Here is a 43577-nt window from a genome sequence, read left to right on the forward strand (position 1 = left end):
AGATGAATATTTTCGACTTGCAAAATGAGTCTCTAGGGGGCAAAGAAGATGCTTTTTTACCAACAAGGGCGATGATGTTTCCATACCCTGCAGAGCCAGCTTTTGGGTCAACAGTTGCTGAAAATTTTGTTCAATCTGTTAAAGAAAATGATGACGTTGAATTGGATTATTCTATTGAGTCTATTCATTTCATTGATATATTTCTGGAAGATTTTAAAAATGAAGGATTGTCGGTGGATGATTTTGCAGAAACTATTTTTAAAGCAGGGTACTATGTGGGTGAAATTATGGTAAGACATAGTTTTGGCATGTGGGTAAAACAAGAAGAAGCAGAACTTCCTGCTGGAATTAAAATGATGCCTATCGTTATTAAACTTCCCAATAAACATATTTGTGACCCAATTGTAAAGCGTTTAAAAGATTCAGCAATGGAGATATAGATAACGTGTCTTATTTTTATAGTGCTGTAACCAAACAAAGAACCGATTAAATTAATATATTTACATCCAGTTAAATTTATTTTTGTTGGAGTTACTTAAGAATTAAGGAATATAAAATTGAATTTTTAAACACTTTTACATATCATCAACCAATAATTGAACAACCACAATGGACAAAGAAAAATTACAACAAAAATTAGAAAAATTTAAAGCAGCAGCAATGGGTTTTATTGGTGCAGGTATTCTTACACAAGGCGCTTTGTATTTTCAACCCAAAGCATCCTATCATGTTCCGAGAATATTGTATCCAGTTTTTGAAATTGCAGGAAACGTAGGCTTAGCAATAGGCATGCTTATGCTTGGTCTTTTTCTGTTATACCTTGGTTTAAATAAATGGAAAAATCATGGCGGTGCTTCAAACCACTATTTAATTATTGGTGCAGTTGGAATCGTACTTTTTTCAGGAATCTTATGGTTTTCGAATAAGCCAAAAGATAAAAGGTCTGCAGCAGAAATACAAGAATCATTTGAAACAGATAGACAACAACAAATAGATAAAATAAAAGGTATGGAAAAACCAGACTTTAATAATGTTGAAGTTGAAAATTATATTTTAGATTTTAATGCATTACAAAAAAAGCATTTAGAATATGTGAAATCGAATGATACCATTGCCTTAGAAAAAAATAGAGCCGAATATGATGCATGGAGAGTACGTAGTACAGACATTTTTTCGAAATTGGAAACAGGTGAAGAAAAGTATCATCTGTCTCTGTATATGGCTAAATTAGCATTCGAATGGCAAGATGTTGAATTGGACAATACTATTGAATAAATTTAAAATTCAACTTCATAATAGAAATTTAAATAATTAAAAATACATACAAAATGAAAACAGCTTCTTTAAGAAATGAAATGCTTTACAATGAAGAGAAGGTTGCGATCAAAGTATTGATGGAAACTGAAACATCGAAGGAAATCAGAATTATGTTTCGTAAAGGACAATCCATGAAAGAACACAAAGCTGGCTTTCCGATTACCGTTGAAGTACACCAAGGAACGATTGCCTTTGGTGTAAATGGCGAGGTGTTGAAGTTGGTAGCGGGCGATTTGATTTACTTAGATGCTAACGTTCCGCATGATTTATTTGCAGAAGAAGATAGTATGGTAAGGCTAACTTTATCAAAGTTTGATTCAATAGCACGCGTAGAAAAAGTAGTTGATTAGGTAATGACTCCAGAGGAATTAAATAATTATTGTAAAACATCGCTAGATACAAAATGATATTAGCGGTTCGTATCTAGCTAACTCAAAAACTTATTTGAAAGCTCATGTTATCTAATAGACTAAGGTGGAAAGATGAACCAAATAGACCGTGTTCTGTTTGTTACCGACTACGGTCTACGTTAAAAGAGTTAAGCTTAAAAGCAGTAGCATATTATTTAATGAAAATAATTTAATTGCGCTTTACAATGGTAGAGCGCATTTTTTGTGTATTTTTATACAATTCCAATTTATTTCTTAAAGAGGCAAGGCAATTAATAATCACATATATGACAATTAACTTTTATTCCTTTATACATATTGTTTTTGTAAGTTTTATAGCTCTTTTTCCTGTTATAAATCCATTTGGTAGTGCATTCATTGTAAGTCGTTATTTTTCTGACTTAACACCTAAGGAGAAGGTGCATGCAGTAAAACGCATTGTTTTATATGCTTTCACATTATGTTTATTTACATTGCTTGTTGGTCATTGGATATTAGAATTATTCGGAATATCTATTCCCATTGTTCAATTGGCTGGTGGTATCATGATTTGTAAAACAGGATGGGATTTTCTGTCATCATCCAAACAAGCTGATGATGAAAATGTAAAACTTGCAAACCAAGTGGGTCATTTAAACCAACAAACTAAAGTTGAAAATCAACTTTTCTACCCAATTACATTTCCTATTACTACAGGTGCAGGTACCATATCTGTTCTTTTTACATTGAGTGCACATGGTACAAATAAAAATCTCTATCAATATTTTGTCAACACAGGAGCAATATTGATAGCTGTTCTTGCAATGTGTGTGTTGATTTTTTTATGTTATGTAAATGCAAATAGATTGATTCGATATTTAGGTTCACAACGAGAACAGATCATTAACAACATTATGGCTTTTCTAATTTTTTGCGTTGGCTTACAAATAGCTGTTGAAGGGATCACTCAATTAATTCTTCCATTCACACAAGCTGGACGTTAATTAGATAGGTATTCTACAATAGGTAAAATGGATTACAATACTATTGTAAATCCATAATAATTTATTTTTATAAATAATTGTGCAAAAAAAATAAGCCATCGAATCCTTAATTTATTTGATCCTTTTTTAGCACTTTCTAAAATAATCCGTTTCGGAGTAAAAAATTATTAAATTTTTTACTGTTGCTTATACCTGCTATCAACCAACACAACCCTTTCCAAGGGAATTTAAACTGTGTACATGGAAACTACAACTCGCAAACCCATTGAGCTGCGGTGTAGTAGTTTTTTCATGAATACATTGAACTTCTTTTACTAACAAATTATTTATTCTAGTTTTTTGTATTCATGCGATCATGTAGAGTAGTTGCTAATTCATTTTTATAGCGCCTGAAATATGTATAGATTAAAAAAAAATCCTTTGCTGCAGCAACAGATCAAACCTAATACAATAATTTAGATTTAATACAGAGTTTAATCGTATTATTATATAAAGTGCGTTTTGAAATAAAAAAATAAATACAATTTATTCAAATGAAATACTATAACCCTTGTGTGTTGAAATTGAATGAATCGTAGAACGATGATATATAAGTACCACTATGTTTACACATTTTAACGAACTTGAAAAAAGGGTTCACTATCCCAAAGATCGAAAATTTCATGTTGAATTAAAGCCTATAGGTTTTCTTCTTTTGGGTGCTTTATTTATTGGTACTATTGGAATAGCATGCCTGCAGTATGTGTTGTTTGGATTGCCTACTGATCCTTCGCTAGCGCTATTGAATACAGCTAGTGTAAGCGTTAAAGGCTTTCCTTTATGGATAATTAGTTGTCATTGGATTAATTTTTTCTTTTTAACGATTTTAATTTGCAGCGGGCTATCCATATTATTTGATCATCCCAGATTGTATTTTAATAAAGGCTGTAAGCCAGGTTCAGAATGGTTGAAGTTTACGCCGATAGTTGTGCCAAAAGATTCTTTATGGACAGCAAAAGACGATGCTCGATATATTAGTCCACTGATTGGTTTACCTGGCTTTAGGCATACCGTTGGCATAGCTAGAGGTTGGCATTTTATTCACGTTCCTTTTTTTATTTTGAACGGAATTGTGTTTGTAGTATTGTTATTCATGGGAGACCAATGGCAACGAATTGTGCCGACATCATGGCAAATAATCCCCGATGCTTGGAGTGTGTTTGTGCATTATGCCACCTTGCATATGCCTATAGAGCCGAATGGGTTTTATCAATACAATGCCTTACAGCAGATTTCGTATTTTGTAGTTATTTTTATTTTAGCACCACTAGCAATACTAACTGGTTTATGCATGTCGCCAGCTATTGACAGTAGATTTCACAGACTTACTATGTTATTTGGGAACAGGCAAGGAGCAAGGTCTGTACACTTTTTAGTAATGTTGGCTTATGTTGGGTTTGAAATAATACATGTTTCTATGGTTGCTGCTTCTGGCTTGGTTCGCAACATGAATCATATTACAGTGGGTACAGATCATCCAACGGATAAAACAGGGGTTTTTATTGGCTTCGGAATTGTTCTTTTTACCATTGGTTTCTTAATCTATGCGCACTGGGTGTCATGGAACAAACCTCGTTGGGTACAAAAAACGAGTGCTCGAATTAATGACAACTTATGGAGAATGACAATCAATAAATTAAAACCGAGACCGTATTTTAAAAAAGAAGACATCTCGCCATTTTTCTGGCCCAACGGAAAGCTTCCAACAAGCTCTAAAGTTTGGAAAGAATTGGCAGAGAATGATTTTAAGGATTACAAACTTAAAGTGGGTGGCTTAGTCCAAAATCCGGTAGAACTATCGCTTGATGATCTTAAAAGACTGAATAAAGAACAACATATAACTATGCATCACTGTATACAAGGTTGGAGTGGGGTTGCAGAATGGGGCGGTTTGCCGATTAAAGATTTGATAAACCTTGTGAAGCCCGATCCATCGGTAACAACGGTTGCATTTTATTCTTTTGGCGAAGGGCTTTTGGGCGGTGTTTATTACGATACGCATACATTAGATAACTGCTTAAAACCTGGTTCAATACTGGCTTGGGAAATGAATTATGAACCTCTCACTGTTGTATACGGCGCACCGTTGAGGTTACGTGTAGAAAATCAATTGGGTTATAAAATGGTTAAATGGATAGAGCGAATTGAATTTTTGCAATCCCACGAATCTGTAGGGAAAGGTTTTGGAGGTAAAAATGAGGACGATGAATATTTTGATTTGATCGCGAATACCTAATGCAAATAAGTTATAATGGAATACGCTGAATAAACGCTGTTGTATGTTTTTTTTCGTGTTTGTCTCTTTTCGACCAATCACTTGCTAAAAAAAATGTACCAAAGTTCAAATGCGCCAAAGTAGAATTGAGTCTTTTTTTTATAAGAGACTCAATCCTTTCATATTAAGAATGTGTATCTTTACTTTATGGAAATATTAATAGTCGAAGACGATCAACGTGTTGCAGAACTTATTCAAAGAGGTTTAAGTGAGCAAGGGTTTAATGCGACCATTGCCTATGATGGGCTTTCCGGTAAAAAAATGGCTTTGCAAAATAATTTCGATTTAATCATTACGGATATTATTTTGCCTAAAATGGACGGTTTGGATTTATGTAAAGAAATTCGACAGTACAAACCCGACACGCCCATCATTATGTTGACAGCCTTAGGCACTACCGATGATAAGGTAGAAGGCTTTGATGCAGGTGCAGACGATTATTTGGTTAAGCCCTTCGAGATGCGCGAATTGATTGTTCGTATTCGCGTATTGATTAATCGCAATAACCGAGTTCGAACGACAAGTAATAGTATTTTGAAGTATGCAGATCTAGAAATGAATTTGCTTACAAAAATTGTAAAACGGAATGATATTGAAATAAATTTAACGCCTAAGGAATTTAATTTATTGGAATTTATGCTTCAAAATCCGGAGCGTGTTTTATCTCGTGTTGAAATTGCTGAAAAAGTGTGGAATACCCATTTTGATACAGGTACTAATTTTATTGATGTGTACATCAATTATGTTCGTAAGAAAGTTGATAAGAATTTTGACAAGAAACTCATTCATACAAAATCGGGTATGGGTTTTATTTTTAAAGCGGAATGAAAATACGCACAAAACTAACCCTACTGTTTACATTTATTACGGCAACTATTTTGTTGGTTTTTGCTTTTGTTATTTATTATTCAGCAAAAGAAAATAGAAAAAATGAATTTTATGCGGTATTGAAAAATGAAGCCATTACAAAGGCAAATTTATTTTTTGATATAAAAATAAAAACGAATACCCTTCAACACATTTATAATAAAAACCGTCAGCTGCTAAATGAAGTAGAGGTTGCTATTTATGATAGTACTTTTACCTTAATTTACCACGATGCCATTGATATTGATGTGGTGAAAGAGACTCCTGAAATGTTGGAAGCCATTTATCAAAAAGGGGAGTTGCAATTCTATCAAGAGAAATGGCAGATTGTGGGATTAAGATATCCGTATGAAGGACAAACGTATGTAATAACTGCTACAGCTTACGATCAATATGGATACAATAAACTAACAAACTTGTTTAATACCATTGTATTTGTTTTTATTATTTCAATTGTTTTTATATATGTAGCGGGTCGATATTTCTCTAAAAGGGCTTTCGCTCCCGTTATGGAAATGACGGAGAAAGCAAAAATGATTTCGGCTACAAATCTTGATTTGCGACTTTCTGGTAGTGGAAGTAAAGATGAATTATCTGAATTGGCAAACGCATTTAATGAAATGCTTGTGCGATTGGAAAATTCCTTTGAAGCCCAAAAACACTTTGTTTCAAATATTTCACATGAATTGCGTACGCCACTTTCAGCAATCATTGCAGAGCTGGAATTAGCATCAGACATTGAAGGCGATATAGAGAAGTATAAATCTGCGATACGTTATACACTGAATGATTCAAAAAAATTGGTTCGTTTGTCCAATAGCTTACTTGATTTTGCAAAAGCCAGTTACGACCCATCTGAAATTTCATTTAAAGAAATACGATTGGATGAAATTTTATTGGATGCACGTCACCAAGTAATGCAATCAAATACAAGCTATAACATTGATATACATTTTGATGACGAATTCGAGCATGAAGAGCAAGTTATTATTAAAGGGAATGAATATCTATTAAAAGTCGCTTTTAAAAACTTATTTGAAAATGGTTGTAAATTTTCAGATAATAAGCGGTGCAAGGTTTCGATCTCTATTCGTGATGGAAAAATGATTTTAGATTTTTCAAATACGGGTGTTGAAATTTCAGCATTTGATCAAGAGCATTTATTTGTTCCATTTTTTAGAGGCGAAAGTCAAAAAAATGTAGAAGGGCATGGCATCGGACTTCCTCTTACTAAAAAAATTATCCTCTTGCATAAGGGTACCATACATGTTACTTCAACCCATAATAAAACTGATTTTATCGTAGAATTACAAACCATTTAAGAGTTCTAATGACTTTCTAATGATTTTTTAGTGCTTTTCTAACCATCTATTGGTGAATATAAACGGAATTTTGTATTCAATTTATAGACTAGTGTAGGATGCGCGTTAAAATAACATATTTATTCTTCGTTACTTTTTCAATTGTATCTTGTTTTAATCAAACACATGCACAAGTTACGTTTACGCTTCAACAAGCATTAGTAACAGCACGTGAAAATAATCCCATCTTAAGAACGGAATTATTTAATGTAAGTATTGCGCAAGCAGATATTGTTAGTGCTAAGCTACGACCAAATCTAATTTTAAATAATCAAACCTTACAAAATGGACAGCCTTCTCACTTACCAGGAGGTAATGTTGATTTTTCGAGTGGACAAAGTCGCCAAGTTTGGTGGCAATTAACAAAACCTTTTCAAATAGCTGGTCAACGCAGCTACCAAATTGATTTTGCAAATGAAAATGTTTCCCTTGCTCAGAAAAATTATTTAGAAACGGAGCGTACTATTTTTTCAGGTGTAGCAGCTAAATGGTTGGAAGTATGGGCTGCGCAAAAGCAATTGGAAATAATTGATAAGGCAAAAAATAATATCCAGAGTTTGGTTGAAACAAATCAATTGCGGTATAAAAACCAAATGATTACGCAAACCGATGTGTTTCGTTCGGAACTTTTATTGAAGCAATACGAATTACAAAGTAATACGGTTAAACAAGAAATTGCAAATCGATTAACTGAATTAAAGTTTTTATTGGGTGTTCAGGAGGATATGACTGTTGACATGAAGGATGATTTCTTATTTGCGATTCCTGATAACGTGGATAGCTTATACAATCAATCTCTGAATTCACGAAGTGATATCGGCGTAATGAAATCCATTATTGAGGTTTCTAAAAGCAATATCAAATTGCAACGTTCGCTTGCTTATCCACAACCTGAATTGGGTGTTATATGGAACCCACAAAATAATGTTCCGTATTATGGTATTTATGCAACCGTACGTTTACCTGTTTTTGATCGCAATCAAGGTGAAATTAAAAAGTCATTTCTGTTAAAAGAGAAAGCAGAAAAAGAATTATACACCATTCAAACCAAACTACAATCTGAAATTACGGTGGCAATAGATAATTATAGATTGCGTTTGCAAAACATAGATAATTTTAAAATCTTATTGGATCAATCTCAAACGATCTTGGATAATGTCAAATATTCGTATTTAAAAGGGGGGACAACCATCATTGATTTTTTAGAAGCACAAAGAAGTTGGTTGGATACACAACAACAATATTATGACGCACTACAACAATATCGATTGGGGTATGTACAATTACTTTATACTACAGGATTAATAAGCCAATTAGCAAAATGAAGATGAAGATTACGTTTATAGGTATATGGTTGGTTTTGTTTTGTTCTTGTACGCATAAAGAAAAAACTAAAATCGAAGCCTTTCAAGAACCGCTAGTTAGTAATAATGGTCAAACAATTGTTTTTCCTGATTCTACAAATATGTTGTCCTTTAAAACAGAAAGACTTGATGGGAAGAAGCAAAATGCTGAATTAACCGCTCCTGCAAAGATAGTGGCAACAGTTGTTCCTTCTTCAGAAGATAGAAGTCAAAGCATTATTTTGTTTCAAAGTGAAGATATGTCGATTGCTTATACGCAGCTTTTGCAACATCAAATAAATATCAATCAAATTAAAAATGTCAACATCAAGCAACGTAAAATTGAATTAGAACGCATTAAAGATTTGCAACAACATGGATCGGCTACGGGGCAAGATTTATTAAATGCCCAAAGTGCTTTATCGATTGAACTTTCAAATTTAAATAATGAAACCACATCTTTGATTGAGCATGAAGCAAAGTTAATCTCTGGAGGTTTTGCATCCGATGTTTTGTTGCATTCAAAGCCGGGCACAATATATCTTATTTGTGATATTCCAGAAAATCAAATCAGCAATATTAAAACAGGGCAAATGTGTACGATTGTTTTTTCTGCTTTCCCCAACGAAAAATATCAAGACAAGATAGATGCAATTGCTGAGATGGTTGATAATTCAACTCGAATGGTGAAGGTTCGGATTTCTATGCAAAACCAATCGAATAAATTAAAGTCGGGTATGTTTGCGAATGTATTCTTTAATTTAAGTGAGAGTAATTTCATGAGTGTACATCAGACATCTTTGGTAACCGTTCAAGGTAAAACCTATGTATTTATAAAAAAACCAAATCATACATTTGAACGCAGAGAAATTCAAATTGGCCCTCAAATTGGCGACCGTGTGATTGTTTATAAAGGTTTAATACTTTCAGATGAAATTGTTGTGGATGGCGTGATGCAATTAAAAGGGCTTTCGTTTGGGTATTGATAATTGTACCTACATGCCTGTTCCAGATTAGTACCGCACGAATCCAACTTAGTCCTTCCTTGTCAATTTTATACGTTGACGAAATTTATTAGCGAGTGCTTGGTCGAAAAGGCAAAACCACGGTAGGCTTCTGCAGCAATTCAAATTGCACTGGTTAATCTTACTTTATAAAATGACAAGATAGGATTTACTGATACTATTAAAAAACATAAAATTGAATGATAAAGAATTTGCTTACATTTTCACTCAACAATAGATGGTTGGTCATTGCAATAAGTGTTGCATGTATGATCGCAGGCTATTTTTGTTTTACGCAATTAAAGATTGAAGCGTATCCTGATATTGCAGATACCAATGTGATTGTTGTTGCTCAATATCCTGGGCGTGCAGCCGAAGAAGTAGAGCAGCAAATTACTGTTCCTATTGAACGTGCCCTTCAAAATACACCAAACGTATTAGATCGTAGAAGCAGAACCATTTTTGGATTGTCTTGTGTACAGCTTACCTTTAAAGACGGTACAGACGATTACTTTGCTAGACAACAAGTAATGGAACGTTTGGCCACACTTAATTTGCCTAATGGTGTAACCCCTGAATTAGCGCCCTTGTCAACAGCTGTTGGCGAAATATTACGCTTTGTTGTAGATGCGCCTTCCAACTACACTCCAATGGAAATTAGGGATTTGCAAGATTGGGTAATCAAACCTTATTTATTGCAAACAGATGGTATTGCGGATATCATGACTTTTGGTGGGCCCATTAAACAATTTCACATTCTTACATATCCAGATAAATTACGGAAATATAACTTAACCATTTCTGATATAGAGCAAGCAGTTGTCGATAACAATCAAAATACGGGTGGTAATATTATTAATAGGGGTGGGCAAGGCTTTGCAGTTCGTGGTCTGGGTGCAATAAAAAAAGCATCTGATATTGAGCACATCGTTCTTAAATCCGTAAATGGTGTTCCTGTATTTGTGCGCGACATAGCAAGTGTTGAAATTTCTCCACCTACACCAAATGGTTTTTTAGGGTATACAATTGCAGATGAGAATATTGATAAAAGTAGTGGTGTGGAAGGCATTGTCTTGCTGCGCAGATACGAAAACCCAAGCGAGACCTTATTGTTGTTAAAACAAAAAATACAAGAATTAGAAAATAACGAATTGCCAGAAGGCGTTAAAATACGAATTTTATACGATCGTAGTTTTTTGATCAATCATTCTTTAGAAACCGTTGCACATACTTTGTTTGAAGGTGTCAGTATCGTTATTATTATTTTGATTTTGTTTTTAGGGAGCTTTAGAAGTGCAATCATTGTTGCATTAACGATTCCTTTCTCCTTGTTATTTGCATTTATAATCATGCGTTTTGTAGGGATTCCTGCCAACTTACTATCCTTAGGTGCTATTGATTTTGGTATCATTGTAGATGGTTCAGTGATTATGGCTGAGCACTTAATACGAACATATCGAAGAGCCTCACCTGAAGAAAAGAGTAAAGGAATTATTCATGTTTCCATTCAATCCGCACAAGAAGTCGGACGAGAGATTTTCTTTTCGGTAACCATAATTATTTTGGCGTATATGCCCATTCTTCTTATGACCCGTGTAGAAGGAAAATTGTTTTCTCCTATGGCATTAACCTTAGTGTTTGCAGTTGTTGGTTCTATGTTTGGTGCATTAACATTTATTCCTGTACTAATTTCTTTTGCTTATAATAAAGCCTTTTCCAATCCACTCAAACCATTGAAGGAACATAAAAATGTTGTGTTGGCGTTTGTTGGAAAAATATATGGTAAATGTTTGCATTTCGTATTGGTCAATTATAAAAAATCTGTTTTAATTGGCTTTAGTATTGTTGTAATTTTAATTTTATTTGGAGCGAAGTTGGGGACAGAATTTTTACCTGACTTAGATGAAGGTTCTATTTTTCTTAGGGCAAATTTTCCTGCAGGGATAACCATTCAAGAAAATGCGAAGTATGCGCCTAAAATACGAAGCATCATTTCTAAATACCCTCAAATTTCATTTATAATTATTCAAACTGGTCGCAACGATGATGGTACCGATCCATATCCAGCAAACCGAAACGAAATTTTAGTAGGTCTAAAAGATTATAGTTTATGGAACGATACCATTTCTAAAAAAGACTTGGTGAGTCAGATGCGTACAGAACTGGAAAAAGAATTACCCAGTGTGAAATTTACGTTAGGGCAGCCCATCATTGATCAAGTAATGGAAATCGTTACGGGTAGTGCAGCAGACTTGGCTGTTTCAATTGTTGGGAATGATTTAGACATGATGCGCGAAAAGGCTGATAGCATCGTGCAGATTGTAAAATCCATACGTGGTAGTGAAGGAGTAAATATTGAACAAGAAGGGACACAAGAACAAATAGCTATAAAAATTAATAGAGATAATGCGGCACGTTATGGCATAAATGTTTCAGATATTCAAAATATGATTGAAGCAGCTATTGGTGGTAAAAATATTTCCGTGTTGTATGATGGTACAAAACGGTATGATATTGTAATACGTTATCTTTTTCAATACCGTAATAATATTGATGAAATTAAAAAACTATTAGTTCCTTCAGCCAATGGGTACTTAATACCTATGGAACAATTGGCAGAGATTAATTTTGTTGAAGGTCAATCGAACATTTATCGATACAACAACAAACGTATGGTAACGGTACGTACCAATATTTCGGATAGAGATCAAGGCGGTTTTGTAAAAGAATTGCAAAAAAGAATTGATACAGAAATAAAAATCCCGAAAGGGTATGAATTGGTTTATGGTGGCCAGTATGAAAATTTAGAACGCGCAGGTAAACAATTATTGATTACCATACCTCTAACCTTAGTAACGGTATTTATATTTTTATTTATGTTGTATAAAGATATAAAATATACGTTGATTACGTCGAGTTGTATTCTCTTTGCTTTAGCTGGTGGGATTATTGCTTTGTTACTTCGTGGCTATTATTTTAATGTGTCTGCTGGGGTTGGTTTTGTATCCATTTTTGGTATCTCCGTTATGGCAGGTGTGATACTTGTTTCGGCATTGAATAGAGCTGTTTCTGCAAATCCGATAAGTCAAGACCTAATATTAAATACTTCTATCCAACAATTAAATGCTATTCTATCCATACTTGTTTTGGCAATATTAGGATTGATACCTGCTGCAATTTCAACAGGGATTGGTTCTGATGTGCAACGACCTTTGGCTACTGTTATTATTGGTGGCTTAACCAGTACGCTTATTTTTGCTCCTATGATTATTCCTCCATTGTATTGGTGGTTGAATAAAAAGGAAAAGTAATGAACTATTATTTTTACGAATACTGAAAATTTTATACATTGTTTACGGAATAAATACGCACATTCCATAAACAATGTATTTTTATATGAAAGATATTCAGATCGTAACCGACGAACCTTATATACAGAATGCAGAACAGCCCAATTGGATCATCCCAATTAGTGGTTGGGGAAATCCCGATATGGATGATGCGAATAAACGTATGCGTGTATATTTAACGGTTGCCAAAGAAATGGGTATCAATATTATTTTTTCAAGTAGATTGGGAACATTTACTTCATACAAACGCGCACCATCAGTATCAGCTGACATTCAAGAAATAAATACGAACACTTTTTTAGAATATGAGAAAAATATTCATCCTAACTGGTATCGAAATTTTGTTGATAAGGTTCAAGAGATGCTGGGCAATTAATTTTTTCCCACTTATCAGATTTATATTTAATTTATACGTTACTCTTGCCTTGAAGGAGAGACTTTTTCAACCTACTATCTACTAATTATGATAGTTGATTATTAATCTATTTAAAATTACCTTCAGTTCTCACAGCTCCCAATATAATAAGACGTATGGGCCAATTATTTTTTTGATGAATAGGTATTATTAAAAAATGTATATTAAACTATTGATTTATTTGTGTTGAAAAACAAAACGGTCTATACCACTATTGTTAGATTCATAGATCGTTATGAGTTTAAATCCAAGTCTATCCATATATTCAAGAGCTCCCATAACATAAGCATTATTAGATTTAGTTAAAGAGGTATCTGTGTGCAATATTTGATATAAATTAACACGGCTACCATTTTCGAATTCGACAAGCATACCACTCAGTGTGCTTATACTATTGTGAACATCCAATACAGCCCATTTATTTCCGTTAAGGCCTTTTGTAGTATCTGTTGGTACATTACTTAGCGAGTAAACTTTTATTTGTGCTGACACCGTGTTAATCATTATTAAAGTAAAAAAAATAAGTATGAATTTCATATAGTTAATCGGTTATGTAGACTCTAATATACAACTTTTAGAAATTGCAGCAAATTAATTATTGTATCCGCATTTTTTTGTTGCAAAATATATTGGAATGTGTTGAATTTTTGAAATATATATATGTTTTTATAAAACCTCTTTCTAATTTTATTTTCGAATGTTATTACAATTGATTTGCTATGTATTATCGAAATCAATTTTTAAGTACATTATTCTTACAGATAAAATACTATCTTCGTTCATGGCCCTTAACCGAATACAATACCCATCACCAGGCTTTTCAAAACATTGGAAAGAATCCGTTGGTAAGCGTATGCTCAAACGTGTTTCTTCTATTCCCACAAAAGAGCATATTGATTCTTTTAATGAATTATATATGTGTTGTGATACGCTTGCAGATGCTGTTGTTGTAGATTTATTTGAAGGTTTGGGTCATAAAAGAGGACATCAACTCTTACATATACTTTTAGAACAGGGATTAAATGCTGTTCCAGATATTCCAGATTCCTTGCGTGCATTATATACGAGTGCATTACACGTACCTGAATGGGTAGACGATGTATTATTGAAACAAGGTGCACAATTTTGTCAACGCGCAGGAGTGTTTAGTTTAATTACGCTGCGCAATTATTCGTTAATGGGCGGCTATGAATCTGCTGCTATTAACAAACCACTTATTTTTACAGGAGCATTGAAAGGTGGGCCTGCAAAGCGTCTTTCAGACACCTTAAAATTTTGGGTGGATGTAACAGGATGTGGCGCGATGAAACCTGCTGGTGCAGGCTTTAATGCTGCCATACAAGTACGAATCATTCATGCCTTGGCTCGATATTATATAAAGAAGTCACCTGAATGGAACGATGAAGACTGGGGAATTCCTATTAACACAGGAGATATGGTTGCTACCTATCTAGGTTTTTCATTGGTATATTTGGAAGGATTGCGGATGTTACAATTTAAACCAACATTGAATGAAGAATTGGGTGTATACCATTTATGGAAATACATTGGATATTTATTGGGTATTCCACAGGAACTCTTGCCCGCCAATGATAAGGAGGCAATTCAAACATTGTATAAATGGACGATGACGCAACCACTGGCAGATGTTGATACGATTGCATTAGCGCATGCATTGGTAAATGCTCCTTTATCTGCCACATTTCCTAATAAAGTTTGGCAGAAGAAAATACTTGTAAAGATATACTTGGGATTTAATCGTTTTTATTTAGGTAGAGCTGCTTGCAATCGTATGCATTTACCCAATACTATTTTTAAAGTGATTCCTTATATAGCTGCTAGCATTAATTATGTGCATGAATGCTTGGTGTTGATTTTCCCCAGTTTTAAAGTACGTGCTATTAAAAAAGGAAGAAATGCACAAGTGGAAGTGACGGATTCTTTTTTAAAATCAATTGGGTATAAAAAGTAAGAATGTATGATCTAGATGTTAGAAAATACATTCTTAGTTTAGATGTATAACTTAATCTAGGTTTGTATGTGTTTTAGGTTTGTTTTTGAAAATTGTCCTTGTAAAACTTTTTAATCGTGTGTTTGGATCATTTTCTTCTGAGGCAAATAAAATAGCATATTTTTCCCACGCAGGATTGCTTTCTACTAATGCCTTAGCGATTCCCAAAAAAGGAACGAATAAGACCATGCCTGAAACACCCCAAATAAGGGCTCCAATCATTACAGAGGATAATACTAAAAAGGCATTGATTTCCATTTTATCACCCACTAATTTAGGTCTAAGTATATTCTCTTGTATCATGTTTGAGAAATAAATAGATACCCCTACATAAATAACGAGTGCATTTGATTCTTTGGTTATCCATACAAATGAAAGTATTGCTATGTATGCAATTAGATTACCTACATAAGGAATAATGTTTAAGACAGCTAAAAAGATGCTAAAGAAGATAGCAGACTTTATGCCAAAAGTTATTAAAATAATATAGGTCATAACAGCTGTTACTGCTGTTAAAATTAGCGTCCCCCATAAATAATTTTTAACAGCAGTAAGTGATTTAGTAACAAATTTTTGTGCTGTTTCGAAATCAGTACCTTTATAGTTTTTGAATAAGAACTCTTTTATTTGTCCTCTTAAATTTAATAAGAAGAATAAAAATATAGGAGTTAATGCCATTGTTATTAGATTGGCCCCAACCATACTCAACTGACCTGATATAACACCGATTCCATTCTTAAAGGTATTTGTTAAGGTTTCTTTTAACGTATGTGGTTCATAAAAGGACATGCCTGTTTTATTTTGCACGTTAATGATTGTTGATTCTATGCCATCTTTAATCTTATGTACTACATTGTCATTTGTTTTAATTATTGCTAGTGCTTGTGTAATTAGAAAATATAGAATAAAGAACATTGCTACACAAAAACCAAATGTTACAACGATAGAGGTAATTGTTCTGTTCAGACCCTTAGACTCTAAATAGCAACAAATGGGATATAATAAACATGCAAATAAAAAAGCCCATGATACAGGTATTAAATATGGACTTGCAAATATCATTGTTGCAACAATGATTACACCAATGAGTAGGTGTTGTAATACTTTAGAATTTTGAACTTGTTCCTCCATTGAAAGGTTTGTTTATTATTTTTTAATTAATGATGTTGAAAATATTTGTACAATAACATGGTATATAATAACATTGTGTAAAACTGTAGGGTAGATATTTCTAGCCTAAAGTTTTATATGTAAATAATATACGATAGTGTTTATCTATTTTGTATTTAACGAACCTTGAATGGAATCATCTAGTGTTTTACCACTTATAGCTCCTATAATCATTTTAATTCCTGCAATAAAGTTTCCATGTTTGTTATCCCAATAATAACCGCTATCACTGGAGAATTTTATTAAGGAAATTCGTGGATCGTTTTCTCCTTCAGTAAACCATGTTTTAAAAATTGGATTCCAAAGTTCTTTAACTTTTTCTTTATCGAAATGAATGCTTGCTTTTCCATATAAATGCATAAACTCAGAATATTGACTTCCTTGGAAATATAAATTTACTTGTGGATTGCTCTTAATCTCTTCATTTTGATTGCTATCACTAGCACTCAAAAACCATATAGCACCATTTTTATCTACGTTTTGAACCGTCATTGGTCTAGCAAAACCTTTATTTCCTGTAGATGTACATAAAAAACATGTTTTGCCCTCACCCAATTCTCTTATTTTTTCTATAGAATCTGCATTCGGTAAATCTTGTTTATTTTTTTCTGATTGGTTTTTATCGATACTGTTCATAGTAGTAGATTTTAAGCTGATTTGTATAATGTAAATTTTGCTTAATTATACATGAGATATCTTACAGAATAGAAGCCATTTCTTACATTATTTACATGATCCCATTAAATAATAATCTTTGTTTATAGTGTAATTATGTAACTAATTAATTAAAACGTATAACCTATTATTTTTTTCGTTTCACCATTTTTGTAATCATAAATACCTACAAAAAAATAGTAGAACATTTATTTAAAAAAATAATTAATCAATCCAATTAATAAATAATTATGAATCGTTCAACGTTGACTAAAAGGAATGAAATTTTAATTGAAGATATGTATGATGTTGAATTTCTATTTATTTAAAGCGCTTTAAATTTAAGGCATTCAATAAACGGTAAACATTGTTAGATGTTTTTTTTAATTCTTTCAGTATTATTTAGATTGTATAGTAAGAAATCAAATAATTTAAAATGTATCAATTACAAATGCTATTTTGTTATTAATACTATGTATGGATTTGCAAGTAATTTTTTTAACGAAATACCATTAAAATTACTTTTAGTTTATTCGTGAAGAGATCCGAAATTGTACTAGAAATATCAGTCTTCTATATGCATATAACTAGGAGATATCAATACTGAAAAGCTATCAATTTTTATCACCTATCTATCCATTAGCAACAGATTCTATTAAATAAAGCCAATTGATTTTTAATATCCATTGCTAATTCCTCATTTAAAGGTGCTTCCGAATGCAATCTCCACATCCAATTATCATGTAAGCTGCCTGGTCTATTCATCTTTGCCTCGGATCCTAAATGTAATAAATCTTGCATGGGTATTATCGCTAATGCAGCAACAGATGCAAATGCAGCACGAATAAATTCTGTATTAACATTTGATTCATTAATGACTTTATTGTAATAGGCAGAAATTACTTGTTTTTTTTTATCTGAAATTTCTTCTTTATACCAACCCAATAATGTATTATTATCATGCGTTCCAGTATAAACTACATTGCTTTGTTTGTAATTATGTGGACTATGAATACTTGTTGGTGTGTTTTCCGTGAATGAGAATTGTAGTAATTTCATTCCAGGTAATTTGAATTTATCTATCAGCTCAATAACCGGTTCATCAATTTCTCCTAAATCCTCTGCAATGAAAGGTAAATCACCAAATGCTTTTAAAACGGTAGTAAAAAAACTATTTCCAGGGGCTTTTAGCCATTTACCATTTATAGCAGTGTGTTCTTCAGATCCGATTTCATAATATGCAGCAAACGCTCTGAAGTGATCTAAACGAATAATATCACACATCAATAACGTATGTTTAATTCGTTTGACCCACCAATCATAATTTGATTTTTTTAATACATTCCAATTAAAGATTGGCATTCCCCATAATTGTCCAGTTTCAGAGTACATATCTGGTGGCACACCTGCTACTTTTGCTGGAGAACCATCTTTATGTAATTTGTAAAATTCTGGATTGCACCATACATCACTACTATCATGGCTTACATAAAATGGCATGTCACCAATTAATTGTATGTTTTTGTAATTGCAATAATTCTTAAGTGTATTTAATTGTTTGAAGAATAGATATTGAATAAACTGTTGTTTTTTTATATCATGATCTAGCACAATTTTTATTTCAGCAATACCTTTTGAATCTCTGTTTTTTAATTCTGCAGGCCAATCCAACCACCATGCACCCCCTTGATAATTTTTTATAGATAGAAATAAAGCGAAATCATCTAACCAATAAGCATGTTTCTTGCAGAATTCAGAAAACTCAAATGAATCCTTTTTCTCAAATTCAATAAATGCTTTTGTTAACAAACTTGTTTTATAGGCATTCACTTTATCAAATTCAACTATATTCTCTTCAAAACAATGATCACACAAATCATCTTGGGAGAGTAATCCTTCTTCTACTAACATTTCTGGGCTAATAAAGAGGGGATTGCCAGCAAAGGCAGATAAGCAGCTATAGGGTGAAAACCCTCTACCGCCATCTGTATAGTTTAAAGGTAAGGTTTGCCAATAACTCATACCACATTGGGCTAGATAATCAACAAATGCATAAGCAGATGGTCCAAAATCGCCAATTCCTGTTTTGTTGTATAAAGAAGATATATGTAAAAGTACACCTGCACTTCGTTTAAGTTTCATTGGTACGTGATTTAGAAAGCAAATTAATTATTAAATAAAGGTAGGTAATTACACTCTAGATGAATTGTAAAAATGATTGGGTTTGTTACATAAACCCCATAAATATTCCATTTAACCTAAATTTATTCAAATTGAAATAGAGGTATTTCTTTTTGAATTTTTAAGGAATTAGGGAAAATATTGGTAAAAAAATAAGGAAGCTATCGATTAGATATGCTTCCTTAAAATGTGATATATGCGTTAACAGTCTAATTGAGGACAATCGTGTTTTTTTCTATGTTTTTCCTGTTTTTTGATCCTTTTTTGTGTGGAGGATTTGCTACTGCCACCAATGCAGCTTACTGCAATAAAACCACTTAGAACGAATAGAATAATGAATTTTTTCATGACTCGATAAATATAATGAATAATTGAAATCAATATACAAAAAAAAGAGTAAATTTAGTGTAAGATATTAATTTATAATAAATTGAAGACACAAACGAATACGTATCTTTTTAAAATTATTCTTTTTATTTTTTTTGGAACACTCTTTTTTAGCTGTTACAAAAAAGATTTTGATAAAATTAAATTGGCAAACGCTCATCCAGAATATTTACTTCCCTTGGTGAATGCGGATTTATCTTTAAAAGATATTGTAGACCCAAATAAAAAACAATTAAATATAACTGAAGCAGCAGACGGCTTTTACACATTCATTTATTATCAAGATTTATTTGAACAATTCATTGTTGATTTACTAAAGGTTGATGATGTGAATATAACGGAGTCAATTTCTCTTTCTACTGGTGAAGTAGCAAGCTTGCCAGGTGCAGGAACTATTTCTCATGATTTTTCTAATACGAGTACCTTGAATACAACAAATGGTGAAAAACTTAAAACGATTAAAATTAAATCTGGAAATATTCCACTCATTTTAAATTCAACGTTTAAGCATGATATACAGATAGAAATTACATTTCCATATATTAAAAAAAATGGAAATGTATTGGTGCAAACTGTAACTATGTTATATCAAGGTTCTGTTCCATTACAAAGTACTACTGCCATTGATTTGTCTGGATATACGGTTGATTGTTCAGAAAATAACACTCAAGTTAACTCCTTAAGTTATACTGGGAAATTACGTGTTACCTATAAATCAGGAAATGCTGTTTCGACAGCACAAAAAATTGACCTTACAACTGGTTTGAATTCAATTATGTATTCATATGTGGATGGATATATTGGTAAATACGATTTGGTAGTTCCTGAAGATTCTGTGGGAATTGATATTTTTGACAATGCATATTTAGGCAGCATTTTCTTTACAGACCCAAAAGTGCGAACGATCATTACAAATTCAATAGGTGCACCTGCTATTGTGAACATAAATAAACTTACAACGCAATCGAAAATTAGTGGTACAACTGATATTACGGGTTCAATTATAAATACCGATATTCCAATCATGTACCCTTCGCTTGCAGAAGTCGGTCAATCAAAATCTACAACGATTCAGTTGGATAAGACGAATTCAAATGTGCAAACCGTTTTTAATCCGGCTCCCAATAAGGTTATTTATCAATTATCAGGATCTATAAATCCGGATGGCGAAACAGATAATTTTGTTACAGATAAGAGTAGCATCAAGCTTAGGGGAGAGGTCGAGATTCCGATGGAAGGGAAAATTACAAAATTTGTTTTATTAGATACTGTAAAGGGTATTAGTTTTCCAGACATGGCTTTGGGTAGTAAAACCGTAACAATAGTAAGCGGAGGTTTTAATATTTCCTTAAGTAATGGATTTCCAATGAATACAAATATTCAGATGTATTTCTTAAATGATCAAAATATAGTCGTTGATTCACTATTTAAGACGCCTCATTTTATTCCTTCAGGTAGTATTGATGCGGCTGGCAAGGTTACAAGTCCATCCACTATTTTTATCAAAGAACTTTTTGATGCGGATCGATATAAGAAAATAACCACTTCAACAAATGCATTATTGGTTGCACAATTCAGTACCGCTAATGGTGGAACGACTCCTGTAAGAATATATTCTTCTTATAAAATTAAAGCCAATATAGGTTTAGACATAAAAGCAGATGTTAGTTTTTAAAAATATAATTTTAGGGATTCTTTTTACTGTTTGTGGAATGTTTTCTTTATACGCACAGCATGAGATGACATTGCCATCCCTATCTTGGGTTCCGCAAGCAAGCTATACGGATCTTACAGCTCAAAACGATCAATATAAAACAAGTGTAAGTGTGCCTGTAATCGGATCTCTCCAACTCAATTATTTTAATTCGGGTTTTAAATACAATACCCTTGTTCAAAATAATACGATTGACCCCAATAATGTAATTCCAAAATTAAAAAAATACAATCAACTTTATACAGGGGGAAGTGTAGATTTATTTGCATTGCGAATTCAAAAGAAGAATGCAACGATTCAAGTTAGTTTGAGAGATGTTTGGACTCAACGTTTTGTATATACTAAAGATTTAGCAGATATAATATGGAATGGAAACGCATCGTTTGCTGGAAATAGTGTTCATTTAAATAATGTACGATTTGCTGCAAATTATTATAGAGAACTTGGAGTGGCTGTCACAAAAAAAATAAATGATAAATTTAGCGTGGGTGTACGTGGTAAATTTTTGATGGGTCTTACAAATGTTACTACGCAACAATCAAAAAATTCACTGTATACAGATCCAAATGGATTGTATCTGAATGGACATTCAGAATTTACCATGTTAACATCTGGATTGATCAATGCAGATCAAGTTAATGCTTCAGATTTATTGGGCTTGAAAAATTTAGGTGCAGGATTAGATATTGGTGCTCGTTATAAATTAAATGATAAAATTTCGATTGCGTGTAATGTTAATAATATCGGGTTTATTCACTGGAAACAGCATGTTCAGAATTATCGTGTAAATGGTGATTATAATTATACGGGCATTGTGATGAAAGATAGTGCCAATATTGTAAATGCTGATTGGCAAAATATTGGTGATTCGCTTCAGAATATTTTCAAACCTAAAAAAGATACTAAAGCATATAACTCTTGGTTAACTCCTTCTGTTTACCTCAATGGCAATTATATTGTGAAAGAAGATTTAAGTGTATATGCATCTGTAGCAATGGATTTTTATCATAGTGTTAGAGGCGCATTAACAGTAGGGGCAACGCAGACAATAGGTAAAACAATACAAGCAACTCTTAATTATACCATAACTCCTAATAATTATTTCAATATTGGTACTGGTATTGCATTGCGTGGCGGACCAATACAAATGTATCTTGCAACGGATAATATTGTTGCGCTATTCGATCCCTACGCAGTGAAATATTTTAATATGCGTTTAGGTATGAATCTTATTTTTGGTAAAGTGGACAAAGAAATAAATTGATCGTATTTTAAAATAAAAGAGTCTATTTTTTATAATACGAAAGCTTTTGTATTTTTGAATATATTAACGGATTAAGCTATGTTACATATTTTATTGAAAATTGCATTTAGTGTTGCTGTGGTTTTAGGCTGCACGTACCTATTTTGGTTTGTGGAAGTATTAGATGTGCGTTCTGCAATCTTATTTGTTGCAGTTATAGGTTTGTTAAACATTTTTGTCAAACCTTTATTAACGCTGCTAACAATACCTATTACACTATTTACCTTAGGTTTCTTTTTATTAGTTATTAATACTATTATTGTACGTATCGCTGATTATTTTATCGATGGTTTTTTCATTGATACGTTTTGGCATACGTTTTTATTTAGTTTGGTTTATTCATTATCAAATGCTTTTTTCGAGTCTTTTTTCATGAAGAAAAAGAATACGAATAGATGATTTTAGATGGATATAATAGAAAAGGCCTTGATTAATCAAGGCCTTTTCTATTATATCACGATATGAGTTTATTTACAATTATATGCAATACGGAAATCTGCATCCACATTTCCACCATTCAATGTTTGTGCACGAATTACATATCCTTCTGAGTTGAAGTTATATACATAAGTACTCGTATTACTTCCTTCTGTTTTAGAAATCGGAAGTTTTTCACTTGTTTTGCCATACAAATTTGTAATAACTGAACCTTGTTCAGGAGCAAGAAACTCACTTTTTGCATCAACCGTACCATAGCTATAAACGGTTGTTTCAATATTTCCATTGTCTATTTTCTTATCTACTTTTGAAATGTTATTTCCACTATAAGTATACCAAATGGTATCATAGGTAATGATAGGGATCGTTATAATGGATGATGTATTTTTAACAACTCTACGAGTATTTTGTTGATTTGCATTGTACGTATACCACGTAGTGTCTGCTTCATTAACATTGCTACCATCATAACTCATGGAATAACCAACATTTTGATTCGCGTTTAAATAATAATTTATTTCATTCGTAAATTCACTATTGTCATCATATTGTTTTTCGATAATTTTATTCGTTGTATACGTAAATAGGGAATAGGATTTAGAGTCATTATTTGACTTATCAAAAAGTTGGTATTTTGTTACTCTGTTTTGATTATCATAAGTTACTTTAATTGAATCATTGCCATTTGTAGCATAGTTGACCATACATGTTTGAATAGATGGATTTACAGCATTGTCATTATCCTTTTTTTTACAAGATGTAAATGCAACAATACCTGATAAAATTAGAGCTGGAAGTAAGAATTGTTTTTTCATTTTAGTATATTTTATATATGAATGATTTATTTATATAAAAATACTGGCTTAATGGGTTTGTTGTTTTACATTATTTTTTTAAAAAATTATAAGATATCATTATAATAAAAGCTTGTATATAAAAAAAGGTAGTGTATTTAAACACTACCTTTTAAATGATACTTATTTGTTATCAACTTAGAAGTTAGCTGATTTTTTTACAATTTTGTTTATTTTGCCTTGTAATTCAGCAAACAATACATCTGTAGCATCTTCGCATAATGGTTGAATTTTTTCAACACTCATAACGGGTATACCACCTACTGCCGCTACTTTCTTTTTAGATGCTCCAGATTCTCTGATAGTAAATACTTTTTTGCCATTTTTATCCCAAAGTGTCATGTTGAAATAAGCTGTAATATTTGCTGAGAAGCCGCCCATTCCAGGAGTGATTTCATAGTCAATATAAACAAGCATAACGCCGTCGCAATTATCTTTTAAAATTTGATACAGATTAACTTCATCTCTGTTTTCTACTTTTACAAGTGGTCCGCCTGAGTATGCCCAAATAAAGCCGTCAACCACCGCATATTGAATACCCATAGCTTTGTTGATGCCCTTTGACGTATCCACTAAAAATCTAGATTGATACGATTTATATTGAGGATTTTCTGAAACGATTTTTTGATCAACCAACTTAAATGGGAAGTCTTTAGCAAATTCTGTAGTAAAACGTGTATATGCTTTGTTGAGAATTGGTTGAAGGTTGAAATTTGGATCTTTCATCAATGATTCTCCAGCAGGACCCATTCCTGTACCACCAATTTTTTTGTCACAATAGAATGTTACTAAAGCAACTTTTTTTTCTTGAGCAATTACTTTTGTTGACAAAAATAAAACTGCAAAAATGCATGCGAGTATTAAATTAATTTTTTTCATTTTTTATTATAGTTGGTTTTAAAATTTAGATTATACTAAATTACTAATAAAAATAGGTTTTGATTCATTTTGTAAATAATAAAGTTGTTTTTTTAAACTAATATTGATTTGTATCATTTAAATGATTTCTTCTCCAGGTTTTGTTTTAAAACGATCGTGCATCCAAACCCACTGAGAAGGGTCTTTACGAATAAACGCATCCACTGCTTGGTTCATTCTAAGTGTATTATCCAATAAATCTTTTTCTGCATCACCACTTTTAGTGACTTCCAATGCAGGCATGCACGTAATAGTTTGGTTGTCGTTTTCATCCATCTGAACAATTACTGGTACAATGTCTGCACCTGTTTTTAATGCAATCATCGTAGCGCCAACAGGAGTTGCAGCAGATACGCCCATAAATTCTACAAAACGGCTTTTAACTTTTGTGTCTTGATCGATTAATATAATCATTACACGACCTTCTTTTAAACTACGCATCAATTGTAAGGTGTTTTCACCTCTATGAACGTATTTACTTCCTCCCTTAGATCGAGAAGCAACTATCAACGCATCTAAACGTGGGTCTTTTAATTTTGTCCCCACCATAATAGATTTATAATTCAAGCCTATAAAGGTTCCTAAAATTTCAAATGCACCAATATGTGCTGTGAGCAAAACTACACCCTTGCCTTTAGCATAGGAAGTATCTAAGTTCTCTTTACCAATAATGCGAACTTGTTTATAGAATTGATCTAGGTTTTGCATTGGGAAAACACGCATAACAGTTGCAAGGTTTTTCCCTAAGTTGAGAAACATCTTTTTTGTTATAGCCTTTATTTCATCTTGTGTTTTTTCTTTACCAAAAACCGTTGTTAAGTTTTTGATTGCTCTGCGTCTGGGTGCAGCTGCAAAATAGTAAGCGAGTTTACCCAAACCTCCATACACAAAATACACAACCGAACGTGGAAGCTTTTCAGTGATAAAAATCAATCCTTTGACAAGCCAGTAAAGTAGAGTATATTTTAATTTTTTTAAGAAGGGGCGGTTATCAACTTCCATATTATTTTGAACAAGTACACGTATTTTGATTGAATTTTTAAGAATATCTTATGATGGCAGCATGCTGTCTTTTCGGTTTGAGATATTACTTACCATAGCTAATTGGCTGCTATATATAATGCGATACATAATTACTAAAAAATGACAGGCTTATCAAGTCTTTTTAGGTGTCAAGGGATTATAAACGAAAAAAGCATGCTTTATCTCTAAAGCATGCTTTTAAATAGAAGCTAATAATTACAACAATTCGTTCGCTAAGTTTGCTAACTCAGAACGTTCTCCTTTTTCAAGAGTAATGTGTGTGTATAAATCTTGATCTTTTAAACGATCAATCAAATAGGAGAGACCGTTCGATTCTGAATCCAAATACGGTGTGTCAATTTGGAAGATATCACCCGTGAAAATGATTTTGCAATTTTCTCCAGCACGTGAAATAATCGTTTTTACTTCATGTGGAGTTAAGTTTTGCGCTTCATCTACAATAAATACGATGTTTGATAAACTTCTTCCTCGTATATAGGCAAGTGGAGTAATCACCAATTTCTCTTTATTCACCATATCGGTGATGCGTTGATAATCTTGATCGGTCTCATTAAATTGATTTTGAATAAACTTCAAGTTATCAAATAATGGTTCCATATAGGGATTCAATTTCGACTTAATATCGCCTGGTAAATACCCAATATCTTTATTGCTTAATGGAACAATTGGTCTGGCCAAGAAAATCTGTTTAAAGTCTTTTCTTTGTTCTAATGTCGCTGCTAATGCAATCAAAGTTTTACCTGTTCCTGCTACACCCTGAATGGATACCAACTTGATGTTGGGGTCTAAGACAGCATGTATTGCAAAGGCTTGTTCCGCATTTCTAGGTTTGATTCCGTATGCAGGTAATTTTCCTACTTGCTCCAATCTTTTGCTGATAGGGTTGTAGTAGGCTAAAGCAGAGCTTTTTATGCTTTTTAAAATATAGTAATGATTTTTTGAAACCTGATCTGCTGGAATAGCATCCACATCACAAAAACCTTTTTCATATAATTCATTTATTTTTTCAGGTACTACATTTTCAATCGTTGTATGTCCCGTATATAATAAATCTATGTCTTTTACTTTACCTGTATTGTAGTCTTCTGCAGGGATATTTAACGATTTCGCTTTAAGTCTAAGATTAATGTCCTTACTAACTAAAACTACTTTTTTGTCTGGATTTTCTGCTTGAACTACTATGGCAGCATTTAATATTTTGTGATCGTTTTTGCGATCGTCGAATATTTTTTCCGCATCCATCTCCTTGGTACCATGCGTATTCATGATAACTTTAAGTTTTCCTTTATTTTTACCTTGTAAAGGAATCCAATCTTGCAAGCTTGCACTATTTTCTGCTAATTCATCCAGAAAACGTGTAAACTCGCGTGCTTCAAAGTTTTTGATATCATTACCCTTTTTAAAATTGTCTAATTCTTCTAGAACGGTAATAGGGATAGCTAAATCATGTTCTTCAAAACTCTTTACCGCATTGTGATCAAAAATTATCACCGATGTGTCCAACACGAAGATCTTCTTCTGTGTATCCTTGGTTGTTTTCTCCTTAGCCATAATGTCAAAATCTTTAGAACGATCCGAAATCGTTGATGAATTTGTAAACTGTGTAAAATTTAGAACATGAATCGATTCAATTTTGAATATAACATGTTCTGAGGATAATATAGATGGAGAATTACATGATTTTAGCGTCTTGTTAATAAGTTTTCTAACGAGGAAACGGTATCAAAGTTTTAAGTTTGTTAACAAATTTCAAATGCCTAACTTCGTTCTCAATAATTTTGTCTGGTTTTACATTAAATTAAAATCCTATGCCTTCTTTTGATATTGTAAGTAAAGTAGATCCTCAAACCTTAGATAATGCTCTAAATGTAGCTCGTAAGGAAATTACAACACGTTATGATTTTCGCGATTCAAAAACGGAAATTGATTTAGATAAAAAAGCATCCATTATTAAAATTACTACTGAGAACAGCATGCGCATGAATGCGATTGTAGATATTATTATCACGCGTATGGCTAAGCAAGGTATTGACCCTAAGTCTTTAGACATGTCTAAAGAAGAATATGCATCAGGTCCTATGATGAAAAGAGAACTTTCTGTAAAGAACGGAATCGATAAAGAAGGGTGTAAAAAGATTATAAAAATCATCAAAGACTCGGGCTCTAAAGTTACTCCAGCTCAAATGGATGATTTGATTCGTGTAACAGGCAAGAAAATTGATGAGTTACAAGAAATTATTGCGGTATTGCGCACCAAAGATGTGGGCGTTGCCTTGCAGTTTATAAATATGAAATAATTACCTGCTTTCAACAATATTGTGAAGCATATTGCGACTTATAGTTATATTCGTACTTTATTTACCCCATGTCAGAAATTCGGTTAGAAGATATTAAAGAAGTAGTTATAGAAGACATGAAAGACTTCGAAAAGAAGTTTCGTGAATCTATGAAAACTAAAGTCATGCTTTTAGATAAAATCATGTCTTATATCGTTAAGCGGAATGGAAAGCAAATGCGACCGATGTTTGTTTTTTTGTCGGCACATTTGGCGGGTGAAATAAATGAATCTACGCAACGAGGTGCTGCTTTAATTGAATTGCTTCACACAGCAACCTTAGTTCATGACGACGTGGTAGACGATTCCGATTATCGTCGTGGAATGTTTTCCATTAATGCACTTTGGAAAAATAAAATTGCGGTGTTAGTAGGCGATTATTTATTATCCAAAGGCTTGTTGTTGTCTATAAATAACGGCGATTTTCATCTATTGAAAATTGTGTCAAATGCCGTACGCGAAATGAGTGAAGGGGAGTTGCTGCAAATTGAAAAAGCACGCAACCTGAATATTACCGAAGATATTTATTTTGAAATTATTCGTCAGAAGACTGCATCCTTAATTGCATCGTGCTGTGCGGTTGGCGTTGCATCTGTGAGTACCGATGAAGCGCTGATTGAACGTGCAAAACAATTTGGTGAAAAAATCGGAATGGCCTTTCAAGTAAAAGATGATTTATTCGATTACGAAACATCTGAAATGATTGGCAAGCCTGTTGGTATTGATATTAAAGAACGTAAGATGACCTTGCCCTTAATCTATGCCTTAAATAAAGCGAGCTGGCTGGATAAAAAACGCATCATGTTCATCATTAAAAATCAGACGCATAAGTCAGCTAAAGTGCGTGAAGTGTTGCAATTTGTGCGAGAGTCGGGCGGAATAGAATATACCCGTTCTGTAATGGAAGGATTCAGAACAGAAGCTTATGGGTTTTTAAATCAATTTGAAGATTCAATATATAAAAATGCCTTACGCGATTTAGTTGAGTATACCATTGCTCGGAAGCACTAAACCGCCTAGCCGCCAAGCGGAAATCCCAAATTTCAAAAAACAAATTTCAAATTACTACGGAAGTAGAAATTCCCCTAAAAAAATAAATTTCAAAACGGATAGAAGTATAAATTTCCAAATACAAATTCCAAATTTTAAACTACTACGAAGTAGAAATGGTATTATTTTTTAATAATACATTTCAAACTAATACGTAGTAGTAATTTCCATAGAAATAAAATCCCGAACGGATAAGTACTTGAAATTTTAATTTTTAAAAACGTAGCTAGGAATCAAACGGATGGAATAAGCCAAGATTGGTTTTTAGCAAGGCAATAAATGTACATTAAAAGAACTTATCGAGCACAGAAATCAATTGTGCGCCAACGTTGTTGATATTGTTCGTTTTTTTTTTGATTCAAGTCCTTTTTACTCGTTTGTCCTCATTTTTATTCAATCAAATTTAGATTTCCACAAAATCCACTTCATTTTTGGTAAAACGTAGATAACTAGGTGTTTTTCCTAGCATTTCTTCTTGGGCGTATCGCTTAAAAGTTGTATTATTGAAAGATATTCCGTTCATATACTTATATGAGAATAAAGAATTGCATACGTATTTAATTTTAACACATAAACGATGAAAAAAACAGTTTATCTTTTTGGTGTTCTTGCAACATTATGGGCATTTACTGCTTGTAATAAAGGCGAGAAAACAGAAACAAAGAGTACCGCTACGTCTGATAAAGACAAAGATCTTGATGCTAAAGTAGATGCACTATTAGCAAAAATGTCAATTGAAGAAAAAGTCGGTCAAATGACTCAGGTAAATTTAAATACCATTCTTTATACAGGCAATGGAAGTGGTTATGATAACAACTATGGTGTTATCGATCCTGCCCTATTAGATACTGCAATTTCTACCTATAAAGTAGGTTCATTATTAAATGCAATTAACAGAGCGTATTCTCAAGATCAATGGATTTCGATTATCACTCAAATACAAGATAAAGCAACAAAAACAGGGAATGGTATCCCTATAGTGTATGGTATTGATGCCATTCACGGTGTTACGTTTACATTAAATTCTACTTTATTCCCACATAATATTGGTGCAGCAGCTTCATTCAACCCTGCAGTACCAGCAGCATGTGCAGAAGTTACCGCTTTAGAAGCTAGAGCTTGTGGACTTCGTTGGAATTTTGATCCAGTTTTGGATTTAGGACGTAATCCATTATGGCCACGTTTCCCTGAAACATTCGGGGAAGATCCATTGCTTATTGAGCGCATGGGTGTAGCTGCAATTAAATCGTATGAAGGCGCAGGCTTGGATAAAGTAAATGCTGTTGCTTCTTGTATGAAACACTTTATTGCATATTCTGCTTCAAGATCTGGTCGTGATAGAACTCCTTCTTATGTTCCTGAAATTGAATTGAGAGAATACTACTTACCTCAATTCCAAGCAGCGGTAGATGCTGGTTCTTCAACAATCATGATTAACTCAGGTGAATTAAATGGTTTTCCAGTACACGCAAGTCACTATTTATTGACAGATGTACTTCGCGGAGAATTAGGCTTTAAAGGTCTTATTGTTACTGATTGGGAAGATATAAACCGTTTATACGAACGTCACAATACTTCGCCAACATTGAAAGATGCTGTTAAAGATGGTATTCTTGCTGGTATTGATATGAGCATGACTCCAAACGATTTCAAATTCCCTAAATTATTAATTGAATTAGTGAAAGAAGGTTCTGTACCTGAAGCACGTATCAATGAATCTGTAAGAAGAATTTTACGTTTGAAATATGCACTTGGTTTATTTGAAAACCCAGTTGTTGAAGAAGCTGCAAAAGCAAATTTTGGCAAGCCTGAATATGCTGCAAAAGCGTTGGATGCTGCTAGACAAACAATGACATTGTTGAAAAATGATAACAATGCGCTTCCATTGAAAAAATCAATTAAAATTGTAGTTGCTGGTCCGAATGCAAACAACATTCCTTCATTACACGGATGTTGGTCGTATACATGGCAAGGTGCCGATGCGACTGCTACATTATCTAAAGCAGGGGATAAGTCATTTATCCCAGGTATAGAATTTACAAAAGACAGTGTATTGTCTTTATATCCTAAATCTACCTTATCTGTTAAACAAGCTCTAGAAGCTAAAATCGGTGCAGGTAAAGTTGTATGTCAGTCGGTATCTAACTACGAAGATCCTAAAAACTATACATTACCATCACTTGCTGGTGCGGATGCAATCGTTCTTTGTTTAGGTGAAAATGCGTATGCTGAATCTCCAGGTTCAATCAGAGATTTAACGTTGGATGCGCGTCAATTGAAATTAGCGGAAGCTGCTATTAAATCTGGCAAACCAGTAATTTTGGTATTGGTAGAAGGTAGACCACGTGTTATCTCTTCTATTGTTGATGGTATACCTGCAGTATTAAATGCGTACTGGCCAGGTAGCCAAGGTGCAAATGCAATTGCAGATGTATTGTTTGGCGACTACAACCCAGGTGGTAAATTGCCATTCTCTTACCCACGTTATACAGGTGATATCGTAATGTACGATCACAAATGGACGGAAGTAAACGTTGAACCAACTCCTGGTTCTTTCGTAGATAATGGTTATATGCCACAATGGCCATTCGGTCATGGATTAAGCTATACTACATTTGCTTATTCTGATTTCAAAATCAGTGCAGATACATTAGTAGGTGATGCTAAGTTGACTGTTTCAGTATCTGTAAAAAATACAGGTGCAGTTGATGGCGACGAAGTTGTTCAATTGTATTCTCGTGATATGTTTGCATCTGTTGTTCCAAACTTAAAAAGATTAAGAGGTTTTGAAAGAGTAGCTATCAAAGCAGGCGAATCTAAAACAGTAACGTTTGAAATTACAAAAGCTGATTTATCATTCATTAAAGAAGATCAAGCTGCACACACATTCAAACGTGTTACAGAAGATGGTGACTTTAAATTGATGGTTGGTGGTTCTTCTAACTTTGATCTTGTAGCTCCTGAACATCCTTGGACTGCAGCTCCATTTAGAACATACCAAGGTGCATTAAATTTTTATTACAAAAATAAATAAGCATAGCTTATATTAGATTTTAAAAGAGTCATGCGAAGGCATGACTCTTTTTTTTTTACATAAATTGATAAGTACTATACTGAAATGTGATTATTATCAATTTTTGATAGTAAAGCAATAGATACATTTATGTAATAATTCTACGTTTTTAATCGATAATATAAGTATGAATAGAATCAAGCAATCTACAAGAACATTAGGTACACTACTATTAATGGGAAGTTCTTTATTTTTTATGAGCTCATGTAGTAATAGCGCCAACCAAGACACAACAACCGTTGCGAATAAAACCATTGAAACGATTGGACAGGAAAATGCCGAAATGACTTCGCCTCCCTTGGTACCCAAAGCTATTGGTGATAGAGCAGCACGAAAACTAAATGTCGATTTAGAAATTATCGAAAAAGAAGGCGAGATGCTTAATGGTGTAAAGTATGTGTATTGGACTTTCGGGGGAACCGTACCCGGTAGTTTTATTCGTGCTCGTATTGGTGACGAAATTGAAGTAACCTTAAAAAATCACCCAGATAATAAATTACCGCACAATATTGATATGCATGCTGTAACTGGTCCAGGAGGTGGTGCAGCGTCTTCATTTGTTGCGCCAGGTCATACAATCAGATTTTCTTTCAAAGCTCTTAATGTAGGTCTGTTTGTGTATCACTGTGCAACCGCTCCAGTGGGTATGCACATTGCCAATGGTATGTACGGCTTAATATTGATTGAACCAGAAGGTGGCTTGCCACCAGTAGATAAAGAATACTACATCATGCAAGGCGATTTTTATACCAAAGGCAAACATGGTCAACCAGGTTTACAACCATTTGATATGCAAAAAGCAATGGACGAACATGCGGAATATGTTGTATTTAATGGTAAAGTAGGCGCACTATCTGGTGACAACGCAATTACAGCAGCAGTAGGCGAAACTGTTCGGTTGTATGTGGGGAATGGTGGTCCAAATTTGGTTTCTTCCTTTCACGTGATTGGAGAAATTTTTGATCGCGTACATGTGGAAGGTGGAAGTTTAGTAAATGAAAATGTACAAACTACTTTAATACCTGCAGGTGGCGCTACGATGATTGAATTTAAAGTAGAGGTTCCTGGTGATTATGCGATTGTAGATCACTCTATTTTTAGAGCATTCAATAAAGGTGCTTTAGGAACATTAAAGGTGACTGGTATGGAAAATCACACCATCTATTCAGGGAAAAAACAAGAAGGTATTTACAACCCTGAAGGTGCTAATATTGAACCATCACACGAGCCTGCACCTAAAGCCCCAGTAGCAAGCTCTCCAGCAGAACGTATTGTATTGGGTAAGCAAATTTATTCTCAAACATGTTATGCGTGCCATCAACCAGAAGGTACAGGTATTCCAAATGCATTTCCTCCATTGGCTAAATCGGATTACTTGAATAAAGATGTGAACAATGCTATTGGTATTGTGTTGCATGGTAAAACAGGAGAACTTACTGTAAACGGTGTGAAGTATAATAGTGTGATGTCACCGCAAACCTTGTCGGATGAAGAAGTTGCAAATGTATTAACTTTCGTTTATAATAGTTGGGGAAATAATAAAACGGTTGTGACACCACAAATGGTAGAGAAAGTTAGAAAAGCTAAATAATGATTTCATATAAAGGAATGCATGTTTTAATATGTCTTATATTTTCATTTTCTGTATGGGGACAAACCCATACAGAAATGAAAAAAATAGGATCTGGTACATATACACCTTTGTATGGCTCAGATACATCTCCTGCATATGTAAAATCCTTTTATTTGGATGTGTATCCGGTTACAAATGCACAATATCTTTCCTTTGTTAAGTCCAATGCGAATTGGAGGAAATCAAATGTTAAAACGATCTTTGCCGATAAGATGTATCTTTTAAATTGGATAAACGATACAACCTTGACGTCAAGCATGTCTATGCAGTCTGCTGTTACATACGTTTCTTGGTATAGCGCCAAAGCCTATTGCGCCTGCCAAGGCAAGCGTTTGCCTTCGATGGATGAATGGGAATATGCTGCAATGGCAAGTGAGACGAAGCCAAATGCACAAAGAGATAGTGCATTCAATCACCGTATTGTTGCAAATTATGAAATCCCTAAAACCTATTTAAAAAAGGTTGGAAGTACCTATAAAAATTATTGGGGAATATATGATATGCACGGGCTGGTTTGGGAGTGGACGAGCGATTTTAATTCGGTACTTCTTTCTGGAGAATCCAGACGTGATGGAGAAACGAGTAGAGATTTGTTTTGTGCTGCAAGCTCTGTGAATGCATCAAACCTTATGGATTATGCAGCTTTTATGCGGTATGCATTTAGAGGAAGTATAAAAGCAAATTACAATATTCAAAGCTTGGGTTTTAGATGTGCCAAAAGTATTTAATAGGTAGAATTATGAAAAATATAGTTTCGTTTTGTATGCTTTCTGTTTTTGTAAGTATCTTTTTTTCTTGCGATAAATCTAACAAAGTAGATTCTTATTATTGTCCGATGTATTGCCAAGGAGATAGTGTATATCCACATGCAGGAACATGTCCTATATGTAAAATGGATTTAATTTTATTAGATACAACATCTGTGAACGCTGCAGAAACATCTACTGTTAATTATGATTCTATTAGTGAACTTTCTATCTATAATGTAACATCCAAGTGGATAGATCAAAATAAAGAGGCGCATATTTTGGAAGACTTTAAAGGCAAGGTATTGATTGTGACGATGATTTATACCCGTTGCGAAGCATCTTGTCCTAGAATGGTTTCAGATGTTCGGGCTATTCACGATTCATTAAATAATAAGAGTATTCGATATATTTTTGTGAGTATGGATCCAGAGAAAGATACACCTGAAAAATTAAAAGAGTATGCGATAGAAAATAAAATGAACTATCCAGAATACACCTTCCTTCAAGGTAACTTAGATGGTGTGCGCGAATTTTCAAATATTTTAAATGTAAAATACAAACGCACGTCTGAGAAAGACTTTAGTCATTCAAATCTTATTTCTGTGTTTGATAAGAATGGTGTGCTTCAATTTCAGCAAGAAGGTTTGGGAATAGATAATACTACATTACGAATGAAGGTGAAACAATTGTTGTAATTCATTTTTAGAAGTATCTTTATCATAAATAGTTTTTTTTATGATATTAGAAACAGCAGTACTTCATGTAAAGCCTGAACTGGTGCAAACGTTTGAAGCATCTTTTAAACAAGCGTCAACCTATATTGCTTCCATGAAAGGGTATATCAGCCATGAGTTGCATGCCTGCATTGAAAATGAAAATCAATATTTACTCATTGTTCATTGGGCAAGCTTGGAAGATCATACGATTGGTTTTAGGCAATCTGAAGCGTATTTGGAATGGAAGAGATTATTGCATCATTATTATGAGCCATTCCCAGTGGTACAGCATTATAAAAGGGTGTTTTAATGAAGCGCAACAAATGCGTATTTTTATTCAACTTTTGGCTTCATTTCACGTAGTACATTTCGAATAAATAGATAACATATATGGAAGATTTTTCTAAAAAAATAACATTATTATATATTCCATTTTTATTAACCTCTATTGGTTTATGTCTTGGCTATACTTTTTTAAACTGGCTCATTATTATCAATTTAGAACTTATATCTATTAAGGATGTAATTATAGATTTTGGATTGCCATTGATATTACCCGCAATTCCTGTTCTATTCTATTTGCGACCAAAGTTAAAATTACTCAATCTATCAGCTAAAAAAGGTGGAAGTTGGATCGATTTTTATACGTTTATACTTTGGGTTGCTATCTCTGTGCCAATTTTAATAGCCCAAAATTATATTGAAACAGCTACAGGGGAACTAACTCCATTAAAAAATATTTCTCAATTAGATTCACTTCCTAAAACGAAATATTATAGTGTTGAAGGTGTATACATAGAAAAAAATAATATTGGTACGAATTCAGTATTTGAAGTTTCTGGAAAACACAATGAAAATTTCGATATGTACATTTATGTAACGGTTCCAATGTATAGGAGCGCTACAGATACAACAGAGGTTATATCCTGGTTGGGATTGAACTATTCAAAATCAATAAAGAATAACTTAGAAGACAACGAAAAGGAGGAAGCATATACTGCATTTGCAAATCAGACTCAATTAGATTTTGATCAAATTGATTTAACACAATTTGGATATTTAATGCGCGTGCCAAATTCAGATAAAGGAGATGGCTTGCGTGATGCTGTCAAAAAAAGTACTAAATACACGGTTGCGAATAGCACTCAACTTTTCTGGAGTGTTAACGAACCATTTGAAGATAGAAATGGAAATACATTAGCATGGACAGGTATTGTTTTTGCTATTGGATCTCTTATTTGGTTGATTATGATTATCATTCCCGCGTTTGACCCTGCAGTATTGCAGGCGCATGAATCAGGTGCAATAGATTCGAACGAAGAGGTAAAAGAATTTGTCGATTATTTAAAACCCAAAGAAGGGTTCTTTATAACTCCAATATTGGTATATGCGAATGTGGGAATTTTTTTACTGATGTTTTTTATGGGTTTTGGTTTTATGTCATTTAATAGTAAAGATTTGATTATCTGGGGTGCTAATTATGGTCCGCTTACAATGCAAGGTGAATGGTGGCGTTTGGCGACTAATACTTTTTTACACGGAGGTTTTATGCACCTAGCAGCGAATATGTACGGCTTATTATTTGTTGGTATTTTCTTAGAACCCTTATTGGGCAGAATGAAGTATGTAGGAATCTATTTGCTCACCGGTATTATTGCAAGTGCAGCAAGTTTGTGGTGGAATGATACGGTTGTAAGTATGGGTGCTTCTGGTGCTATCTTTGGTTTATATGGTGCATTCATCGCATTGATTCTAACGCGTGTATTTCCCAAAGAAATGGGTGCAGGATTTTTGGTAAGTATGTTTATTTTTGTGGGTTTCAATTTGGTGATGGGCCTAATCGGAAACGGTATTGACAATGCTGCACACATAGGTGGCTTGGTGAGCGGATTCTTGATTGGCTTGGCTTTGTATCCATCCTTAAAAGGAACATTTAAAATGGATGGTGTTAACGAAAAAGAAGAGAGTGTAGATGAAGACGAATGATATTATAAAAGTGAAAATGATTCATTTTTATATGATAACGTTATTGATGTTATGTATACACACTATTGGGTTTTCTCAAACAAAAATAGATACGGTTTATGTTAAAAGCATCTATTCTACTTCAAATACCACCAAAGATAGTGCAAGCTATTTCAGAGTTAGAAGTACTTCAGATACGCTACTTATGGCAGAAGATTTTAATTTAAAAGATAGCTCAAAAGAATGTACAGCTTTTTATAAATCGTTCGATCCATATGTAAAGAATGGCAATTATTTGAGGTACGTTAAATCTATTAAAAGCTCAGAAGGATATTATTTGGATGATAAAATGTCAGGTTTCTGGAGGTACTATTATCCAAGTGGAGAGTTATGGTATATTGAAACATATATTGATGGAATAAAAAATGGAATAGTTGAAGGATATTTCAAAACGGGTGAAACCAAACGAATAGAAAAGTATAAAGATGGGAAGCGTACTTCAGCAAACTGTTTTACCAAACTAGGAAAGGATACTACCTATTATGAAATAAGAAGTATGGCGTTATTTCCTGGCGGTGAAAAAGCTATGATGGAATATTTTCAAAAAAACTTAAAATATCCCTATCAGGCTAAACGTCTAAATATTCAAGGCATAGTTTATGTTTCTTTTGTTGTAAACCAAGATGGCCATGTAGATCATGTAGAAATTGTTAAAGGACGAGGCGTGCATCCTTTATTGGATAATGAGGCTATAAGATGTACAGAAAATATGCCTGTCTGGACACCTGGATATAGTGATGGTGAGGCTAAAGAAGTTAGAATAATACAGAGAATAAAATTCATACTTAATAATTAAACCAAGTATTTTAAACGTAATGAAATAAATACTGTGTCTTTTTAATGCATAAAAATACCCCCATTCGTCTTGATGTATCCCACAAACATCTAATTTTAGCATTATTTTCAATTTAATTGAGAATATTGCACTTCTAATCCCTATACTAAATTTATGAAGCACATACTCCTTATTTGTTTGACAACAATTTTATCAATTACTGCATATGCCCAAAAAGTAACAGGTAAAGTTGTTGATGGTACAACAGGCGAAGAAATGTTTGGTACAGTTGTTTTGTTAATGAATAAATCGGATACAACTATTTTTGTAGCTACAGAAATTGGAGATGATGGTACTTTTGAATTTGATCTCGTAAAGCCAGGGAGCTATATTTTTAAAACATTGTTTTTAGGTTTTAAATCGATACGAAGTGAAATAACCGTTTCTAATCTGGATAAAGATATGGGGCTAATTAAAATGTATGAAGATTTAGAATTGGCAGCACAGGTTGAAATAAAGTCTAAGATGTTACGAATAGAGCAAAATGGAGATACGACAAGTATTCATGCAGATGCCTATAAAACAAACCCAGATGCAACTGTAGAAGATCTTGTAATGAAGATGCCAGGTATTACCATACAGAATGGTGAAGTAAAAGCAAATGGAGAAACAATCAAAAAAGTTACGGTTGATGGAGAAGAGTTCTTTGGAAACGATGCACTTCTTGTACTTCGTAATTTGCCTGCCGAAGTAGTGAGTAAAATTCAAATTTACGATAAGCAAAGTGATCAAGCTGTAGCTTCAGGATTTGATGATGGCAATGCGCAAAAGACAATTAATATTGTAACCAAAACAGATAAACGAAACGGGCAATTTGGTAAAGTCTATGCAGGTTACGGAACAAACAATCGCTATAGTACAGGTCTTACCCTAAATTCTTTTAAGGGCAAGCAACGGATTACCTTATTGGGTATGAGTAATAATATCAATGTGCAGAATTTCTCTTCTCAAGATTTAACAGGTATGGGTGCCTCATCTGGTAGAGGTGGTGGACCATCTGGAAATTCAAATGCATCCAATAATTTTTTAGTTGGTCAACAAAGTGGTATTAGTACAACAAACTCTGTTGGGTTAAATTATACCGATAACTGGAGTCCTAAATTAAAAGTATCATTAAATTATTTTTTCAATGATACAAAAAATGATAACAATACAAATTTGTCACGTCAATATTTTATTACAGATACGACTAGTACTATCTATAAGGAGAATAATATCAGTACTACTAAAAATGCAAATCATCGTTTTTCAGGACGCTTTGAATATAAGTTAGATTCTGCTACAACGTTTATTTATGTGCCATCCATTAGTATTCAGAATAGAAATATCTATCAAAATTTATCAGGTATTAATACCTATAGTACAGATTCATTATTGAGTACAACAACCAATAATAATAAAAATACGAGTACTAATTATTCTATAGCGAATAATCTATTTTTGAGACATACCTTTAAAAAGAAAGGAAGATCTTATATGATTAATCTAGGTTCCACAATTAATGCAAATGATGCAAATACCAATTTGTATTCTAATAATCAATATTCAGACAATAGTATGAATACAAAATTAGTCAATCAACAAGGGCTGAATAATACGAATTCATATTCCTATAGATTGAACTTAATGTATACTGAACCAATTTCTAAAACGGGTGTAGTACAATTTAATTATAGTCCGTCCTATTCAAAAAACGATGCAAATAAACGCATACAAAATTACAATCCGATTACAGGATACTATGATTCAACAGCAATTTTTGTGTCAAATCAATTAGATAACTATACCTTGACACAAAAGGGTGGGGTTGGATATCGATACAATAAAGGAAAGACAAACATAATGGTTGGGGCAGATATTCAAAACGTAAAACTTTCGAGTACACAGTTATTCCCTTCTTCAAGTGAAATAACTAAAAGCTTTACCAATATTCTTCCTTCTGCCATGATAAAAATTAAATTTAGTGATAGCAGTAATATTCGTATACGCTATCGTGCAAGTACTTCTACACCTGGCGTAAATCAATTGCAAAATGTAATAGATAACTCCAATACCTTATTGCTTTCAACCGGGAATCAAAATTTGAAACAGGAATATACAAATGCATTGAATATCAATTATGGCATTACCAGTTCTAAAAAGGCTACCAGTTCAATGATTTTCTTGAATGTGAGTCAGACAAATAATAACATATCTAACTCTAGTTTTATTGCCACTAAAGATACTGTAATAGAGAATGGAGCAATCGTTAATAAGGGTTCACAAGTGCGTAAGCCTATTAACTTAAATGGATATTGGAATACTAATGCATATTATACGTATGGATTTCCTGTTGCAAGTATTAAAAGTAATATCAATCTGAATACAGGTATTTCATATGTACGAACGCCAGGTAATATTAACTCAGTTACAAATATTTCGAATGCATATGCATTGAATGGGGGAATTGGTATCTCTAGTAATATTAGTGAAAAGGTAGATTTTAATCTATCATACAATGCATGGTATAATATTGTTGAAAATTCAATCCGTCCCCAATTAAATAACAACTATTTTTATCATTTAGCAACCGCTAAGGTGAATGTAATGCCAATTAAAAGATTGGTTCTTTCAAGTGACTTAAATCAACGCTTATACTCTGGATTGTCATCTTCCTTTAACCAACAGTTTTATTTATGGAATGCCGCAATAGGATACAAACTGTTAAAAGATCAGTCCTTAGAAGTTCGCGTAAGTGTATTTGATTTATTAAACCAAAACAGAAGCATTGCAAGAACAGTTACAGAAAGTTATGTTCAAGATACTTATACAACGGTTTTAACACGATATTTTATGTTTACGGTAACGTATAATATCAAGCATTTTAAGGCAAGCTGAGGATAATTATGAGTTATGAATCAATACCGTGTAGGAGTGGTATTGATTCATAAGTACTCCGTGGCAAATTTAATCAGTATCATAGATCTGGTATGAAAAAAATACAAACAATAGCTAATCTATGCCTTTAATAATATGGTTAAGAAAACGACATTGAATAACGAATTCAGATGGTTGTTATAATACTTTTTTTATCAACTATTTGACATTATGTATTATCCTTCGGATGCGTAAATTATAATCCATCAACAATCTCAATTAAATAGTTTGCCATGACTTCACTGTATTTTTTTACTTCCGATTGCAGCTGTTTATTGGTAGTATCTTGCGACAAGCCTATGGCAGCTACTTTCGCACGGATACATGCTCTATATGCTTTAAAATAAGTAAATAAGAGCTGCTCTTTTTTGCCAAATACGAATCCTGTTTTTGCCAAATACGCTTTTAAAAAAGCATTGCTAAGATTATCGTAGCCAGCACATTCTAAATCCATACACAGAAAAGCAACTTCATTCAATACATCTATTTCTCTAAATTCCTTTTTAAATTCGATGCAATCAAAGATCGTTGGGGGAGAAGTTAAGAAGATATTTTTTGCATGTAAGTCGCCATGGCATTCTTTAATAGAGCCTTCTTGAACTCGAGAACGGATGAAGTCTTGCAACAAATAGATGATGCCATCAGATAATTGAATGGCATAATCAATCAAGGTACAATAATCGGCTCCTACCTGTTTTTTGATTGTAGAGGTATGATGGTGTATATCTGCGAATTCTCTGGACAGGAAAAACGGATCGTAATTCAAGAAGATTGATTTTTCTTTCAAATGAAAAGCTGCAATTTGTTGTGCGATTGCTTTGATGTGTTTTTCACGAACAACCTGTTTTGATAATTGTACATCCAATTGCAATGCTGTGTCAATGCGTTTCATACAAACGGCATATTCCTTGGCGCTTGTAGCCTGTTCTTGAATTGTCCAACGGGTTCCTTTTTTTGTAATTGGGAATACCCCAACATACATATCTCTTGTGAGCCGTTTATTTAATCGAAACTCTTCATCGCAATACTGTTTGCGCAGTGATAAGGTCGAAAAATCTAAAAACGAAAGTGAAATATCCTTTTTAATTTTATAGGCATAAGAACCTTTTAAAATAACATAGGATATAGACGTTTCAATCAATTCTGATTTTGCATCTGAATCAAAAGGGAATGAGCCTGTTTGAATGAGTTGTTCGATGTCTTTTTTATGCATGCTTCAAAAAGGAATCGGCTTCCCTTAACAAGAAATCAATGTTGTTGTTGGTAGATTGTAATACTAAATGATATTCATCAATTGGTTCAAATGCAGTTTTTAGTTTCAGATACACAGAATAATCAGCTTCACTATCCATTCTCACTGCGGAGGTACGTTCTTTAATGAGTGCGTCTGCAGCATAGATATGAATGATTTTTATGGGAATGTTTAATACAGAAGCGATATCATAAAAAGGAGTACGTAAATTTTTTTTATAAAAAGTTGCATCTATAATTACTGATTTTCCTGCCTTTAAAGACATCTCTGTTTGTGTAATGAGCCAATCATATACCTGTTGTTTTTCCAATTCGGAATAGGTTCTGAGCCTTGGAAATAATTGTTTCCGAACGATATCGCTGTTAAAATGAGGTATGTGATTTTGTTCGGCGAATTGTTTCGCAAAAAAGCTTTTACCAGATCCTGGAAGTCCGCAAACAAGTATCAGTGTCTGTTTCATACAATCTATACTACGAATGTAATGTTAAATTTCAAAATTGGGAATAAAAAAAGCCTTTGGAAATTATTTCCAAAGGCTTTTGAAATGCTAAATCAGAGTCTTAAGAGCCACAACCCTCGCAAAAGTAATTGATAGAACCATATGGTTTTACGCCATTTAAAATCATGGTCATATTATGAATCTTATCTTTTAAATCTAATTTTTCTTCAAAATCGCTTGCTTTTGCAACCGCTGCATTCAACTTATCTAACTCAACTTGAACGTGCTCTTTTTCTAAAACGGATAATTCTGCCATATATTTAATTGTTATTTTTCTATAAGTGAATTTAACACATTGTATGTAGAAATAATTCACTGTGGAAAAAACTTTTTACTGAAAAATGCTACCACCTTAATTCTCAATTGCTATACATCGACTTTATAATTCAAATTCAGTTCATCTCCACTTTTTCCCCGAATACCCCAATTGTATTTAGGTGATTCAAATAATGTAATTTCTAAATCCATGTTTGAAAT

The 43577-nt window shown here is 33.2% G+C and carries 36 protein-coding genes; 25 read left to right on the plus strand and 11 right to left on the minus strand.

From position 1 onward, the window contains the following. From Q0543_RS08705 to Q0543_RS08755, 11 genes are all read left to right on the plus strand, one after another. Positions 1-440 (plus strand): hypothetical protein (locus Q0543_RS08705; protein WP_299251411.1); only part of this gene is annotated, 440 nt, incomplete at its 5' end. A gap of 169 nt (positions 441-609) precedes the next feature. Then, on the plus strand, positions 610-1275 hold the full coding sequence (locus Q0543_RS08710; RefSeq protein WP_299251413.1) for a hypothetical protein: 666 nt from the start codon (positions 610-612) through the stop codon (positions 1273-1275). A 53-nt stretch (positions 1276-1328) separates the two neighbouring features. After that, positions 1329-1667 carry a cupin domain-containing protein gene (locus Q0543_RS08715; RefSeq protein WP_299251415.1) on the plus strand — a complete coding sequence of 113 codons (339 nt, stop codon included), beginning with the start codon at positions 1329-1331 and terminating at the stop codon, positions 1665-1667. A gap of 326 nt (positions 1668-1993) precedes the next feature. Then, complete coding sequence (locus Q0543_RS08720; RefSeq protein WP_299251417.1) at positions 1994-2689, plus strand: MarC family protein; 696 nt, start codon at positions 1994-1996, stop codon at positions 2687-2689. Between the two features lie 601 nt (positions 2690-3290). Next, on the plus strand, positions 3291-4964 hold the full coding sequence (locus tag Q0543_RS08725; protein WP_299251419.1) for a molybdopterin-dependent oxidoreductase: 1674 nt from the start codon (positions 3291-3293) through the stop codon (positions 4962-4964). A 186-nt stretch (positions 4965-5150) separates the two neighbouring features. Next, positions 5151-5831 carry a response regulator transcription factor gene (locus Q0543_RS08730; protein ID WP_299251421.1) on the plus strand — a complete coding sequence of 227 codons (681 nt, stop codon included), beginning with the start codon at positions 5151-5153 and terminating at the stop codon, positions 5829-5831. Beyond that, positions 5828-7192, plus strand: a complete 1365-nt coding sequence (locus Q0543_RS08735; RefSeq protein ID WP_299251423.1) for an ATP-binding protein — start codon at positions 5828-5830, stop codon at positions 7190-7192. Before Q0543_RS08730 ends, Q0543_RS08735 begins: the two co-directional genes overlap by 4 nt. Before the next feature lie 98 nt (positions 7193-7290). Then, complete coding sequence (locus Q0543_RS08740) at positions 7291-8556, plus strand: TolC family protein (protein ID WP_299251425.1); 1266 nt, start codon at positions 7291-7293, stop codon at positions 8554-8556. A gap of 2 nt (positions 8557-8558) precedes the next feature. After that, complete coding sequence (locus Q0543_RS08745; protein ID WP_299251427.1) at positions 8559-9560, plus strand: efflux RND transporter periplasmic adaptor subunit; 1002 nt, start codon at positions 8559-8561, stop codon at positions 9558-9560. Between the two features lie 218 nt (positions 9561-9778). Continuing rightward, positions 9779-12889, plus strand: coding sequence for a CusA/CzcA family heavy metal efflux RND transporter (locus Q0543_RS08750; RefSeq protein WP_299251429.1), 3111 nt, complete (start codon positions 9779-9781; stop codon positions 12887-12889). An 85-nt stretch (positions 12890-12974) separates the two neighbouring features. Further along, a complete protein-coding gene (locus tag Q0543_RS08755; RefSeq protein ID WP_299251431.1) occupies positions 12975-13304 on the plus strand; it encodes a hypothetical protein in 330 nt (109 codons plus the stop codon). 216 nt (positions 13305-13520) lie between these two features. Here Q0543_RS08755 and Q0543_RS08760 read toward each other — a convergent pair whose 3' ends face one another. Beyond that, positions 13521-13847, minus strand: a complete 327-nt coding sequence (locus tag Q0543_RS08760) for a hypothetical protein (RefSeq protein ID WP_299251432.1) — start codon at positions 13845-13847, stop codon at positions 13521-13523. Between the two features lie 277 nt (positions 13848-14124). Here Q0543_RS08760 and Q0543_RS08765 point away from each other — a divergent pair, with 277 nt between their 5' ends. Next, positions 14125-15315, plus strand: coding sequence for an oxygenase MpaB family protein (locus tag Q0543_RS08765; RefSeq protein WP_299251434.1), 1191 nt, complete (start codon positions 14125-14127; stop codon positions 15313-15315). 51 nt (positions 15316-15366) lie between these two features. On the opposite strand, the gene Q0543_RS08770 is transcribed toward Q0543_RS08765, so the two are convergent. The 3 genes from Q0543_RS08770 to malQ form a co-directional block, all read right to left on the minus strand. Continuing rightward, entirely contained in the window at positions 15367-16485 is a 1119-nt protein-coding gene (locus tag Q0543_RS08770) for an AI-2E family transporter (RefSeq protein WP_299251436.1), read from the minus strand. A gap of 144 nt (positions 16486-16629) precedes the next feature. Continuing rightward, positions 16630-17160 carry a pyridoxamine 5'-phosphate oxidase family protein gene (locus Q0543_RS08775; RefSeq protein ID WP_299251438.1) on the minus strand — a complete coding sequence of 177 codons (531 nt, stop codon included), beginning with the start codon at positions 17158-17160 and terminating at the stop codon, positions 16630-16632. Between the two features lie 657 nt (positions 17161-17817). After that, on the minus strand, positions 17818-19344 hold the full coding sequence (gene malQ / locus Q0543_RS08780; protein WP_299251500.1) for a 4-alpha-glucanotransferase: 1527 nt from the start codon (positions 19342-19344) through the stop codon (positions 17818-17820). A gap of 445 nt (positions 19345-19789) precedes the next feature. Between malQ and Q0543_RS08785 the strand changes: the two genes are divergently transcribed. The 3 genes from Q0543_RS08785 to Q0543_RS08795 all read left to right on the plus strand — a co-directional run bounded on the left by Q0543_RS08785 (position 19790) and on the right by Q0543_RS08795 (position 23162). Next, complete coding sequence (locus tag Q0543_RS08785; RefSeq protein WP_299251440.1) at positions 19790-21421, plus strand: hypothetical protein; 1632 nt, start codon at positions 19790-19792, stop codon at positions 21419-21421. A gap of 37 nt (positions 21422-21458) precedes the next feature. Next, a complete protein-coding gene (locus Q0543_RS08790; RefSeq protein WP_299251442.1) occupies positions 21459-22724 on the plus strand; it encodes a DUF5723 family protein in 1266 nt (421 codons plus the stop codon). A gap of 78 nt (positions 22725-22802) precedes the next feature. Next, complete coding sequence (locus Q0543_RS08795; protein WP_299251445.1) at positions 22803-23162, plus strand: phage holin family protein; 360 nt, start codon at positions 22803-22805, stop codon at positions 23160-23162. Positions 23163-23230: 68 nt separating this feature from the next. On the opposite strand, the gene Q0543_RS08800 is transcribed toward Q0543_RS08795, so the two are convergent. From Q0543_RS08800 to Q0543_RS08815, 4 genes are all read right to left on the minus strand, one after another. Next, positions 23231-24016: a hypothetical protein gene (locus Q0543_RS08800; RefSeq protein ID WP_299251447.1), complete on the minus strand. Its 786-nt coding sequence runs from the start codon at positions 24014-24016 to the stop codon at positions 23231-23233. Between the two features lie 177 nt (positions 24017-24193). After that, on the minus strand, positions 24194-24934 hold the full coding sequence (locus tag Q0543_RS08805; RefSeq protein ID WP_299251450.1) for a hypothetical protein: 741 nt from the start codon (positions 24932-24934) through the stop codon (positions 24194-24196). A 117-nt stretch (positions 24935-25051) separates the two neighbouring features. Further along, positions 25052-25975, minus strand: a complete 924-nt coding sequence (locus Q0543_RS08810) for a lysophospholipid acyltransferase family protein (protein WP_299251453.1) — start codon at positions 25973-25975, stop codon at positions 25052-25054. Positions 25976-26212: 237 nt separating this feature from the next. Further along, positions 26213-27568 carry a PhoH family protein gene (locus Q0543_RS08815; protein ID WP_299251457.1) on the minus strand — a complete coding sequence of 452 codons (1356 nt, stop codon included), beginning with the start codon at positions 27566-27568 and terminating at the stop codon, positions 26213-26215. 257 nt (positions 27569-27825) lie between these two features. Between Q0543_RS08815 and Q0543_RS08820 the strand changes: the two genes are divergently transcribed. From Q0543_RS08820 to Q0543_RS08865, 10 genes are all read left to right on the plus strand, one after another. Further along, positions 27826-28314, plus strand: coding sequence for a YajQ family cyclic di-GMP-binding protein (locus Q0543_RS08820; RefSeq protein WP_299251460.1), 489 nt, complete (start codon positions 27826-27828; stop codon positions 28312-28314). A gap of 68 nt (positions 28315-28382) precedes the next feature. Further along, positions 28383-29363, plus strand: coding sequence for a polyprenyl synthetase family protein (locus Q0543_RS08825; protein WP_299251463.1), 981 nt, complete (start codon positions 28383-28385; stop codon positions 29361-29363). A gap of 616 nt (positions 29364-29979) precedes the next feature. Next, positions 29980-32436 (plus strand): glycoside hydrolase family 3 N-terminal domain-containing protein, encoded by a 2457-nt coding sequence (locus tag Q0543_RS08830; protein ID WP_299251468.1) that lies wholly within the window; start codon positions 29980-29982, stop codon positions 32434-32436. 166 nt (positions 32437-32602) lie between these two features. Continuing rightward, positions 32603-34066, plus strand: a complete 1464-nt coding sequence (gene nirK, locus Q0543_RS08835) for a copper-containing nitrite reductase (RefSeq protein WP_299251471.1) — start codon at positions 32603-32605, stop codon at positions 34064-34066. Then, on the plus strand, positions 34066-34836 hold the full coding sequence (locus tag Q0543_RS08840; protein ID WP_299251474.1) for a formylglycine-generating enzyme family protein: 771 nt from the start codon (positions 34066-34068) through the stop codon (positions 34834-34836). The genes nirK and Q0543_RS08840 overlap by 1 nt, the downstream gene beginning before the upstream one ends. An 11-nt stretch (positions 34837-34847) precedes the next feature. Beyond that, complete coding sequence (locus Q0543_RS08845; protein ID WP_299251477.1) at positions 34848-35552, plus strand: SCO family protein; 705 nt, start codon at positions 34848-34850, stop codon at positions 35550-35552. 40 nt (positions 35553-35592) lie between these two features. Further along, the gene (locus Q0543_RS08850) at positions 35593-35883 is read left to right on the plus strand and encodes an antibiotic biosynthesis monooxygenase (protein ID WP_299251480.1); all 291 of its coding nucleotides are present in this window, start codon (positions 35593-35595) and stop codon (positions 35881-35883) included. An 80-nt stretch (positions 35884-35963) separates the two neighbouring features. Continuing rightward, the gene (locus tag Q0543_RS08855; RefSeq protein WP_299251482.1) at positions 35964-37559 is read left to right on the plus strand and encodes a rhomboid family intramembrane serine protease; all 1596 of its coding nucleotides are present in this window, start codon (positions 35964-35966) and stop codon (positions 37557-37559) included. Next, complete coding sequence (locus tag Q0543_RS08860; RefSeq protein WP_299251485.1) at positions 37546-38394, plus strand: energy transducer TonB; 849 nt, start codon at positions 37546-37548, stop codon at positions 38392-38394. The genes Q0543_RS08855 and Q0543_RS08860 overlap by 14 nt, the downstream gene beginning before the upstream one ends. A gap of 153 nt (positions 38395-38547) precedes the next feature. After that, a complete protein-coding gene (locus tag Q0543_RS08865) occupies positions 38548-41310 on the plus strand; it encodes an outer membrane beta-barrel protein (protein ID WP_299251488.1) in 2763 nt (920 codons plus the stop codon). 235 nt (positions 41311-41545) lie between these two features. Here Q0543_RS08865 and Q0543_RS08870 read toward each other — a convergent pair whose 3' ends face one another. From Q0543_RS08870 to Q0543_RS08880, 3 genes are all read right to left on the minus strand, one after another. Further along, positions 41546-42562: a hypothetical protein gene (locus Q0543_RS08870; protein ID WP_299251491.1), complete on the minus strand. Its 1017-nt coding sequence runs from the start codon at positions 42560-42562 to the stop codon at positions 41546-41548. After that, complete coding sequence (locus Q0543_RS08875; protein ID WP_299251494.1) at positions 42555-43061, minus strand: ATP-binding protein; 507 nt, start codon at positions 43059-43061, stop codon at positions 42555-42557. Before Q0543_RS08875 ends, Q0543_RS08870 begins: the two co-directional genes overlap by 8 nt. Before the next feature lie 100 nt (positions 43062-43161). Then, complete coding sequence (locus Q0543_RS08880) at positions 43162-43356, minus strand: hypothetical protein (RefSeq protein WP_299251497.1); 195 nt, start codon at positions 43354-43356, stop codon at positions 43162-43164. Between the last annotated feature and the right edge of the window lie 221 nt (positions 43357-43577).

It is taken from the genome of uncultured Cytophaga sp., from assembly GCF_937863595.1.
Classification (GTDB): Bacteria; Bacteroidota; Bacteroidia; order Cytophagales; family Cytophagaceae; genus Cytophaga.

Bases quoted from the DNA above. Each gene is read 5' to 3' on its own strand.
- Q0543_RS08710 (WP_299251413.1), top strand. From the start codon at position 610: ATGGACAAAGAAAAATTACAACAAAAATTAGAAAAATTTAAAGCAGCA.
- Q0543_RS08715 (WP_299251415.1), top strand. From the start codon at position 1,329: ATGAAAACAGCTTCTTTAAGAAATGAAATGCTTTACAATGAAGAGAAG.
- Q0543_RS08720 (WP_299251417.1), top strand. From the start codon at position 1,994: ATGACAATTAACTTTTATTCCTTTATACATATTGTTTTTGTAAGTTTT.
- Q0543_RS08725 (WP_299251419.1), top strand. From the start codon at position 3,291: ATGTTTACACATTTTAACGAACTTGAAAAAAGGGTTCACTATCCCAAA.
- Q0543_RS08730 (WP_299251421.1), top strand. From the start codon at position 5,151: ATGGAAATATTAATAGTCGAAGACGATCAACGTGTTGCAGAACTTATT.
- Q0543_RS08735 (WP_299251423.1), top strand. From the start codon at position 5,828: ATGAAAATACGCACAAAACTAACCCTACTGTTTACATTTATTACGGCA.
- Q0543_RS08740 (WP_299251425.1), top strand. From the start codon at position 7,291: ATGCGCGTTAAAATAACATATTTATTCTTCGTTACTTTTTCAATTGTA.
- Q0543_RS08745 (WP_299251427.1), top strand. From the start codon at position 8,559: ATGAAGATTACGTTTATAGGTATATGGTTGGTTTTGTTTTGTTCTTGT.
- Q0543_RS08750 (WP_299251429.1), top strand. From the start codon at position 9,779: ATGATAAAGAATTTGCTTACATTTTCACTCAACAATAGATGGTTGGTC.
- Q0543_RS08755 (WP_299251431.1), top strand. From the start codon at position 12,975: ATGAAAGATATTCAGATCGTAACCGACGAACCTTATATACAGAATGCA.
- Q0543_RS08760 (WP_299251432.1), bottom strand. From the start codon at position 13,847: ATGATTAACACGGTGTCAGCACAAATAAAAGTTTACTCGCTAAGTAAT.
- Q0543_RS08765 (WP_299251434.1), top strand. From the start codon at position 14,125: ATGGCCCTTAACCGAATACAATACCCATCACCAGGCTTTTCAAAACAT.
- Q0543_RS08770 (WP_299251436.1), bottom strand. From the start codon at position 16,485: ATGGAGGAACAAGTTCAAAATTCTAAAGTATTACAACACCTACTCATT.
- Q0543_RS08775 (WP_299251438.1), bottom strand. From the start codon at position 17,160: ATGAACAGTATCGATAAAAACCAATCAGAAAAAAATAAACAAGATTTA.
- Q0543_RS08790 (WP_299251442.1), top strand. From the start codon at position 21,459: ATGTTTTCTTTATACGCACAGCATGAGATGACATTGCCATCCCTATCT.
- Q0543_RS08795 (WP_299251445.1), top strand. From the start codon at position 22,803: ATGTTACATATTTTATTGAAAATTGCATTTAGTGTTGCTGTGGTTTTA.
- Q0543_RS08800 (WP_299251447.1), bottom strand. From the start codon at position 24,016: ATGAAAAAACAATTCTTACTTCCAGCTCTAATTTTATCAGGTATTGTT.
- Q0543_RS08805 (WP_299251450.1), bottom strand. From the start codon at position 24,934: ATGAAAAAAATTAATTTAATACTCGCATGCATTTTTGCAGTTTTATTT.
- Q0543_RS08810 (WP_299251453.1), bottom strand. From the start codon at position 25,975: ATGGAAGTTGATAACCGCCCCTTCTTAAAAAAATTAAAATATACTCTA.
- Q0543_RS08815 (WP_299251457.1), bottom strand. From the start codon at position 27,568: ATGGCTAAGGAGAAAACAACCAAGGATACACAGAAGAAGATCTTCGTG.
- Q0543_RS08820 (WP_299251460.1), top strand. From the start codon at position 27,826: ATGCCTTCTTTTGATATTGTAAGTAAAGTAGATCCTCAAACCTTAGAT.
- Q0543_RS08825 (WP_299251463.1), top strand. From the start codon at position 28,383: ATGTCAGAAATTCGGTTAGAAGATATTAAAGAAGTAGTTATAGAAGAC.
- Q0543_RS08830 (WP_299251468.1), top strand. From the start codon at position 29,980: ATGAAAAAAACAGTTTATCTTTTTGGTGTTCTTGCAACATTATGGGCA.
- nirK (WP_299251471.1), top strand. From the start codon at position 32,603: ATGAATAGAATCAAGCAATCTACAAGAACATTAGGTACACTACTATTA.
- Q0543_RS08840 (WP_299251474.1), top strand. From the start codon at position 34,066: ATGATTTCATATAAAGGAATGCATGTTTTAATATGTCTTATATTTTCA.
- Q0543_RS08845 (WP_299251477.1), top strand. From the start codon at position 34,848: ATGAAAAATATAGTTTCGTTTTGTATGCTTTCTGTTTTTGTAAGTATC.
- Q0543_RS08850 (WP_299251480.1), top strand. From the start codon at position 35,593: ATGATATTAGAAACAGCAGTACTTCATGTAAAGCCTGAACTGGTGCAA.
- Q0543_RS08855 (WP_299251482.1), top strand. From the start codon at position 35,964: ATGGAAGATTTTTCTAAAAAAATAACATTATTATATATTCCATTTTTA.
- Q0543_RS08860 (WP_299251485.1), top strand. From the start codon at position 37,546: ATGAAGACGAATGATATTATAAAAGTGAAAATGATTCATTTTTATATG.
- Q0543_RS08865 (WP_299251488.1), top strand. From the start codon at position 38,548: ATGAAGCACATACTCCTTATTTGTTTGACAACAATTTTATCAATTACT.
- Q0543_RS08870 (WP_299251491.1), bottom strand. From the start codon at position 42,562: ATGCATAAAAAAGACATCGAACAACTCATTCAAACAGGCTCATTCCCT.
- Q0543_RS08875 (WP_299251494.1), bottom strand. From the start codon at position 43,061: ATGAAACAGACACTGATACTTGTTTGCGGACTTCCAGGATCTGGTAAA.
- Q0543_RS08880 (WP_299251497.1), bottom strand. From the start codon at position 43,356: ATGGCAGAATTATCCGTTTTAGAAAAAGAGCACGTTCAAGTTGAGTTA.